This is a genomic window from Paraburkholderia tagetis (genome assembly GCF_022213065.1).
Taxonomy (GTDB): domain Bacteria; phylum Pseudomonadota; class Gammaproteobacteria; order Burkholderiales; family Burkholderiaceae; genus Paraburkholderia; species Paraburkholderia tagetis.
Map to the genome: position 1 here is coordinate 403,701 of NZ_JAKLJA010000001.1, position 57,671 is coordinate 461,371.

The window sequence follows — 57,671 nt, forward strand, 5'->3', positions numbered from 1 at the left end:
GGTGGATGCGCTGGCGCGCGAACATGGTTTTCCCCATGCCATGTGCGGCCACGCACGGCTCGATCAGGAAGAGGTGGACCTCGTTCTGGATGCCTATGGCCGCCATGCACTGGTCAGAGGCGTCAGGCACAAGCCCACCGCGGTTGCGCGCGAGGCGTGGACGGAGTGCTTCGTCGCGCCGGGATCGATGCGGGATCCCAAGTGGCGGGACGGCTACGCGAAGCTTCAGCGCCACGACCTGCATTTCGAGCTACAGGTTTTCTGGTGGCATTTCAACGAGGCCGCGGAACTCGCGCGCGATTTCCCGGCAACGCGGATCGTCATCAATCACACCGGTCTGCCGGCGGACCGCTCGAAAGAGGGATTGAGCGCCTGGCGAGCAGCACTTGAACGCGTGGCGCGCGAGCCCAATGTCCACCTGAAAATCTCGGGAATTTGCGTTCCGGGGCAGTCGTGGAGCGTCGAATCGAATGGTCCCGTCGTGCGGACGGCCATCGACGTGTTCGGCACGCAGCGCTGCTCGTTTGCCAGCAACTACCCCGTGGATGGCGTGGTGGACACCCTGACCGACATCTTTGACGGGTTCAAGCAGATTGCGCGTGCCTGGTCCATTGAAGACCGCTTGCGGCTTTTCCATGACAACGCGGTCAGGGTGTATGGGCTTTGACTGTACGGGTTGCTTCGTGTAAGTCATTCACCAGGCGGCCATGCCGCAGCGAGACGAACCTTCAGCATTTCGATAAAGCGGGCAGCGGGCGGCGAGATCGGACCGCCCTTGCGCGTGACGATACCAAAACTCTGCGACTGCGAACGCAGCCTGATCGGCAGGATCCGGAGCATGCCGTGCCGCGCGCACAGGCTGGCGATGTCGGTGGGCAGCACCGATACGAGACCCGTGTTCTGCATGAGCAGCGTTACCGTCACGAACGTGGATGCGGTCGAGATCGTGTTGCCCGGCATCGTCAGTCCGGCAAGATCCATCTCCCGTTCGAGCAGGGCACGCAGAGGCATCTGGGTCGGATAGACAACCCAGCGGTGATCGATCAGATCCCGTATCTCGACGTTTTCCGGCAGGGGCGGATGTGCGTGGCCGACAACCACCGATAGCGGCTCGTCGCCGATCTTCTGGTAACGGTATTTCGCTGGCTGGTCGCTGACGACCGTGCGCCCGATGACGAGATCCAGATGCCCTTCATCGAGCTGCAAGAGCATCTTTGCGCTGGTGTCCTCGACCACCTCGACGGAAAGGTTCTGCTGGCTTGCGTGCAGTTCGTCAAGCACCGGCACCACGATTTCCGGGATCGCTCCCATGATCGAGCCGATGGCGAGCCGTCCGCCCCGACCGCTGCGGATTTCCGAAATGTCGTCACACAGCGCGCTCAGGTCCATCGTCAGCAGCCGCGCATGGCGGATCACGCAATGGCCGAACTGGTTGGGGATCATGCCGTTTTTCGAGCGCTCAAAAAGCTGCGCAGCGAAGATGGATTCCAGTTCGCCGAGCATCTTGCTCGCGGCCGACTGCGTCATCGACATCACGCCCGCCGCCTTGTGCATGGATTTGTGTTCGTCGAGCGCAATCAGCAACTGTAGCTGGCGAATCCGCAATCTCGACATCAGGGCATCCAGGGTTGTCATCCGATTCCTAAAAGTGATCACGAGATGGAAATTTATCACTGTACAGCCCGGAAAGTTGGCCCGTATAGTCGCCGCTGGAGACAATCCTGGCGTCGCGAATCCCGATGCCTTCATGAGATACACAATGGCGACAATCAGCGAACAGAACGCTAGCTCTATCTCGCCGGTCATCCGGCTTCATCGCAGCGACGATGTGGTGATCGCCCGTTCCCAGCTCGTCGGCGGGACGGTGCTGCAGGAAGAGGGCGTGACGGTGAGTGGCCTCGTTCCTCCCGGCCACAAGATCGCCGTGCGTGCAATCGGCCAGGGCCAGCCCGTGCGGCGCTATGGCCAGATCATCGGCTTTGCGAGCCGGCCAATCGCGCCGGGCGAACATGTGCACACGCATAACCTCGCGATGGGTGAATTCCAGCGCGACTATGCGTTCTGCGCCGATGCGAAGCCAACCCGCGTTGCCGACGGAAACGCCACTTTCGACGGTATCGTGCGTCCCGACGGCCGCGTCGCCACGCGTAACTACATTGGGATCCTCACGTCGGTCAACTGCTCGGCCACGGTCGCCCGGGCGATCGCCGATCGCTTTCGCCGCGACATCCACCCCGAGGCGCTCGGCGCCTATCCGAATATCGATGGCGTGGTCGCGCTCACGCATGGGGTTGGCTGCGCGGTCGACGCGGAAGGCGAAGCGCTTGAAATCCTGCAGCGCACGCTCGGCGGCTACGTGGTTCATCCGAATTTCGCCGCCGTGCTCGTCATCGGACTGGGTTGCGAAACCAACCAGATCGCGCGGCTCGTCGAAAAGCAGCATCTCGAAGCGCTCGTGAGCACAGGTCGGCTCAGCACCTACAACATTCAGGAGACCGGCGGAACCGTCAAGTCGATCGAGCGGGGCGTCGAACTCGTTCAGGGACTGCTCGCCAAGGCAAACGATGCGCGGCGCGAGCCGGTACCGGCTTCCCATCTCGTCGTCGGCCTTCAGTGCGGGGGCTCCGATGGTTATTCGGGAATTTCGGCGAACCCGGCGCTCGGCGCCGCCGTCGACTTGCTGGTGGCGCATGGAGGCACGGCGATTCTTTCCGAAACGCCTGAGATCTACGGCGCCGAGCACCTTCTCACGCGTCGTGCGCTCAACGCTCAGGTGGCGGAAAAACTGGTCGCCCGTATCCGCTGGTGGGAGGATTATTGCGCGCGCAACCATGCCTCGCTGGACAACAATCCTTCGGCCGGCAACAAGGCGGGCGGGCTGACGACCATTCTCGAGAAGTCGCTGGGCGCAGTGGCCAAAGGCGGAACAACGAATCTCGTGGACGTCTACGAATATGCGCAGCCGGTCCATGCGAAGGGGTTCGTCTTCATGGATACGCCCGGCTATGACCCGATCTCGGCGACTGGCCAGGTGGCGGGCGGCGCCAACCTGATCTGTTTCACCACAGGACGTGGTTCCGCCTATGGGTGTGCTCCGACGCCGTCGCTCAAGATCGCGACCAACGAAGCACTATGGCAGCGCCAGCAGGATGACATGGACCTGAATTGCGGGCCCATCCTCGCGGGCACGAAGACGATTGAAGAGGTGGGCGCCGAGCTCTTCCAGCTCATGCTCCAGGTGGCGTCCGGCCAGCGCTCGCGCAGCGAGATTCACGGCTACGGACAGAACGAGTTCGTGCCCTGGCAGATCGGCGCCATCACCTGAAGCTCACGTCACTATCGGAACAAACCGGGAACAAACCGGCGCGATATCCACCCGCGCGCCGCATGGGAGGAGACCACACCATGAACCAGCCACATTACGCGGCCGACGCATTGATGGCCTACGCCAACCAGTTGCTCGACGCGGCGGGTCTGGCCGCAACGCACGCCGATGCCGTTGCGACGACGCTCGTCGAAGGCGATTTGCTGGGTCACGATACCCACGGCCTCGCGCAACTCCCGGGCTATCTGGATGAGCTTCAGGCGGGCCACATGACGAAGGAAGGGGAGCCCATCGTGCTGTCCGACCGGCCGGCCGCGCTGCTGTGGGATGGCAGACGTCTGCCCGGCCCCTCTCTCGTGCTGCGCGGCATCGATGCCCTGATTCCGCGCGCACACCAGTACGGCACGGCTACCCTTGCGATCAGGCACAGCCATCACATCGCGTGTCTTGCGACTTATCTGCTGCGCGCGACCGAAGCGGGTTTTGTCCTGTTGCTGTCGAGTTCGGATCCGAGCGTGCAGAGCGTTGCACCGTTTGGCGGCACGCGCGCGGTCTTTACGCCCAATCCGGTTGCGCTTGGCGTACCCACGACCCACTCGCCTTTCCTGATCGACATCTCCGCGTCGATCACGACGAATGCAATGACGGCGCGGCTGCACAAAGCCGGCAAGCAGTTCGACGAGGCGTGGCTGCTGGACGCCGACGGACACGCGACGCGTGAGCCTGGCGCGCTCTTTACCGACCCGCCTGGCACGATCCTGCCGCTCGGCGGCATGGATGCGGGCCACAAGGGCTTCGGCCTCGCGGTGCTGATCGAGGCGCTCACGAGCGGGCTGGCCGGGCATGGCCGTGCCGATAGCCCCACCGGCTGGGGCGCGACGGTGTTCATGACGCTCTATGATCCCGCCGCGTTCGCCGGTCTCGACGAATTCCATCGCCAGATGGACTGGCTGGCGCAGGCGTGCCGTACCAACCCGCCGCGCCCCGGCGTGGAGCGGGTGCGCATGCCCGGAGACGGTGCAATGGCCCGGCGCGATGCCCAGCTCGCTGCGGGCGTGCAGCTGCATCCCACCATCCGTCCCGCTCTCGATAAGTGGGGTGAGCGTTACGGTGTCGCCTTCCCGAAGCCGCTCGACTGAGATCCGCAAACCGGCGGTTCCGCATCGCTCACCTGTATGTATTTTGGAATGCTTATAAAGCATTCCACCTAAAGGAGAAGTTTCTGATGACGCACGAAGTCTTGCGCGGCGTGTTTCCTGTTGTGCCAACCATCTTTGACGACAGTGGCCGTCTCGACGTGGCAGGCCAACGGCGCGCGGTCGATTTCATGATCGACGCCGGTTCCAATGGCCTCGCGATCCTTGCCAATTTCTCCGAGCAGTTTGCCCTTTCCGATGATGAGCGCAACACGGTTCAGCGGGTTGTGCTCGAACACGTCGCGGGCCGCGTGCCCGTTATCGTGACCACCACGCACTTCAGCAGCGACGTGTGCGCTGCGCGCAGCCGCGCCGCACAAGACGCAGGCGCGGCGATGGTGATGGTGATGCCGCCGTATCACGGCGCGACGATCCGGGTGGCCGAGCGCGGCATTCTTGAGTTCTATCGCCGCGTGTCCGACGCCATCGACATTCCGGTCATGATCCAGGACGCGCCCGTCTCGGGCACGACGCTCACGGCGGCGTTCCTCGCACGGCTGGCGAGAGAAGTGCGCAATGTCTCGTACTTCAAGATCGAATGTCCCCAGGCCGCGGCGAAATTGCGCGAACTGATCGAACTGGGCGGTGACGCCGTGATCGGCCCGTGGGACGGCGAGGAGGCGATCACGCTGATTCCCGACCTCGATGCGGGCGCAACCGGCACGATGACCGGCGGCGGCTATCCCGATGGCATTCGCAAGATCGTTGACGTCTATATGGCGGGCGATACCAGCCGGGCCGCCGATCTCTATCAGGCATGGCTGCCGCTCATCAACTACGAGAACCGCCAGACCGGCATTGCCACTTGCAAGATCCTGATGAAGGAGGGTGGCGTGATCGCCTCCGACGCCGTACGCCATCCACTCGCGCGGGTTCATCCTGCCGCCCGTGCAGGTCTGATCGAGATCGCACGGCGACTCGATCCTCTCGTGCTGCGCTGGGGCAGATAAGCCGTCTTTGCATGACGAACGCACTACAACAAGGAGACACGCTGTGGACGAAAACCTCGCTACAAAAGTAGCCCCCATTGCCGGCACGACCCGCATGAACCTGCGCTGGTATGTGCTGCTCTGGCTGCTCGCAGGCGGCATCATCAATTATCTCGACCGGGCAAGCCTGTCGATCGCAGCACCTGGAATGATTCATGACCTGAACTTCACGCGTACCGAGATCGGCCTGCTTGGCACGGTGTTCGCGTGGACCTATGCGGTCATGCAGTTGCCCGCGGGATGGATCATCGACCGCTTTGGCGCAAAGCGCGCATACGCCTACGGCATGATCTGGTGGAGCGTGGCGACGTGGATGACGGGCATCGTGGGCTCGTTCGCGGGGTTGATCGCGATGCGCGCGCTGCTCGCGGTCGGCGAGGCGCCGTGCTTTCCGACCTCCGCGAAAATTACCGCTGCGTGGTTTCCGGAAAAGGAGCGCGGCGTGGCGACGGGCGTGTGGGATTCATCCACGAAATGGGGGCCGGCGCTGGCGCCTGTCGTACTCGTGCCATTGATGATTGCGTTCGGATGGCGCTCGCTTTTCTATCTGACCGGTATTGCCGGCGTAGTGTTCGCTGTGTTCTTTCTGTTGCGCTACCGCAGCCCTGCCGATCATCCCCGGCTCTCGCGAGAGGAATTCAGCTACATCGAGGCTGGCGGCGGCGCGCATGAGCAAACGCGCAGTGCAAGCCGGCTGAAATGGACGAGTCTCTTCACGTATCGCAGCGTGTGGGGAATGATCTGCGGATACTTCTGTTCGATCTGGCTGTGGAATCTCTTCCTGGTGTTCCTGCCGCTGTATCTGCTGGACCGCTTCCACATCACGCTCGCACAGATGGGCATTTACGCGAGCATTCCCTGGATTGGTGGGGGGCTTTCGGAAATCGCTGCGGGCTTGCTGACCAAGAAGATCATCGAGCGTGGCATCGCGACGCCAATCAACGCGAAACGGCTGATGATCGCATTCTGCTCCGCAGGCGCGGCAATCTGTGCAATCGCACTGCCGTTCGTCACTTCGCTTACCGAAACCATCGCGCTCATGACCATCGGCCTCGGCTTCATCGCCGCGATTCTCGGCCACGCGTGGGCACTGTCCACCGACGTTGCCCCGAAGTCGATGGTTGCCTCGGTCGGCTCAATCCAGAACTTTGGCGGTTACTTCGGTGGCGCTTTCTCGCCGGCCGTCGCGGGTTTTATCGTCGACCGTACCGGTTCGTATTCGCTTGCGCTCATCAGTGGCGGACTGATCGCGGGCTGTGCGGCACTGTTCTACTGGTTCATGGTGAAACAGCCGATTCCAGAGCCGCAGTAACCCGATTGCGTTCGTGAAATTGTCGTGCTAATTTTTCATGAAATTTAGCCGATAAAATTTCACGGATGCCGTCATGTTCGTCGAATCGACCCAGCATGTGGAGAGCTTTTACGCCCGCACCTTGCCCGGCGAGGTGCCTGTGCGCCCGGCATTGGCGGGCGAGTGCGACGCCGATGTCCTGATCGTCGGCGCCGGCTTCAGCGGGCTTCACACGGCGTTGCGCCTCGCGCTCGCGGGCCGTCGCGTGGTGGTCGTGGAGGCGAGCCGCGTGGCGTGGGCCGCGTCCGGGCGCAACGGCGGGCAGGCGCTGCTCGGCTGGTCGTGCGATATGGGGCCGCTCGAGCAGTCGCTGGGGCTCGCAGGCGCACGCGAGCTTTGGGAGAGCATGCGCTGGGCGGCGCGCGAGGTGCGCGAACTGCCCGAGCGCCACGGTTTCGATGCCGACTACCGTCCCGGCAGCCTCTGGACCGCCGTGAAGCGCAACCGCATTGCGTTGCTGGATGCGGCGCGCGACGAAGCTGCCCACAAGTGGGGCTACGACGCGCTGCGGGTCATTGCCGAGCCGGATATGCCCGCATGGGTGGGCAGCCGGCGCTATCTCGCGGCGCTCTACGATCCCGAGGCCGGCCACCTCAATCCGCTCAAACTGGCGCTTGGCATCGCCGCGGCCATCGAGCGCGCGGGCGGACGTATCTTCGAACAGACTCGCGTGCAGCAATGGCGCGAAACGCCGACAGGTTTCATCGCAACGACGCCCGGTGGCCTGATCCGCGCGGACACACTCGTGCTCGCCTGCAACGCCTATATCGACCGCCTCGATCGCGAGCTTGCGCGCCGCGTCCTGCCGGTCGGCACGTATCAGGTGGCAACCGCGCCACTCGACCCGCAACGCGCGCAGGCGCTGTTGCCGCGCAATAGTTGCGTGATCGACAACCAGTTCGTGCCCGACTACTTCCGGCTGAGTCCTGACCATCGGCTGCTGTTCGGTGGCGCGTGCACCTATCTCGGCGGCATCCCCAAGGACATTCGCGCGGCGATTCGTCCGAGCCTCGAACGCGTTTTTCCGCAACTGCGCGGCGTCGCGCTCGAATACGCATGGGGCGGTCATATCGACATCAGCATCCGGCGCACGCCGGACGTGGGGCACGCACGCGGGCGCTACTGGCTCCAGGGCTTCTCGGGGCACGGCGTGCTGCCGACCCTGGCCGCGGCGCGCGCAGTGTCCGATGCAATACTCGGCGACACGCGTTTGCTCTCGCTCTATGAGGCCATTCATAATCCGCGCTTCCCGGGCGGTGACGCGCTGGCCGCGCCGCTCGAAGCGCTCGGCAAGCTCTGGTATCGCATGCGCGACGTGGTGTGATTGAGGGATTCGACATGGACAGGGAAGAAGAGATAGAAGGCCTCGCGATCCTCATTCGCGATCTGCGCAAGCACAAGAAGGTGACGCTGGCCGAACTCGCGCAACGAATCGGCCGCTCGGTGGGTTTTCTCTCGCAGGTCGAGCGCGGCATGTCGCGGCCCACGGTCGCCGACCTCACCGCCATCGGCGAGGCGCTGCAAACGCCCACCACGTACTTCTACAGTGTGAGCAAGCCGCGCGCGCTGCCATGGGTCACGCGCCCCGGCGAGCGGCGCACGCTCTATTACGGCGGCGGCATCACCGACGTGCTGGTCTCGCCGAGCATGTCGTCGGGTTTCTCGATGCTGGAGAGCCTGCTGGAGCCGGGCGCCACAAGCGGCGAACGCCCCGTGGACGACAGCGACGAGCAGGGCGGCTTCGTGCTCGAAGGCGAGCTCACCATCTGGCTCGACGGCGAAGACGAAGAAGTCACGCTCAAAGCCGGCGACAGCTTTCAGTTGCCGGCGCGCTGTCGCTTCAGTTACGCGAATCGCTCGGACAAGGATGCACGGGTGCTTTGGGTCTTCACCTGACGCACACTTCGATGTCCGCTTTGATGCCCGTTTCGTTGCCCGCTTTGATGCCATCCTTAGACAAGGATCCGGAAGGCATGCGCCTTGCCGGCGCGGGTGTTTTCAGCATGATCTGGAGTCCGGATTAAATAGCAGGTCCATCATCTCTCGCCAACGAGGAACTCGACGTGACGGCTATCGCAACTGACCTCCTGAGCGAAGTACGCGCCTTTCGTGCGGCTCATCCCGACGTGCAATATGTCGACCTGATCTGCCTCGACATCCCCGGGCATTTCTACGGCAAGCGTTACCCCATCGCCATGCTCGAGAAGGTGGCGGCCGGCGCGTTGCTCAAGCTGCCGCAAAACTGCATCCTGCTCGGCGCGCAAGGCGGGGTGTATCCAATCGGCGATTATTGCTTTCAAGACGGCGACCCCGATGTGCCGCGCCGCCTCGTGCCCGGCACGCTCAAGCCGGTGCGCTGGGAGCAGCAGACGCTCGCGCAAATGCTCATCACCTCGGACGGCACCGCGACGCCCATCGCGTTCGAGCCGCGCCAGGTACTCGCGCGGGTGCTCGATCGTTTCGCGCGGCGCGGCCTCAAGCCGGTGGTGGCATTCGAGCTGGAGTTCTATCTGTTCGATGCGAAGCTGCGCGAAGGTCTGCCGCAGCACGCACGCGATCCGCTATGCAACGACGAAGACGATCAGTCGAACATGCATATCGAGCGCCTTTCGCGTTTCGCGCCCGTGCTGCACGAGATGGTCGAGACCGCGCGCGAGCAGGGTGTGGACGCAACGGTCATCACCGCGGAGCTCGGGCCTGGGCAATTCGAAATCAACTTCGGCCACTGCGACGACGCGCTGCGCGCGGCGGACTGGTCCGCGCTCTTCTGCCGGAGCACGCGCGGTGTGGCCATGCGGCATGGCTATCGCGCGAGCTTCATGTCGAAGCCGCTGCTCGATGCGCCGGGCAGCGGCATGCACGTGCACGTGAGTCTCTATGACGAGGCGGGACGCAACGTGCTCGCAGCGCGCGAGCGGCGCGCGATGCGTCATGCTGTAGCGGGCTGCCTCGCGCTGCTGCCGTATTGCATGCCCATTTTTGCGCCCAATCACAACGCATTCCGGCGCTACGGGGCGATGGTCAATGCGGCGAGCCGGGCGAGCTGGGGTTTTGAGGATCGCGATGCCTGCATCCGCATTCCGGAATCCGACGAAGCGAATCTGCGCATCGAGCACCGGCTCGCGGGCGCCGATGCCAATCCGTATCTCGTGCTCGCGGCCATCCTCGCCGGCATCGAAGGTGGCCTGGAGGCGGGCCTCGAACCGATTGCGGCGCTCAACGAAGATCGCGCGAGCGGGATCGATTTCCCGGGTGACATGCTCTCGGCGGTGGCCGCCATGAGCGGGCATGCCGGGGTGCGCGAGGGGCTCGGTGAAGATTTCACGGGAGTTTATTGCGAGAATAAGCGGCAGGATCACCTCGATTTTATGAATGTAATCGGAGCGCGAGAATATCGTTGGTTTTTGTAAAATGATGCGAAATAGTCACTAAATCGGCCTGAAAATCGCTTGCACGAATCATTCCAGGTGGCTGAAGGGCCTGTAAGCCCCGTGTGCTTTGCGTTTCCATATGCAACGCGATTTGCCTGTTTGGCTCGCGTGAGGTAGGGTATGCAGGTTTTCTCAACTCAACACAGGTAGCAGATGAACAAACAGGAACTCATTGACGCAGTCGCCGCAAGCACGGGCGAGACCAAGGCAGCCACCGGAGCCGCAATCGACGCGATCCTCGAAGTGGTCACCAAGGCGGTCACGTCGGGCGATTCCGTGCAGCTCGTCGGCTTCGGCTCGTTCTCGACCGGCCAGCGTGCTGCTCGCGTGGGCCGTAACCCGGCTACGGGCGCGGAAATCCAGATCGCTGCGGCGAAGACGGTGAAGTTCACGGCCGGCAAGGCATTCAAGGACGCCGTCAACGCATCGTGATGCAGGCCCGCCGCTCGCGGGGCGCACGAGCGTAGCAAGCTGGCGGAAGCGGCGCGTTGCCGTTTTCGCTATCTCGCCCATCGTGCGTGCGGTTGCAGCGGCAAGGTGCATCATCAACCGGGAGCAGGGCGCATGACGCCTCGCTCCCGGTAGTTCTTTTGGTGGCGCCGAATCATCACCGGATTGCTACCAGATTGCCACCGGATTGCCAGAGTGTCCGGCCGGTTATTTCAGTTCATTACAGATTTCAGGCATTACCGTGAATTCGCACGATCGCGACGGCGCCATGCGCGTTGTCACGATATATCGCTGCGGCACGCAACATCGCGTCCACGTTTTCGCCTTCCTCGCAGCTTCGACGCAGGGCATCTCAGTACTCCAGAACAATTTTCCCGAAGTGCCCGCCCGTTTGCTGGAGCCGGAACGCATCGGCGATTCCTTCCAGCGGGAACGAGCGATCGATCACCGGCTTGACGCCGGTTGCGTCGATGGCGCGCACGAGGTCGATCTGGTGCTGGCGGCTCCCGACGATCAAACCCTGCAAGCGCTGCTGGCGACGCATCATCGTGGCGGTCGGCACCGGGCCCGCGATACCGGTCAGCACGCCGATCAACGCGATATGGCCGCCCACGCGCGTAGCCAGAATCGACTGTTCGAGTGTTCCCGGGCCACCCACCTCAACCACGTGATCGACGCCGCGTCCGTTCGTGAATTCCAGCACTCGCTGCGCCCATTGCGGCTCGCGGCGATAGTTGATCGTGTGGTCGGCGCCTAGCTGCCGCGCGCGCTCGAGCTTCTCATCGGATGACGACGTGGCAATCACGCTCGCGCCCATCGCCTTGGCGAATTGCAGCGCGAAAATCGACACGCCGCCCGTGCCCAGCACTAGCACTGTATCGCCGGCCTTGAGTGCGCCGTTCACCACCAGCGCCCGCCAGGCCGTCAGCCCGGCGGTCGTGAGCGTGGCTGCTTCGGCGTGGCTGTAGCCGCGCGGGCTGTGCGTGAACGCGGTGGCGGGCGCGATCACCGCTTCGCGCGCGTAGCCGTCCACGCCGTCGCCGGGCGTGGTGGAGAAGTCGGGAATCGTGGGCTCGCCGTCGAGCCATGTCGGGAAGAACGTGGACACCACGTGCTCGCCCACGGCGAATTCGCTCACGCCCGGGCCCACGGCTTCGACCACGCCCGCGCCGTCGGACATGGGAATGCGCCCGTCGGCGGCGCCCATATGCCCGCGCACGACGCCCAGATCGTGGTAGTTCAGCGAACTGGCATGCAGCCGCACGCGGATTTCCCCCGCCTGCGGCTCGCCCGGTGCGGCCATATCCACGAGCTTGAGATTGTCGAGCCCGGCAGGCGCGATCAGTTTGATGGCTTTCATGAAGATCTCCTGGAAGCGCCGCAACGCGGCGTCTTGGGTGTTGGCGAACTTGCCGTCACAGACACCTGACGAAGCATAGACGCGCGCAGGCGATCCTGGCGGCGTGGGGCGCCGTCTCGAAGCCGCTGCCCCTGATTCTCGTTGGGAGGTCGTCGTATTGTTTACGTTTGACGAAATGATTTGCTATTGACAAATAAATTCGAGCGCTTCTATGATGCATCCACGGTGGCCGCAAGGGGCTCGTCGTCGCAGTGCTGGCACGCTGCGCCGCAGCAATTCTCTGTGTCCTGGTCTGGGCCGCCGTCGCCGGAAATTTCATCGAATCGTTCCCAAGGCGCGTCAGACGCCGCTAAACGGAGATCCGCGTGGCGCGGAACTCCTCCAAGGTTTGGAGACAGGCACATGCCGCAATCGATCATCACGGACCGTGCGTCCGACTCCACGCTCGCGCCGCTCGCGGCTGCGTCCCCAACCAGCGATGACCTGCTGTACCGCAAAGTCTCGTGGCACGTCATTCCGTTTCTGTTCGTCTGCTACGTCGTGTCGTTTCTCGATCGCATCAACATCGGCTTCGCCCAGTTGCAGATGAAGCACGACCTCGGCTTCAGCGATGCGATGTACGGTCTCGGCGCCGCCGTCTTCTACGTGGGATACGTGATTTGCGAAGTGCCCAGCAATTTGCTGCTCGCACGCTTTGGCGCGCGTAGCACCTTCATGCGCATCATGCTGCTGTGGGGGATCGCTTCGACGTGCATGATGTTCGTGCATACGCCCACGCACTTTTACGCGCTGCGTTTTCTGCTCGGCGTGTTCGAGGCGGGCTTTTTCCCCGGCATCGTGCTGTATCTGACCTACTGGTTTCCGCCGCACCGCCGCGCCGCGGTGTTCTCGATTTTCTTTGCGGGCGTCGCGGTGGCGGGTGTGCTGGGCGGGCTCATCTCGGGGTGGATCATGCGCGATATGGGCGGTGTCATGGGCCTTGAGGGCTGGCGCTGGATGTTCGCGATCGAGGGCTTGCCCGCTGTGCTGCTCGGCCTGATGGCGGTCTTCTGGCTCGTCGATGGTCCGGAGCAGGCACGCTGGCTCAGCGATGCGGAAAAGGCTCACCTGATTGCGCAGCGCGACGGCGAGATCACGAACACGAACACGGGCAAGCACGCAACCGCGCATTCGTCACATTCTTCGCGCTCGTTCGGCGCGGCATTGCGCAACCCGCGCGTCTATCTGTTCGCGTTCATCTATTTTTCGCTGACCTGCGCATCGCTCACGCTCAACTTCTGGATGCCGCTGATGATTCGCGACTTCGGCGTGCATGACGTGCTGGCGATCAGCCTCTATACGGTGATTCCGAACGCGGTAGGCGCCGTGGGCCTGATGCTGATCGCTCGCCGCTCCGACCGGCGCGGCGAGCGCCGCTGGCATTTCGCGGCGTGCACCATCGGCGGCGGCATCGCGCTCTCCTTGCTTACGCTGCATCTGGCGAGCTTTGCCGCGATGATGGCGATTCTCTCGTTGGCCGCCGTCCTGATCTTCGCCGCGTTGCCGATCTTCTGGGCCGTGCCGCCCGCCTGGCTCACGGGCAAGGCAGCCGCTGCCGGCATCGCGCTCATTAGCAGCATCGGCATTACGAGCGGGATCGTGAGCCCGTGGGCGATCGGGCTCATCAAGACGCATACCGGCAGCATGGACAACGCGCTCTACGTGCTCACCGCGCTGCTGGTGGCAAGCGGCGTGGCGTTGCTGATTGGCGTGCCCGCGGCGCAAAAGGCGCGCTGAACTACACCGGGCGCGTTCCATGCGGCCCGCGCCGGTGGGTTCAGGCGTCCAGTTCTTCTATGGAGTCCACCCGGTCGTGATAGAAGGCCAGGTGGTCCTTGATTTGCGCGACGGCGTCATGCGGCGACTCATAGGTCCACACCGCGTTGATCGAGCGCTCGCCGCCCGGCGCGATTGAGTAGTAGCTGCAATTGCCCTTGTAAGGGCAATACGTGGCGTGGTCGGTGCGCGCGAGCAACGACATGTCGGCGTCCTCGCGCGGCACGTAGTAGACCGCCGGGTAATTCGCCTCGCGCAGCATCAGCGCCCGGCGCGTATCGGCGACGGTCTTGCCCGCGACCTTCACAACCACGCGCAATGGGCAGGGCTCGATCGTGATGGGATGGTCCGGGCCGGGAATCTTCACGGTTTTCGTGTGCATGACGGCACTCCTTGCAGGCGTGAATCAGAGGGGCTGATGCCTTGCAGTGTAGGGCGAAAATCGGTTTCGCCGCTTCGGCCACTCGGGTTGCCTCCCGGTGCTGGCGTGACGATCAAGAACGATTGGGACCGCTTCGGCCAGCGCATGACGGGCAGTGGCTCGGTACAGTTCGACGATCTATGTGTATCTGTGACAGCGATATTCCCGGTTTATGCTTATAAGTGATATTAGTAAAATATCGCCTTAAGGCATATAATCGTTTTATGCCTCACAGGAATATCCCATGAAGATCATCGTCCATACGCCGACGGGGCTTGCCGAGATCCTGCAGTCGGCCAGAAAGTCGTGCGGCATGACCCAGGCGCAGGCCGCTGCCTCGCTCGGCATCGGGCAACCGCGCCTGTCCGCGCTCGAAACCACCGGCACGGCGAGCATTTCGCTCAATCAGATGCTCGCGCTGTTCGCGCTCTACGAACTCGAACTGTGCGTGCAATCGCGCGACCAGGGCGAGTTGTACGAGGTGCGCGAAGACCGGCCGGAGTGGTAGGCGATGGGGCGCAAATCGCACTCGCGCACGCTCTCGATCTGGGCCAACGGCGAGCGCGTCGGCACCTGGACGCTGCCGCCAATGGGCGAAACCGAACTGCGCTACGACCCCGCCTGGAAGGCTTCGGCGGCGGGGCGGCCGCTGTCGCTCTCACTGCCGTTCGGCGTGGGCGAGCGGCCGCTGCGCGGCGCGCGCGTCTATAACTACTTCGACAATCTGCTGCCCGACAGCACGCAAATTCGCCGACGCATCGCGGCGCGCTTTCGCACCGAATCCCTGGGCGCGTTCGATCTGCTCAAGGCGGTCGGACGCGATTGCGTGGGCGCGGTGCAACTGCTGGAAGAGGATGAGACGCCCGAGCGCATCGAAAGCATCGAGGGCACGCCGCTCGACGATGCTGCCATCGAGCGGCTCCTGCTCGAAACCTCGGGCGCGTTGCCGGGCGGCACGGGTGACCCCGATGAAGAACTGCGCATCTCGCTCGCGGGCGCGCAGGAAAAGACCGCGCTGCTCTTTCACGAAGGCCGCTGGAATCTGCCGCACGGCGCCACGCCCACCACGCACATCCTCAAGCTGCCGCTTGGCCTGATCGGCCATCGCCAGGTGGACTTTCATACCTCGGTGGAGAACGAGTGGCTGTGCCTTGCCTTGCTCAAGGCCTATGGGCTGCCTGTTTCGACGGCACACATCGTCACGTTTGGCGCGCAGAAAGTGCTGGCCGTGGAGCGCTTCGACCGCGCCGTCTCGCGCAGCGGCGCGCTGCTGCGCCTGCCGCAGGAGGATTTTTGCCAGGCGCTCGGCGTGGCGCCCCATCTCAAGTACGAATCGCAGGGTGGCCCGGGCGTACGCGAGATCGCGGACCTCTTGCGCCAATCGCAAGCGGCGCGCGAAGACATCGAAACCTTTCTCAGCGCGCAGATTGCCTACTGGATGCTGGCCGCGCCCGACGGCCACGCGAAGAATTTCAGCCTGCGTCTCATGCCGGGCGGGCGCTTCCAGCTCGCGCCGCTTTACGACGTCATGTCGATCTGGCCCGTGGAGGGCAACGGCGGCAGTCAATGGTCGTGGCACAAGGCCACGCTGGCGATGGCGATGTGGGGCAAGGGGCGGCACTATCGCATGCGCGACGTGAAGCGCGCGCATTTCGATGCCACCGCGCAGTTGTGCCACTACGGCGCCGATGCCACGTCGATCATCGAGCGTTTCGTCGCGCGCACGCCGGCAGTCATCAACGAGGTGGCCGCCGCGTTGCCGCAGGGGTTTCCGGAGCGTGTGGCCGCAAAGCTGTTCGACGGGCTGCGCTTCTCCGCGCAGCGGCTCGCTTCATAGTCACGTTTCGTGGTCGCTGTCGTCGCCGCGCCCGTAAAGCCGCCCGCGCGCGCGGCGACGAGGGCATTTAGCGGATGGAAGAAGGATGCTTCGCGAGCGGCGTGACATGCATCGTCATGTACGGGAAAAGCGGCAGCCCGGAAAGCAGCGTGTGCAGTTCGTCGTTCGACTCCACGTCGAAGACGCTGTAGTTCGCGTATTCGCCCACCACGCGATAGAGCGCCTGCCATTTTCCCTGGCGTTGCAGGTCCTGCGAGTAGGCCTTTTCGCGTGCCTTGATTTCATCGGCTTGTGCGGCGGGCATGTCGGCGGGAATGTGCACATCCATACGTACCAGAAACAGCATGTTCGATCCTCGATAAATTAAAGTAGTCAGGAAGCCGAAACGCTTGCGCGCGGCTAGTCGCGACGATAATGCGCGAGCTTGTCTTCGTCCAGCGCGACGCCGAGCCCTGGGCCATCGGGCAGATGCAGGCAGAAGTCGCGATAGGCGGGCCGCTCGACCACGATATCGTCCTTCACGAGCAGCGGCCCGAACAGCTCCGTGCCCCACGCAAGCCTTGGCAGCGTCGCAAAGCAATGCGCCGCCGCAAGCGTGCCCACACTGCCTTCGAGCATCGTGCCGCCATAGAGCGCCATGCCGCCCGCGTCGCCCACGGCGGCGGTGCGCAGCGTGCCATAGAGGCCGCCCGACTTCATGATCTTCAGCGCGAACACGTCGGCGCATGCGCCACGCACGAGGTCGAGGGCGTCCTCCGGACCCATCAGCGTTTCGTCGGCCATGATCGGCACGACAAAGCGTGCGGCAAGCCGCGCGAGCGCCGCGCGCTGCTCGCGCGGCACCGGCTGCTCGATCAGGTCGATGCCGGCTGCTTCCAGCATGGCGATGCCGGTCGCGGCCTCGGCTTCGTTCCAGGCCTGGTTGACGTCCACGGTCACGCGCGCCCGGTCGCCCAGCGCGCGCTTGATGGCCGAGACGTGCGCCACGTCCTCGCGCACGCTGCGCCGGCCGATCTTGAGCTTGAAGGTGTCGTGGCGGCGCTCGGCGAGCCAGCGCTCCGCTTCCTCGATATCGCGCTGCGTGTCGCCGCTCGCGAGCGTCCACAGTGTGGGCAGGGCGGTGCGCACCGCGCCGCCGAGCAGCGTGGAGACCGAGACGCCCAGGCGCTTGCCCTGTGCGTCGAGCAGCGCCGTTTCCAGCGCGCACTTCGCGAAGCGATTGCCGCGCGCGACCTTTTCGAGCCGGGCCATGGCCGCATGAATATTGGTTGCGTCCACATCTTTTAGAGCGGGCGCGAGATAGGTGTCGATGGCGAGCTTGATGCCTTCGGGGCTTTCGTCGCCATACGAGAGGCCGCCGATAGTGGTGGCCTCGCCAATGCCTTCGATGCCATCGCTGCAACGCAATCGGACGACCACGAGCGTTTGCTGCTGCATGGTGGCCATCGCGAGCTGGTGGGCGCGAATGGTCGGCAGATCCACGAGGATCGCTTCAATGGAGCTTACGGTTGCGTTCATACCTGGCAGATTGGATCAAGTGAGTTGAGCCGAGTATGCAGGCCGTTCGGGCAGCGTGTCCAACACCGAAAATGTCTGAATCGATACTCGCCGGGTATGGTGCCGGTGTCGTATGCACGCCGTATGCGTGTTGTATGCAAGGCGGCTCAGCGCTCGGGCGGTGGGAGATGCTCCATCTTCTTTTCCTTATAGAGCACGTAGATGAGTTCGAGCATGCGGCGCACGTCCTCGGATTCGTCGAGCATGCGCGTGCTCATGATGATGGGCGAAACGAGTTTCGCATCGTCGAGATCCTTGTACGCCACGTCGTCGCGCTTGAGTCCATAGACGCTGCTCGGCACGATCGAAATACCTTCGCCCGCGGCCACGAGGCCTAGCGCGATCTGCAGTTCGCGCGCCTCGTAAAGGTGTTGTGGCTCGAGCGCGCGGTCGTGAAAGGCCGCGAGCACCTGGTCGGCGTAGCTGGGGCGCGGGTGCTTCGGGAAAATGATGATGGTCTCGTTGACGAGTTCGCGCAGCGACAGCGTCTCCCGGGCGTCGATGAGCGGATGCCCGAGCGGCAGCGCCACGATCAGGCGTTCTTCGCGCAGCACCACACGGCGAATGCTCGGATCCTCCAGACGAATGCGCCCGAAACCCACATCGATGCGGCCTTCCTTGAGGGCCTTGATCTGGTCCATGGTCGACATTTCGACCAGGCTCAATTCGACCTCGCCATTCTCCTGACGATAGCGCCGGATGATTTTCGGCAGCATGCCGTAAAGCGTCGAGCCGACAAAGCCTACCGAAAGGCTGCGCTCGATCTTGCCCACGCGCCGCGTCATGGACTCGAGCTCGGCCGTCTGCGCGAGCAGTTGCACCGCGTGCTGGTAGAAGAAGCGGCCGGTGTCGGTCAGCTTGAGCGGGCGCGAATCGCGCTCGAAGAGTTGCACGCCCAGCATCTCCTCGAGTTGCTGAATCTGCCGCGAGAGCGGTGGCTGCGCGATGTGCAGCCGCTGGGCCGCGCGGGTGAAATTGCGCTCTTCGGCCACGGCCACGAAGTAGCGCAGGTGTCTCAGCTCCATGTTCATACCTGCCGGATATGATCCTGATACTAAATCAGTGTTGGACGCATCAGTTGCGGCACAACTATGCTTCTCTCACAGCATTCGCCGCGACTGATTATACCTTCGGAGCATGAAAACTCCGGCTTGATTGAAGCGGCGAGAAGAACCCGAGACATTTTCCCCGCAGATAAAGAAGTGGAGACAGTAGCCATGAGCGCGAAGGTATTCGACACCAAGGAAGTCCAAGATCTGCTGAAAGCAGCCACCCATCTCGGCGGCGCGAACGGCAACCCCCGCTTCAAGCAGATTCTCCATCGTCTGCTGGGCGATCTGTTCAAGGCCATCGACGATCTCGACATCACGCCCGATGAAGTCTGGGTGGGCATCAATTATCTGAACAAGCTCGGCAAGGACGGTGAAGCCGCGCTGCTCGCTGCCGGCCTCGGTCTGGAGAAGTACCTCGACATTCGCATGGACGCAGCGGACAAGGCAGCCGGCATCGAAGGCGGCACGCCGCGCACCATCGAAGGCCCGCTGTATGTGGCTGGCGCACCGCTGCGCGATGGCGTTTCGAAAATCGACATCAACCCCGATGCGGAAGCAGGCCCGCTCATCATCCACGGCACGGTTACCGGCCCGGATGGCAAGCCGGTTGCGGGAGCGGTAGTGGAATGCTGGCATGCCAATTCGAAGGGCTTTTACTCGCACTTCGACCCGACCGGCGCGCAAAGCGACTTCAATCTGCGCGGTGCGGTGAAGACCGGCGCGGATGGCAAGTATGAATTCCGTACGCTGATGCCGGTGGGCTACGGTTGTCCTCCCCAGGGCGCGACCCAGCAACTGCTGGACGAAATCGCCCGTCACGGAAATCGTCCCGCGCATGTGCACTTCTTCGTCACCAGCGACAGCCACCGCAAGCTCACGACGCAATTCAATATCGAAGGCGATCCGCTGATCTGGGATGACTTCGCCTACGCCACCCGCGAGGAGTTGATTCCTCACGTGACGGAGAAGAACGGCGGCACGGCGTTGAGCCTGAAAGCCGACACGTACAAGGACATCGAGTTCAACTTCTCTCTGACCACGCTGGTGCAGGGCAAGGACAACCAGATCGTCAACCGCCCGCGCGTTTCAGCCACGGCGTAATTCCCCGCAATCTCCGTGTATGGCGAGTGCCTGAAGCGCCGCCATACACGGATCCCGCAAGAATCATTCGATACCGATGCGCGAGTCCTGTGCAGGGGCCAGTTCGCGTCTACGGAGAGGAAACATGTCCGCCATTATCGACAAAGCCAACGAACTGGATCACCTGCTGGCTACTGCTGTGCAGGATGACAAAGAGGCCGGTATATTCCGTTGCCGCCGCGATATCTTCACCAATGCCGATCTGTTCGAAATGGAGATGAAACACATCTTCGAGAACAACTGGGTGTATCTCGCGCACGAAAGCCAGATTCCGAATAACAACGATTACTACACCACGTGGATTGGCCGGCAACCGGTAGTCATCACGCGCGACAAGACCGGCGCGCTGAATGCCGTCATCAATGCCTGCGCGCACAAGGGTGCGATGCTGTGCCGGCGCAAGCACGGCAACAAGGGCAGCTTCACGTGCCCGTTCCATGGCTGGACTTTCTCCAATACCGGCAAGCTGCTGAAGGTCAAGGACGAAAAGACCACCGAATATCCTGTGCAATTCAATACGCACGGCTCGCATGACCTGAAAAAGGTGGCGCGCTTCCAGAACTATCGCGGTTTCCTTTTCGGCAGTCTCAATGCCGATGTCGTGCCGCTCGAAGACTACCTGGGCGAAGCGCGCGTGATCATCGACCAGATCGTCGACCAGGCGCCGGAAGGTCTGGAAGTGCTGCGCGGCAATTCCTCGTATGTCTACGAAGGCAACTGGAAGATGCAGATGGAAAACGGCTGCGATGGCTATCACGTCAGCACCGTTCACTGGAATTACGCCGCTACGATGGGGCGCCGCAAGGAAGACGGCACGCAGGCCGTGGATGCGAATAGCTGGAGCAAGTCGGTGGCCGGCGTTTATGGCTTCGACCACGGCCACATCCTGCTGTGGACCCAGACGATGAATCCCGAAGTGCGGCCCGTCTACCGCCAGCGCGATGAAATCACGGCGCGCGTGGGCGAGACGAAGGCGGACTTCATCGTCAACCAGACGCGCAACCTCTGCCTGTATCCGAATGTGTTCCTGATGGACCAGTTCAGCACGCAGATTCGCGTCGTGCGGCCGATCAGCGTGGACAAGACCGAAGTTTCGATCTTCTGCTTCGCGCCGAAGGGCGAGAGCGCCGCCGACCGCGCGACGCGCATTCGCCAATACGAAGACTTCTTCAACGTCTCCGGCATGGGTACCGCCGACGATCTGGAAGAGTTCCGCTCCTGCCAGAACGGCTACGCCGGCGCCACGGCAATGTGGAACGACCTGTCGCGCGGTGCGCCGTTGTGGGTCGCAGGCCCGGACGAGAACGCGAAGAAGATGGGGCTGAACCCGCTCATTTCGGGCGAGCGCAGCGAAGACGAAGGCTTGTTCGTGTGTCAGCACGAATACTGGGTGCGCGTGATGCGTGACGCGCTGAAAAAAGAACAGGAAGGGGCGCTGGCATGAGCATCGATTACCAAACAATTTGCGCCGCGCTTTACCGTGAAGCGCGCCTGCTCGACGACCGCCAGTGGGACGAATGGCTCGCCTGTTATGCGGAAGACGTCACCTACTGGATGCCGGCATGGGACGACGACGACGCGCTGACCGACGACCACGAAAGCCAGATCTCGCTGATGTATTACCCGGATAAAGGCGGTCTCGAAGACCGGGTGTTTCGCATCAAGACCGAGCGCAGCGGCGCTTCGACACCTGAGCCGCGCACCAGCCACAACGTCACGAACGTGGAAGTGCTGGCGGAGCGCGCAAACGAAGTGGACGTGCGCTACAACTTTCACACGCTCAGCCATCGTTACAGGGTCAACGACCAATACTTCGGCACGATGTTCGTGACCTTGCGTAAGGCCGGCGACGACGTGTTGATTGCCTATAAGAAGATCGTGCTGAAGAACGACTACATCCGGCAGGTTCTCGACGTCTACCACGTTTGATAGTCGAGTCAGAAGGTATCAGAGGCAGTGGAGGAGGTTCCCATGTCCAGTTTCAAAGTTGCATTGAATTTCGAGGACGGCGTTACCCGTTTCATCGACTGTAAAGCGGGTGAGAAGGTGCTCGACGCTGCCTTTCGCGCGAAGATCAATCTGCCGATGGATTGCTCCGATGGCGTGTGCGGCACCTGCAAATGCCGCGCGGAGAGCGGCAGCTACGACCTCGGCGACGATTACATCGAAGACGCGCTGACCGAAGACGAAAAGAACGGCGGCCTCGTGCTGACCTGCCAGATGGTGCCGCAAAGCGATTGCGTGGTCGCGGTTCCCACGTCGTCCACTGCGTGCAAGACCGGGCACAGCAAATTCGCGGCCACCGTATCGAAAGTCGAGCAGCACAACGATGCGGCCGTCGTGCTTGAAATGGATGTGGATACGAACGCTCCGGTGTTCCTGCCTGGCCAGTATGTGAATATCGACGTGCCCGGCAGCGGGCAGCATCGCTCGTATTCGTTTTCATCGGCGCCGGGCGAAACGAAGATCAGTTTCCTCATCAAGAAGATTCCCGGCGGCGTGATGAGCACGTGGCTGGAAGCCGCGCAGCCCGGCGAAAAGCTGGAATTGCACGGGCCGCTCGGCAGTTTTTATCTGCGCGACGTGCAGCGGCCGCTGCTTTTCCTCGCTGGCGGCACGGGCCTCGCGCCGTTCCTTTCGATGCTCGAAGTATTGGCGCGCACGAATTCGCAGCAAAAGGTGCACCTGATTTATGGCGTCACGCGCGACCTCGATCTCGTGCAGGTGGAAGAGATCGAGACGTATGTGGCGAAGCTGCCGAACTTCACCTTTGCCACCGTCGTGGCCGAAGCGGAATCGAATCATCCGCGCAAGGGCTGGGTGACGCAACATATTCCGGCGAATGCACTGAACGACGGCGACGTCGATGTGTATCTGTGCGGGCCGCCGCCGATGGTCGACGCCGTGCGCAAGTATTTCGACGACGAGGGCGTGAAGCCCAACAGCTTCCACTACGAGAAGTTCACTCCTAACGCACCGGCAAAGGCGGCCTGAACATGCAACGATTCACAGGCAAGGTCATTGTCGTCACCGGCGCCGCGCAGGGCATAGGCCGAGGCGTGGCGCTGCGCGCGGCGGCCGAGGGCGGCAAGGTATTGTTCGTCGATCGCGCCGATTTCGTTTCTGAAGTTGCCGCAGAAGCGCAGGGCGCCGACACCGCAGGATTCGTCGCCGATCTGGAAACCTATGAGGGCGCACGGGCGGCAATGGCGTTCGCCGCCGAGAAATTTGGCGGCATCGACATTCTGATCAACGGCGTGGGCGGTGCGATTCGCATGCGTCCGTTCGGCGAATTCGAACCGGCGCAGATCGACGCGGAAATTCGCCGTTCGCTGATGCCCACGCTCTATACGTGTCATGCGGTACTGCCGCATCTGCTCGCGCGTGGCGGCGGCACCATCGTCAACGTTTCGTCGAACGCCACGCGCGGCATTCGTCGCGTGCCGTACTCGGCAGCCAAGGGCGGTGTCAACACGCTGACTCAGGCGTTGGCGATGGAGTACGGAGAGCACAATATCCGCGTGGTCGCCAGCGCGCCGGGCGGCACCAGTGCACCTGCCCGCCGCATTCCGCGCAACGCCACGGGCGACAGCGAGCAGGAAAAGGTCTGGATGAACGAAGCGGTCAAGCAGGTCACCGAATCGACGTTCTTCAAGCGCTACGGCACGCTCGACGAACAGATCGCACCCATTCTTTTTCTTGCGTCGGATGAAGCCAGCTACATCACCGGCGTCGTGTTGCCCGTTGCAGGTGGCGACAACGGTTGACCTATGCTCACGCAGGACTAGTTGAAATTTTCAACTAAATAACTATACTCCCATGCGGCGCCGGTCCTGCCGGCGCATGCCATGGGAGTACGCGCTTGTCCACAGGTCTCTATTCCGGTTTTCTCACCTTCAGGCTCGATCTCGCGAGCGCGCTCTTGAGCGAGCGTGCCAACGCGGTCTACCACGAGCGCTGGGGCCTCGACGTGCGCGCGCTGCGCGTGCTGCGGCTCGTTTGCGCCGAGGCTGGCATCACGCCCAAGGCCGTCTCGCAGCGCGCCTTGATCGAAAAGACCCTGCTTTCGAAAACGCTGGCCGAACTGGAGACGCGCGGCCTGATCGGCCGCGACACGCACGCGCAGGACCGCCGTAGCATCGCGCTGAGCGGCACACCCGAAGGCGTCAAGGTCGCCCGGGCGTCGGCAAAGCTCGGGGCCACGCTTGAAGCCGATCTTTCGGCGGCGCTCACGCTCGGCGAGCGCAAGACCCTCGACCGCCTGCTGAAAAAACTTTCGGATAGTCTGCTGGACAGCGCTGCGGAGGCAACCTGACATGGCGACCTCGCAGGAGCAGACGCCCGCGCGCCGCCCACATTCCCCACTCAATTCTCAACGCCCCCGCTGTAGCGGCACGCGCCGGCAGCAAGGAGTCACCCATGCCTAATCTGGCTGAATCGCTCGCGCGCGACATCGATACGACGCTGCGCACGGGACTTGAAACCATGCTGTGCGCGGCCGGTGCGTGGCTCGGCCGCGAAAATGAAAGCGAAATCGGCCAGCAAAGCGAGGTAGCGTGAGCGCAGCACTGGGCGCGCACGTGAGCGCGCATATGAACGCCCATACGGCGTACACGGTCCTCGATCTGATCGGCACCTTCACGTTCGCAATCTCGGGCGCCGTGGCCGCGCGGCAGCGCCGGCTCGATCTGTTCGGCATCGTCGTGGTGACCTTCATGGTGGCGTGCGGAGGCGGCATCGTGCGCGACGTGTGCATCGGTGCGATTCCGCCCGCAGGGCTCTCGAACTGGGCGTATCTGGCGGTGTCGCTGCTTGCGGCGGCGCTCACTATTGCCGCCTATCCGCAGGTGCGGCGGCTGCGCCATCCGGTGCTGTTCTTCGATGCGATCGGGCTTGGCCTTTTCGCAGTGGCCGGCGCGCAGAAGGCGTGGATCTGGACCGGCAGCGCGGAGACGGCGATCCTGCTCGGCATGGTGAGCGCGGTGGGCGGCGGCGTGCTGCGCGACATCCTGCTCTCGCGCGTCCCCGCAATTCTGGAGCGCGAGATCTATGCGTCGGCTGCGCTGCTGGGCGCGGCGTTGCAGGTCGGGCTCAACGCGGCCGAGTGGTCGTCGTTCTGGACGCCGTGGCTCGCGACCCTGGCCTGCGTGGCGCTGCGACTCGCGTCGTTGTACTTCGGCTGGCGCCTGCCCGTGTTCCATACGCGCGAAGGCGCGAAGCGCGCGCATCCGCGCGCGGGCCCAACGGACGACCGGCAGAACCTGCAGTAGGGCGCTCCGCCAGCGGGTCTGTCGAGATCAATGTAAGCACAATGAAATAAATCGGTGGATCTCGCCGGGCGTCGCGTATCTGCAATATGACGCGCCCGCCGCAATTTCTCTCGCGCTCCGATATTGATCGGGCTCGCTGTGGACCGCCAGCAAGCACGCGTTTCGATCACGCGCTATATTTTCTGAACGCAATGCGCCTGAGCGGCGCGCATCGGACGATGCGCAGTCGCGGGCGCCGTGCGGAGCATGCCCAGCGGTACAGGATGAATCGCCCCGTGACGTGGCCACAGGCAGGGCTACGAGGCACGGTCAGTGCAGCACGGCTCGAGCAGCACGGCTCGAACGGCACGGATAACGAAGAACAATCCACCTGGGATCTGACATGAAAAAACAACTGGGCGCCTTCATTGTGCTCGCAGCCAGCACGGCTGCCTCGGCGCAATCCAGCGTGACGCTGTACGGCCGCGTCGACGGCGGCATCGAATACCTGAACCATATCGCCAACGGCACGGGCGGCAGTTCGAGCCGCTGGAGCGCCGAAGGTGGCGACTGGGGCACCAGCATGTTCGGCCTCAAGGGCACCGAGGACCTGGGCGGTGGCACCAGCGCGTTGTTCGACCTCGAAACCGCGGTGCAGATCATGAATGGCACCACGGGCGGCGGCCGGCTGTTCTCGCGCCGGGCTTATGTCGGTCTGAAGAATGAAACGTGGGGCCAGTTGCAGGCGGGCCGCAATCTCTTCATCGACAGTGACGGCGTGTGGGAATTCGATCCATTCGTGCAGCAGGCGGTGTCGTCGGCTTCGCTCGTGCGCGGCCGCAACTGGCAGCAGACCAGCAACAACGTCGAATATCACAGCCCGGTCTGGAACGGCTTCGACGTGCAGGGGCAATATGCGTTCGGCAATCAGCCAGGCGCCTGGAACAGCGGTGCGCCGGGCGAGTTCGGCCGCTCGGACGGCATCATGCTTTCGTATCACTCGCCGCTCTTCGACGTGCGCGGCATCTACGACGAACTGCGCGATCAGAACGGCCGTCTCTCCAATATCTTCACCGCTTCGCGCGAGTATTTCGTGGGCGGCAATCTGCGTGTGCAGAAGTTCAAGATTCAGGCCGCATACACGCACTATTCGGCGCCCGATTCGCCCGTGGGCGTGGCGCATAGCGCCGACCACTACTGGCTGGGCGCGACTTACCAGGCCACGCCGCGCTGGGCCGTGACGGCGGCGGGCTTCTATATTCATGTGGGCGAGGGCGGCGGCGACGCCGCGCACGATCCGTCGAGTCACGCCATGCTCTACGCGCTCGGGACCACTTACAACCTGAGCGCGCGCACGTTCCTTTACGGCACCGTCGCCTACGTGAACAACAGCAGGAACGGCACCTTTTCGGTGTTCGCCACGCCGCGCGATTCGAGCTCGCCCACGAGCCCGATGGCCGGCGAATCGCAGACCGGGGCGTACATCGGCATGATGCACGTGTTCTGATCGCCAGTGATGCACGCGGCGTCCTCAAACGGAGGTTGAGAACATCATGTCCAGGCAACCGAAATCGTCGACGTCGCCGGGGTTCATCGGCGGCATTACGCTCCTTTTCACCGCGCTTACCGCGCTCTATCTGCTGGCAGGCGGCGCATGGCTGCTCTCGCTCGGCGGCTCGCCGTACTACGTGGTAACCGGGGTCGTGCTGCTCGGCGTGACGTGGCTGCTGTACCGGCGCAGTCCCGCCGCGCTCGTGCTCTATGCGCTCGTGCTGGTGGGCACGGCCATCTGGTCGCTCTGGGAGTCGGGGCCCGACTTCTGGGCGCTCGCGCCGCGCTCCGGCGTGCTGGTCGTGTTCGGCGTGTGGCTGCTGCTGCTCGTGAGCTGGCGTCTCGAAGGCGCGAAAGCGGCTGGCGTGAGCGCGCTCGTGGCTGCGCTCGTGATCTGGGCGGGCGTGCTGGTCTACGCGAGCTTCAACGATCCGCAGACGGTGAACGGTTCGTTCGGCGCGTCGGCGGGCACGACACCCGCAGCGAACCCCGACGGCATCGATCCCTCCGACTGGCCCGCTTACGGCCGCACGCAGGAAGGCACGCGCTATTCGCCGCTGCAACAGATCACGCCGGAAAACGTGAAGAATCTGCGCGTGGCCTGGACCTTCCGCACCGGCGACACGAAAGGCCCGAACGATCCTGTCGAGATCACCAATGAAGTCACGCCGATCAAGATCGGCAATCTGCTCTATCTGTGCTCGCCGCACCAGAAGCTCTTCGCGCTCGACGCGCAGACGGGCGCGCTCAAGTGGACGTTCGATCCGAAGCTGCAGGCCGATCCGTCGTTCCAGCACGTGACTTGCCGCGGCGTGTCGTATATCGAACTCGCGGCGAACGCGGCAACGGCGCCGGCCGCAGCCGCGAGCGATGTGGCCGCCGGTGCTTCGTCGGCGCAAGCCGCTGCATCGGCTAGTCAAGCCGCTTCGTCGACGCAGGCCGCCGCGCCGGCTAGCGACGCAGGCGCCTCGGCTACTCAAGCCGCCACGCCCGCGAGCGGTGCCACCCCGGCCGCGCCAGCCGCGCCAGCCGCCACGGCATCGGCGAATGGCGCCTGCACGCGCCGCATCCTGCTGCCCGTGAACGACGGCCATCTCTATGCGCTCGACGCGATCACGGGCGAGCGCTGTGCGGGCTTCGGCAATAACGGCGACCTCGACCTGCAACACGCGATGCCAGTCAAGACGCCCGGCATGTACGAGCCCACTTCGCCGCCGGTGGTCACGGACAAGGTGATCGTCGTGGCGGGCGCGGTGGAGGACAACTTCTCGAACCGCGAACCGTCGGGCGTGATTCGCGGCTTCGACGTGCGCACGGGCGAACTGCTCTGGGTGTTCGACACGGGCGCGGAGGATCCGAACAAGATCCCGGGCCCGGGCGAGCACTACACGTGGAATTCGCCGAACTCGTGGGCGCCCGCCGCCTACGACGCGAAGCTCGACATCGTCTATCTGCCGATGGGCGTGAGGACGCCGGACATCTGGGGCGGCGACCGCACGCCGCTCATGGAGCGCTACGCGAGCGGCATCCTGGCGCTGCACGTCGCCACGGGCAAGCTCGCCTGGTTTTACCAGACCGCGCACCACGACCTGTGGGACATGGACATGCCTTCGCAGCCCACGCTCGCCAATATCACCGACAAGGACGGCAGGACCGTGCCGGTGGTGTACGGTCCCGCGAAGACGGGCAATCTGTTCGTGCTCGACCGCCGCACCGGCGAGCCCGTCGTGCCGGCCCCCGAAATACCGGTGCCGCAAGGCGCGGCGCCCGGCGACCATGTCGCGCCGACGCAACCGTTCTCCGAGCTCACGTTCCGTCCGAAGAACATGCTCACCGACGCCGACATGTGGGGCGCGACGATGTACGACCAGCTCGTGTGCCGCGTGATGTTCCACAAGCTGCGCTACGAAGGCACGTTCACGCCGCCTTCGCTGCAAGGCACGCTCGTGTTCCCTGGCAACCTCGGCATGTTCGAGTGGGGCGGCATTGCCGTCGATACAGACCGCCAGATCGCCATCGCCAACCCGATCGCGTTGCCGTTCGTCTCGCGGCTGATCCCGCGCGGCCCGGGCAACCCGATGGAGCCACAGCCGGGCGCCAAGGGCAGCGGCACGGAGTCGGGCATCCAGCCGCAATACGGCGTGCCCTATGGCGTGACGCTCAATCCGTTCCTCTCGCCGTTCGGGCTGCCGTGCAAACAGCCGGCATGGGGCTATATGGCCGCGATCGATTTGAAGACCAACGAGATCGTGTGGAAGAAGCGCATCGGCACGGTGCGTGACAGCTCGCCAATCCCGCTGCCGTTCAAGATGGGCATGCCGATGCTGGGCGGCCCGATGGTCACGGCGGGCGGCGTGGCGTTCATCGGCGCAACGGCGGACAACTATATTCGCGGGTTCGACGTGAACACCGGCAAGGAGATCTGGCGCGCCCGTCTGCCGGCAGGCGGCCAGGCCACGCCGATGAGCTACTCGGTCAACGGGCGGCAGTATGTGGTGATCGCGGCGGGCGGGCATGGCTCGTTCGGCACGAAGCTCGGCGACTACGTGATCGCCTACGCGTTGCCGCAGTAACGCGTGCGGCGTTGTGCGCGGCTTTGTGTGCCATTTCGTACCTGCTTTTATGAACGGAGCGCGCCGCAAGCCGCGCTCGCCGCGTTCGTTTCGTTCGCCATGCTGACGATGCACGCGACGCACGCGCATGCCCAAAGCACCGTCACGCTCTACGGCTCGCTTGACACGAGCATCGAAGTCACCAACCCGGGCGCGGGCTACGTGGCGCGCATGGACTCGGGTGCGTATCGCGGTTCGCGCGTGGGCCTGCGCGGTGCCGAGGACATCGGCAACGGCGTGCAGATTCTGTTCAACCTGGAGAACGGCTTCGGCTCGGCCGATGGCACATTCGCCGTGAAGAATACGATCTTCAACCGCCAGGCGTGGATTGGCGTGGGCACGCCTTACGGCACGCTGCGCGTGGGCCGCCAGTACTCGCCCATCTACATTCCGTTCAAGGGCGGGCTCGACGCGTTCGGTGCGGGCACCATCGCCTCGGGGCTCGACAATCTCTCGAAGATCACGCCATACGAGAGCAACGCCATTACTTACCTCTCGCCCGAATTCCATGGTTTCTCGACGACGCTCATGACTTCGCTGCGCAGTGCGAGCGATGGCGGCGGCAACGGCATCGCCGGTAACATCGAAACCTTTGCGTACCGCAACGGCCCGTTTCGCATTTCATATGCGCATCAGCAAACGCATGGCAACGGCGCGCTACGCGCGAATCTCGGCGGCGTTGCGTATGTGTACGGCCCGGTCACGGGTTTTGTTTCGTTCTTCAACGGCGACGGCGGCTCACCGCGCTATCACAACGATGGCGTATCGGTATCGGCGCGCTATGCGGTGAGCGCGCGCTTTCGCGCCTCGCTGGGCTACACGTTCATGCGCGATCGCTCCGGCGGCGAGAACGACGCCGACCAGTTCAGCGCGGCATGCGAGTACGACGTCTCGAAGCACGTGCGGCTTTACGCGAGCGCGGGCTGGCTGCGCAATCGCGGGCAAGGCGAAATGACATTGCGCGGCGTGAACGTCGCCGGTCTCCCGCCATCATGGCCGGGCGCGACGGTGCGCGGCGTGCAGATCGGCGCGATCGACTGGTTCTAGGCGCTGGAGGTGCATAATGAACACCCCGCCGATGCAGTCCATGGCCGTCCTTCCAGGAGTCCGCCATGCAAGTGAGAAACGAGGAATTCGTCACCCATCTGCTCTCCGATGTCGTGGAATTCGCGCGTGCGCGATTACCCGAACCCACCTTCCAGATCATCGAACCCTTTCTGCGGCATTACTACGATTTCGTCGACGCAGAGGACTTGCGCAGCCGCAGCATCGCCGATCTCTACGGCGCGGCCATGGCGCACTGGCAGGCGGCGCAACGCTTCGTTCCCGGCAGCGAGCGCATGCGGGTCTACAACCCGATACTCGAGCAGCACGGCTGGCATTCGGACCATACCGTGATCGAGATCGTCAACGACGACATGCCATTCCTCGTCGATTCGGTCTCCATGGCCGTCAACAAGCTCGGCCTCGCGCTGCATTCGGTCATGCATCCGGTATTCCGCATCTGGCGCGGCAAGGACGGCGCCATTGTGCGTGTGGACGTGGGCGGCGCGGGCGCGGACGATAGTCAGTCGCAGCTCGCCTCGTTCATTCATTTCGAAGTGGACCGCTGCGGCGATGCAGCAAAACTGGAACAATTACGCGGCGCCATCGCCAAGGTGCTGGGCGACGTGCGTGCGGCAGTCGAGGACTGGCCGAAGATCGTCGAGGTCGTGCGCGCCACGATCAAGACCATGAAGGCGCGCGAGAGCAGCGCCGAAGACATCGAATCGCGCGCATTTCTGGAATGGATGGCAGCCGACCATTTCACGTTCCTGGGCCAGCGCGATTACGCGCTCGTCGAGCATGGCGACGGCTTCGCCTTGCGCGGCGTGGAGGGCTCGGGTCTCGGCATCTTGCGCGAGTCGCTGCGCACGCCCGGCGCGCCCGACGTCACGCCGCTGCCGAGCGCGGCCACGGAGATCATCACGGGCGCGTGGCCCATCTTCCTCACCAAGGCGAATTCGCGCGCGACCGTGCATCGCCCCGGCTATCTCGACTACGTGGGCGTGAAGCTCGTGGGGACGGACGGCAAGGTCTGCGGCGAGCGGCGCTTCGTCGGGCTCTACACCTCCACGGCCTATATGGTCTCCAGCTCGGAGATTCCCATCGTGCGCCGCAAGTGCGAGAACATCGTGCGGCGTGCGGGCTTTCTGCCCAAAGGACATCTCGGCAAGTCGCTCGTCACGGTGCTCGAAACCTGGCCGCGCGACGAACTTTTCCAGGCCGACGAAGACGATCTTTTCGATGTCGCGATGGGCGTATTGCGCTTGCAGGAGCATCAGCGCACGCGCCTGTTCGTGCGGCGCGATCGCTTCGACCGCTTCGTGTCCTGCCTCGTCTACGTCTCGCGCGACAAGTACAACACGGACCTGCGCCAGCGCATCGCGAATCTGCTCAAGGAAGCATTCATCGGCGAATCGGTGGAATTCACACCGCTGCTTTCCGAATCGGCGCTCGCTCGAATTCATTTCGTTGTCCATGCTAAAACCGGCGCGATGCCGGTTGTCGATACGCGCGAGCTGGAGGCGCGGCTCGTGCAGGTCACGCGGCGCTGGCAGGACGATCTCGCCGACGCCTTGCTCGATGCATTCGGCGAAGAGCAGGGCACGCGGCTCCTGCATCGCTACGCCGACTCGTTTCCCCCGGGCTATCGCGACGATTATCCGGCGCGCACGGCGGTACGCGACATCGAGCTGATCGAGCGTGTGCAGGGTACACGGCGCATCGCGATGAATCTCTACCGGCCCATCGAATCCGGGCCTCGCGCGTTCCGCTTCAAGGTGTATTGCACGGGCGAGGCCATTGCCTTGTCGCGCAGCCTGCCGATGCTCGAGCATCTTGGCGTGCGCGTGGACGAAGAGCGGCCTTACATCATCGAGGCGCCGGGCTGCGAGTCCGCCTGGGTGCATGACTTCGGCCTCGAACTCGCCGACGACGCGGAGTTCGATATCGAACGCGTGAAGGACCTGTTCGAAGACGCATTCGAGGGCGTGTGGACCAGTCAGGTCGAGAACGACGACTTCAATCGCCTCGTGCTGCGCGCGTATCTGAGCGCGCGCGAAGTCACCATCCTGCGCGCATACGCGAAGTATCTGCGCCAGGTGGGCTCGACGTTCAGCGACGCCTATATCGAGCGCGCGCTCACCGGCAACCCGGCCATCGCGCGTCAGCTCGTCGAGCTGTTCGTCATGCGCTTCGACCCCGCCGTGGGCGAACTGGGAGAGGGGCGCGAAACGCGCACGGAGCGCGCGCTCAAGGCGATAGAAAGCGCGCTCGACCAGGTGCCCAATCTCGACGAGGATCGCATTCTCAGGCAGTTTCTCGGCGTCATCAACGCGACGCAGCGCACCAACTATTACCGGCGCGACGCGCAAGGCGCGACACTGCCGTCGCTGTCGTTCAAGTTCAATCCGGCAAAAGTGCCCGGGCTGCCCGAGCCCAAGCCGATGTTCGAGATCTGGGTCTACGCGCCGCGCGTGGAAGGCGTGCACCTGCGCGGTGGACGCGTCGCGCGCGGCGGCCTGCGCTGGTCGGACCGGCGCGAGGACTTCCGCACCGAAGTGCTCGGCCTCATGAAGGCGCAGATGGTGAAGAACGTGGTGATCGTGCCGGTGGGCTCGAAGGGCGGCTTCGTCGTGAAGAATCCGCCGCCGATCACCGATCGCGAAGCGTGGATGCGCGAAGGCGTGGCGTGCTATCAGACCTTCCTGCGCGGCCTGCTCGACCTCACCGACAACCTCGTGAACAACGTGGTCGTGCCGCCGCCGGAGGTGGTGCGCCACGACCCCGACGACCCGTATCTGGTGGTGGCGGCTGACAAGGGCACGGCCACTTTCTCCGACTACGCCAACGCGATTTCGCACGAGTACGGCTTCTGGCTCGACGACGCGTTTGCCTCGGGCGGCTCGGTGGGCTACGACCACAAGAAGATGGCGATCACGGCGCGCGGCGCCTGGGAGTCGGTCAAGCGGCACTTCCGCGAAATGGGCGTCGACACCCAGGCGACCGACTTCACCGTGGTTGGCGTGGGCGATATGTCGGGCGACGTGTTCGGCAACGGCATGCTGCTCTCGCCGCATATCAAGCTCGTGGCCGCGTTCGATCATCGGCACATCTTTCTCGATCCCAACCCCGATCCCACGACGAGCTTCGCGGAGCGAAGCCGGCTCTTCGCGCTCGAGCGCTCGAGCTGGGCCGACTACGATCCCGCGGCCATATCGGCGGGCGGCGGCATTTTCGCGCGCACGGTGAAGACCATCCCGCTTTCACCGGCCGCGCAGAGCGCGCTCGGCATCGAGGCGGCCGCGCTCACGCCAAGCGAATTGATTCGCGCGATCCTGCTCGCGCCGGTCGACCTGCTCTACAACGGCGGCATCGGCACCTATGTGAAGGCCGCGCACGAGACCAACGCGCAAGTGGGCGACAAGGCGAACGACGCCGTGCGCGTCAACGGCGCCGATCTGCGTTGCAAGGTCGTGGGCGAGGGCGGCAACCTGGGCGTGACGCAATTCGGCCGCATCGAATTCGCGCAGCGCGGCGGACGCATCAATACCGATGCCATCGACAATTCCGCGGGCGTCGACTGCTCGGATCACGAGGTCAACATCAAGATCCTGCTCGGCCTCGTGGTGGTCGACGGCGAGATGACGATGAAGCAGCGCAATACGCTGCTCGCCGACATGACGGACGAAGTCGGGCTGCTCGTGCTCAGCGACAACTACTACCAGACCCAGGCGCTCTCGATCGCGGGCCGCTACAGCGCGGATCTGCTCGACCCGGAAACGCGGCTCATGCGCTGGCTCGAACGCGCGGGCCGCCTGAACCGCGCCATCGAATTCCTGCCCACCGACGAGCAAATCGCGGAACGCCAGAGCGCGAAGCTCGGCCTCACGTCGCCCGAGCGCGCCGTGCTGCTCGCGTACAGCAAGATGTGGCTCTACGATGCGCTGCTCGAATCGGATGTGCCGGAGGACCCGCTCGTCGCGAGCTTGCTGATCGACTATTTTCCGAAGCCGCTACAGCAACGCTTCAGCGAGCCGATGCAACGCCATCCGCTGCGCCGCGAGATTCTCGCGACGCATCTGACGAACGCACTCGTGAACCGCGTGGGCTGCGCGTTTGTGCATCGCCTGATGGAGGAAACCGATGCGCAGCCCGGTGAAATCGTGCGCGCATGCATCATGGCGCGCGACGTGTTCGATCTGAACGAGGTGTGGCGCGACATCGACGCGCTCGACAACCGCGTGCCCGACGATGTGCAGGCAGGCATGTTCGTCGACGTCGCGCGGCTGCTCGAACGCGCGGCGCTCTGGTTCCTGCGGCACTTGCAGACGGGCGCCGTGGACAGCGAGGGCACGCTGCTCGCACGTTGCCGCGACGCGGCGCAACGGCTTGCGCCGCAATTGCCGACGCTGTTGCCCGCCGCCGCTCTCGAAGCGTTGTCGGCGCGTCAGGCCGCGCTCGTGAACGCGGGCGTGGAGAGTGCGTTGGCGGTGCGCGTGGCGAGCGGCGACGTTTCCATCGCGCTGCTGGATATTGCCGATGTGGCGGCGGCGTGCGACCGTCCGCTCGAGCACGTGGCAGCAGCGTATTTCGCGCTGGACATGCGTCTGAACTACGGCTGGATTGGCGAGCGCGCGGCGGCGCTGCCGACGCCCACGCATTGGGACACGATGGCGCGCGCGGCGGCGCTTGCGGAGGTGGCGCGCCTCAAGCGCGCACTCACCACGAACGCGCTCACCCGGGCGCCAGACACGGCCGATGCCCAGGCACTCGTGGATGCATGGTGCGAACAGCACGAAGCCGCGCTCGACCGGTATGGACGCCTGCTTGCGGAGTTGCGTGCGACGAGCGGCGTGAGCCTTTCGGTGCTGCTGGTGATCGTGCGCGCGATGGCGGGGCTGGAGCGGCCATAAGAGTCCATAAGACACAGTGCGTCACGCGGGAACCGCCTGCTTGATACCAGACGGTTCCCCGCGCCTGCATGACGCATGGCGACAAACTTTGCCAATAGAAAAATCAGAGGCAGGCAGGCAGGATGATTGGGCTTAATACGCGGGCCCAGTTTATGTATAAATGCTTTCGAACCACCCCCTCTAGTCATTTTGCTGTTCGTGAGCAAGCGCAATGCTTGCTTGTGCACTTGCGCGCTTCACGCGAAGCGTTACCGATAGCCGAGTCATGACGCAGCTAACGCATTCAGTCGCTATTCGAGCGATTTACGCAGGGAATAGAGCCTCGTCAAACCATTAAATTAAATGGCCGTTAATTTGACAGAAACGTAGGTCGCCCTCGGGGGTGGCATGCGATGCTTTCGCTCCGGAAAAGACAACACGAAACGCGCACCTGACTGGGCGATTCGCGTCGTTCGGCATGACCATGAAAAGGAGCCAACCACTATGTCGTGGCTGACAGACACACTTCGGCAATACCCCGAGATCGCCATCTTTCTTTCACTAGGAATCGGTTATTGGGTGGGAGGCAAGAGCTTCAAGGGATTCAGTCTCGGCGCCGTTACGGCAACCCTGCTTGCGGCAATCGCCATCGGCCAGCTCGGTCTTACGATTTCGGCCAATGTTAAATCCGTATTTTTTCTGATGTTCCTGTTCGCAGTCGGATATGGCGTGGGGCCGCAGTTCGTACGCGGCATCGCGAAAGATGGCTTGCCACAGGCCTTGTTCGCTGTGGTGCAATGTCTACTGTGTCTCGCGGCGCCCATCGTCGCCGCCAAATTAGCCGGCTACAACCTGGGATCCGCCGCGGGCTTGTTCGCCGGCTCGCAAACCATTTCGGCCTCGATGGGCCTCGCAACGGATGCCATCAACCGGCTCCATTTACCACCCGATCAGGCCAAGGCGTTGCTCGACGCCATGCCTACCGCCTATGCCGTCACCTATATCTTCGGCACGATCGGATCCGCCATCATTCTTGCGACGCTCGGCCCGCGGCTGCTCGGAATCGACCTGCCCGCAGCATGCAAGGAGTACGAAACAATGCTCGGTGGCAAGGGCGCGGGCGCACAGGAAGGCCGCGAATGGCATGACTACCAGTTGCGTGCCTATCGCATCGGCGCCGACAGCCCGTTCGTCGGCCAGACCATCAGCCAGGCGGAGGCCGCCGAGCCTGCGGGCGTGAGGCTCTTTATCGAACGCGTGAGGCGCGCGGGCGCCGTCAAGGAGGCGGAGCAGAGCCTCGTTCTGCAGGCCGGCGACGTGGTGGCCGTTGCAGGGCCGCGCGACCAGCTCGTGGCGAGGCTCGGCCCACGCGGAGGCGAGGTGGAGGACGCGGAACTGGTCGCGGTCACCACCGAAGGCGTGGACATCTACGTCACCAACAAGTCGGTTGCCGGCAAGACCTTGCGGGAGCTTGCAGGCCTGCCCGGCGCACGCGGCGTCTACCTGAAGAAGATCAAGCGCGGTCCCACCGAAACGCAGATCCCCGTGTTGCCCAATACGAAGCTCGAGCGCGGCGACACCATCACGATCGTCGGCCGCACGCAGGACACCACCGCTGCGGCCAAGGCGCTAGGCGTTCTCGATCGCCCCAGCACGGTTGCCGACATTGCCTTCGTGAGTCTGGCCATTGCAGTAGGCGCGTTGATTGGCGCGGTCGTAATCAACGTGCACGGCATTCCGCTCACGCTGTCCACGGCGGGCGGCGCGCTCATCGCCGGGATCGTGTTCGGATGGTTGCGCGCGATCCATCCCACCTTCGGGCGCATTCCGGAACCTACCGTCTGGTTCATGAACTCCGTGGGTCTCAATGTGTTCATTGCCGTGGTGGGCATCACGGCAGGCCCGGGATTCGTCGCTGGATTGCAGCAACTCGGCATCAGCCTGTTTCTCTGGGGCATTTTCGCCACGGCAACGCCATTGATCATCGGCATGTTCATCGCGAGGTACGTGTTCAAGTTCCACCCCGCAATCCTGTTCGGCGTGTGCGCGGGTGCCCGAACCACGACGGCGGCATTAGGGATGATCTGCGACACCGCACGCAGCCAGGTGCCAGGACTGGGCTATACCGTGACCTACGCGGTCGGCAATACGCTCCTGACGATCTGGGGAATGGTGCTCGTGATGATCCTGAGCTGATGTCTGGACCTATTGGATGTTTCGCTAACTAATGAAACGGAGCAAGTAGATGAATTCACGAAACGACAACGCAACGCAGGCGCAAAAGCTGGCCGCGCTGAGCCCCTTCGAACTCAAGGACGAACTGATCAAGGTGGCCGGCGGCGCGGAGACGCCACGGTCCGCCGCGAACCTGCCGATGCTCAATGCCGGCCGCGGTAATCCCAACTTCCTCGCCACGATTCCGCGTCACGGCTTCTGGCAGCTCGGTCTCTTCGCCATGCGCGAGTCGGAGCGCTCGTTCGCGTATCTGCCCGAGGGCGTGGGCGGTTTCCCGCAGCGTGAAGGTATTGTCGAGCGTTTCGATCTATTCGTGCGCGAGAACAAGGGTGAGGCCGGCATCGGTTTTCTCGCGGGCGCGGTGTCGTATGTGCGCGACCAGCTGGGTCTTTCGGCTGGGGACTTCCTCTACGAAATGTGCGAAGGCATTCTCGCCTGCAACTATCCGGTGCCGGACCGCATTCTCAAGAACACGGAAACCATCGTCGGCCAGTACCTGCGGCGCGAGATGATCGGCAAGCACCCGTTCGTGGGCGAATTCGACGTGTTCGCGGTGGAGGGCGGCACGGCCGCCATGGCATACATCTTCAACACGTTGCGGGAAAACTTCTTCATCAAGCCGGGCGACACCATCGCGCTCGGCATGCCTATCTTCACGCCATACATCGAGATTCCCGCGCTCAACGACTACCAGCTCAATATCGTCAACGTCGAAGCCGATGTCGCGAACGGCTGGCAGTACTCGAAGAAGGAACTCGACAAACTGCGCGACCCGAAGGTGAAGGCGTTCTTCCTCGTGAACCCGAGCAATCCGCCTTCGGTGAAGATCGACGAGGCGAGCCTCGAATACATCGCCGGGATCGTCAAGGAGCGCCCGGACCTCATCATCCTGACCGACGACGTGTATGGCACCTTCGCCGACAACTTCGTCTCGCTGTTCGCGCTCGCGCCGAAGAACACGATTCTCGTGTACTCGTATTCGAAATACTTTGGCGCGACGGGCTGGCGTCTCGGCGCGATCGCGACGCACCGCGAGAACGTGCTGGACGACGCGCTCGCGAAGCTCTCGAAAGAGCAGAAGCAGGCGCTGCACAAGCGCTATGAATCGATCACGACGGAGCCTGAAAAGCTCAAGTTCATCGACCGCCTGGTGGCGGACAGCCGCACCGTTGCGCTCAATCACACGGCGGGCCTCTCGACGCCGCAGCAAGTGCAGATGGTGCTGTTCTCGCTGTTCTCGCTCATGGACACGCCCGACGCGTACAAGAACGCGCTCAAGCGCCTGATTCGCAGCCGCAAGCGCGCGCTTTTCGAAACCATCGGTATTCCAGTGAAGGAAGGGGATCCGAACGTCGTCGACTACTACACGGTGCTGGACCTCGAATACTTCGGCGAACGTGCCTATGGCCGCGAGTTCGTCGACTGGCTGCTCAAGAATACCGAGGCTTCCGAACTGCTGTTCCGCCTCGCCCAGGATGCTCATGTCGTGCTCCTGCCCGGCAAGGGTTTCGGCACACCGCATCCGTCCGGCCGTGTGTCGCTCGCCAATCTGAATGAGGCGGACTATCGCGCGATTGGCAAGGCAATACGGACGCTGCTCGAAGAATACGTGGAACGCTATTGCGCGCAGACAGGCAAGAACGTCGCGCGCTAATTGAGGTGCTGCCTCAACCGACGTGCTCCGTCGGCCAAGGGCTGAACTCGGGCGCGCGGCCGGCCTTGCGGGGTCGGCCGCGTGCGCCTGGCCGCGATGGCGGTGGCACGTGCTGGTTTTAGCGTGTGGCAGGGTGCAAATACTGCTCGTCGCTAACGTGTTCGAGCCAGTCGACCACCTTGCCATCAAGTGCCTCCTGAACGGCAATATGCGTCATGAACGTTTCGGCCGAGGCGCCATGCCAGTGCTTCACGCCCGCAGGAATCCACACGACGTCGCCTGGCCGGATGACTTCAAGCGGTCCGCCCCAGCGCTGCACGTAACCACTGCCGGCCGTCACGATCAGGGTTTGACCACGCGGGTGCTCATGCCAGGCCGTGCGCGCTCCCGGCTCGAACGTCACGCTGCCGCCCGAGGCGCGAGTCGCGTCATTCGGTTGAAACAGCATGTCCACACGGACGTCGCCCGTGAACCAGTCCGCAGGCCCCTTCGCTGAGGGAACGCTACCGCAACGCCTGACTTCGATTTCCATTTTCCTGCTCCCGTTCAGAGGTTTGCGCGTGGCAGCCATACGCATCACGCCGCCGATGACTGAACTGTACTGTTCGCCTGGTCCCTCCGGTAGCTGCTAGACTTCGCAAAGAGTTATGAGCGGGATTCATAATGCCAACCATCGACCTCAACGTTCTGCGGGCATTTCTTGTGATTGCCCGCGAGCGAAGTTTTACCCGGGCCGCCGCGCAGCTAGGCGTATCGCAATCCGCCTTGAGCCATTCGATGCGCGCTCTGGAAGAGAAGGTGGGGCTTCGCTTGCTGACGCGAACGACCCGTGGCGTTTCGCCCACTGAGGCGGGCGAGCGTCTGCTGGCAAACGTCGCTCCCTACTATGAGGGGATCGACAGCGAGCTGGAATCTTTGAGCGCGTTGCGGGACAAGCCGGCGGGGCTGATCAGGATTTCGGCTCACGATCATGCGGCGGACACGATCCTCTGGCCGAAGCTCAAGGAGGTGCTGCACAGCTATCCCGACATCTCCGTCGAAATCAACATCGACTACGGCATGGTCGATATCGTTGCCGAACGATTCGACGCGGGCGTGCGAAGCGGCGACTTGATCGCGCAGGACATGATTGCCGTGCGTATTGGTCCGGACTTCAAGATGGCCGTGGTCGGATCGCCGGATTATCTGGCCTCGCATGGACGCCCGGGAAGTCCGCGCGATCTGGCTGCTCACCGTTGCATCAATCTTCGTCTTCCGACACGTGGAGGCCTGTACGCCTGGGAGTTCGTCAAGCGACGCGACACATTGCATGTGAACGTGCATGGCCAGGTTATCTGTAACACCACGCCCAGGATGCTCGAAGCCGCGATGGGGGGATATGGGCTTGCGTACGTTCCATACGATCTCGCCGAATCTTGCCTCGCCGATGGCAGGCTGGTGAGCGTGCTCGATGAGTGGTGCCCGACTGTGCCGGGCTACCATCTTTACTACGCGAGTCGTCGACAAACGTCGCCAGCATTCGCATTGATCGTCGACTCACTGCGATATCGCAACGGATAACCGTTGAGTTGTGATTTGACTTTACATAAGATAAATTATCGAAGTTAAAACTTGTAGTGGCTAAGTTGAAATCTATGGTCGCCCACGTAGATAATCTGCGCTGCTCACGCGATACCAGACCTCATGTGCAATCGCTCCTGGCGATGCGAAAGCTGACCGCGACCGTCACGTCTCAAGAAGGTCGAGCCCCGCGCACCGTGGTGCCTCGCTCCGACAACCGCCCTGAAACCCACCTGCGGCGAGCCTCGTAGACAAATTCCGCAATCTCAAGAAACGCGCCACCGGTTGCTTGCTAGACTGAAAGTGCCCCTGCAAACCCATGGAGGGTGACATGACGACCATCTACGTCGTGAAAACCGGCGAGCAGTTCCTCTGCACCGCAGAAGACGGCGATATCGGCATGGCTCCGGCGATTGAAGAAGCCACGCCCTTTCTTTCGTATGAGGAAGCAGAAAAAACAGCAAACCAGCACGCCGACCCCGGATACGAAATCGTGACTGTCTGCATAACCAGACGCTGAAGGTGAATGCACGCGCGCGACGTCACCGCGGCTCGAAATCGGCGTAATGCCCTTTGAGGCCGTAGTAGGCGATGTACGCGTAGCAGAGCACCGGCACGCAGAACGACCACTGAATCCCGATGTGGTCGGCGAGGAAGCCCTGAATGACCGGGACGATCGCGCCACCGACGATCGCCATGCACAAGATGCCCGAACCCGCGCCGGTATGCTTGCCGAGACCATCGATGGCCAGCGTGAAAATGGTCGGGAACATGATCGAGTTGAACAGGCCGATCGCAAGCAACGCCCACATTGCGATCGGGCCCGACGCCAGGATTGCGATCGCGAGCAACACGGCCACCACGAACGCGTTGAAGGCGAGCAAACGGCCGGGGCGTATCTTGCTCAGCAACGCGGAGCCGATAAAGCGGCCGACCATCGCCCCGCCCCAATAGAGCGACAGATATCTGGCGGCGGTGTCGACGCTCAGGCCGGCAATGTGGGGCTGTTCCATGAAGTTCACCAGGAAGCTCCCGATGCCGACTTCGGCGCCCACGTACAGGAAAATCCCCAGCGCGCCCAGCACGAGATGGCGATACGCCCAAACGCTTTCCTCGGTGTGGTAAGCACTGCCGTCGTCGGGCAAGTCGGCTGGCCGCGCAGGCGCCTCGATCTTCGGCAGCTTGAATCGCGCGATGACGATGGCCAGCAGAAAGAACACGATCGCAAGCCCGATGTACGGGATCTGCACCGCGCTAGCTTGCGAGACGCCATACGCCGCCAGCTCGGCCGGGTTCATCTTCTGAAGTTCATCAGAACTCCTGATGGCGATCGAGAGAATCGCCACGGAGCCAAAAAACGGCGCGAGTGTGGTGCCAAGCGAATTGAACGCCTGGGTCAGGTTGAGCCGGCTCGAAGCCAGTTCGGGCTTGCCCAGCACGGCGACATAGGGGTTGGCCGCCACTTGCAGCAGCGTGATGCCCGATGCGAGCACGAACAGCGCGCCGAGAAAGAACGGGTAGGACGCGTTGCCCGCCGCGGGGTAGAACAGCAAACAGCCGGTCCCCGCTGTCGACAGGCCGAGGACGATGCCCCGCTTGTAGCCCAGCTTCTCGACCAGATAGCCAGCCGGAAACGACATGATCAGGTAGGCGCCGAAGAAGCAGAACTGGATCAACATGGCCTGCACGTAGCTGAGCGTGAAGACCGCGCGCAGATGCGGAATCAGGATGTCGTTGAGCGATGTGATGAAACCCCACATGAAAAACAGTGAGGTCAGAACGATCAGCGGTGTGGTGTAGCCAGTTGCGGCGGCGGAGTTGCCGCTGTCGAGTCGTGCATGAGTTGGGGTCGTAGCCACTAACTTGTCTCCAGGGCTCTAAACGTTCGGCGGGCGCGAGGGAGCGTCCTCGCTCCTTTTTCTTCGCCCCCGGTGCTATTCAGTGCGGCCGATTGTAGTTAAACTACACAGCCCCGTCAAAGCAATATTCTTTTAGCTACAAATTCATTTACTGGGATCTGCTCGATGCTTACTGGTGCGTCCATTAACCCCGCCGCGACCCCGCACGCCGACGGTCCGCGCCTGCTCGCTGACATTGGCGGAACGAACGCGCGCTTCGCGCTCGAGACGAACCCCGGCGCGATCGCGCAGATCCGCGTGTACCCAGTAGCCGGTTTCCCGACGCTCGCCGACGCGATCCGCCAGTACCTGAATGACGTCGAGATCAGTCACGTGAAGCACGCGGCAATCTCGATCGCGAACCCGGTCGACGACGATCAGGTCAGCATGACGAACCACGACTGGAGCTTTTCGATCGAGGCGACGCGCCGGGCGCTCGGCTTTTACACGCTCATTGTCGTCAACGATTTCACCGCGCTCGCGATGGCGCTGCCGGCCCTCACCGACGCACAGCGCGTGCAGATTGGCGGCGGCACACCGCGGCAGCACAGCGTCACCGGGTTGATGGGGCCCGGAACGGGCCTGGGCGTGTCCGCGCTGATCCCGGCCGACGGCCGCTGGATCGCGCTCGGCAGCGAAGGCGGTCATGCGTCGTTCGCGCCGAATGGTGAACGCGAGGATGTCGTGCTCCAGTACGCGCGCAAGCAGTTCGAGCACGTGTCGTTCGAGCGCGTTTGCGCGGGACCGGGGCTCGAATTGATCTACCGTGCGCTCGCCGGGCGTGAGAACCTGCCCGTCGCGGATCATGCCGATCCCGCGTACATCGTCGAACGCGCGCATGCGGGCGACGCGCTCGCGCTAGAGACGGTTGAATGCTTCTGTGGGATTCTTGGCGGCTTCGCAGGCAGCCTTGCGCTGACGCTCGGCGCACGCGGCGGTGTGTACGTTGGCGGTGGCGTCGCGCTGAAGCTCGGCGAGCTGTTCACGCGCTCGGGCTTTCGTACGCGTTTCGAGGCAAAGGGGCGCTTCTCGACGTATCTCGAGGGCGTGCCGACCTACTTGATCACGGCCGATTACCCGGCGTTCCTCGGCGTTTGCGCGATCCTCTCGGCGCACCTGTCGAGCGATGAGAGCAAGCCGCACTGACGATTGTCATTTCAGAAGGGGCTTGGCGGTCGATCATTCGACGGTTCATCGGTGGGCGCTGAGGCCGCTGCCGGTGCTGGAAAGCGCGTTTCGGCGGCAGAAGCGGCCAGTTGGCAACTGCGCGTTACGCGGCACCAGGACTTCTTCTGCGCAATTTGTCAGGTATTTCGACCCTGAGCAACTTCGTTAGTCGCGTTGCGTCGTCGCCATGATCAACGCGGGGATCAATGTCGTGAACGTCTCGTTCATCGGATAGTTGTACGGTCCGAGACACAAGGTGAGGCCAAGGGGAGAACGTCGAATCTGGCCAATTGTCCCCTCAACGACTTCAAAGCGTGATCCCTTGTTGTCGAGCTTCTTCAGCTCGGCGATAGTGTCCCGAATGTAGGCTATCGTGCGATCAAACTCCTTCTCCGAGTCCTTGAGGGTTTTACCGATCTCTCACATGATGAGCCTGACGATTTCGGTGCGTTTCGCGATAATTCGCCGCGTGAAATCCCCAACGCAACTGATGGGCTCTGCAACCCGCATCGTCGGCCAGTGGCCGCGACCATTGTCGTAGGCCGCCTGGCGCACAACGCGTTGGGTGTCAGGGTCGATCAAGGCCGATTTTCACCGGAGCGATGTTCCAGATCCGCGCGCAGTATTCGCCAATCGCGCGATCCGAAGAAAACTTGCCGGAGCGCGCCGTATTGAGGATCGACATGCGCGTCCACCGTGCCGCGTCTTTCCAGGCCTCGCTCACGCGCTCCTGGCACGCCACGTAGTCGGCGTAATCGGCGAGTACGAGAAAGGGATCGGTGTGCAGCAGGTTCTCAACGAGCGGACGAAACACGTCCTGGTTACCGCGCGAAAAGCATCCTCCAGCGATGAGATCCAGCGCCTCACGCAGTTGAGCATTGCCTTCGGCATATTGCGCAGGCCGATAGCCTTCGCGTTTGACCTGCTCCACTTGTTCGGTCGTCAGACCAAACAGAAAAAAGTTATCGTCACCGGCTTCCTCGCGGATCTCGACGTTGGCGCCGTCCAGCGTTCCAATCGTGAGCGCGCCGTTCATCATGAATTTCATGTTGCCGGTGCCGGACGCCTCTTTGCCGGCCGTTGAAATCTGCTCGGAGAGATCGGCGGCGGGATAGATGAATTGCGCATTCTTCACGTTGAAGTTGGGGAGGAATACGACCTTCAGCCTGCCCTCCATGCGGGGATCGTTGTTGACGACTTCGGCGATGCCCGTGATCAGCCGGATCATCAGTTTCGCCATCGCGTAGCCCGGCGCCGCCTTTCCGCCGAAGATAAAACAGCGTGGCACGCTGCCCCGATCGAGATTGCAGCGCAGACGCTGGTAAAGCGTAATGATGTATAGCGCGTTCAGATGCTGTCGCTTGTACTCGTGAATACGCTTGACCTGAATGTCGAACAGGACATCGGGATCCACCATGACGTTCGTGACCTTGCGGATGCGCTCCGCCAGCGCCGCTTTATTCATCCGCTTGACTGCGCGCCACTTGTTCTGAAACGCCGCATCGTCGGCATACGCCTCGAGTTTCCGAAAGCGCGCGAGGTCGGTGACCCACCCCTCGCCCACCGTTTCGTCAAGCAGGTGGACGAGACCTGGATTGCTTAGCAAAACGAAGCGGCGCGGCGTGACGCCATTCGTGACGTTGTGGAAGCGTTCGGGCCACAACTGCGCGAAGTCGCGCAGCACGGTCTGCGTGAGGAGCGCTGAATGCAGCGCGGCAACACCGTTCACCGCGTGACAACCAATGGTCGACAAATTCGCCATGCGCACCTTTTTCTCGCCTGCCTCGTCGATGATCGACATGCGCGCCACGCGCGCCTCGTCGCCGGGATATTTTTGGCGCACCTCGTCAAGGAAGCGGCGATTGATCTCATAGATGATCTCCAGCGGACGCGGTAGCAATCGTTTAAAGAGCGGCAGTCCCCACGTCTCCAGTGCTTCGGGCAGGAGCGTATGGTTCGTATAGGCGAGCGTGCGCTGCGTAATGTCCCATGCCTCGTCCCAGGAGAGCAGCCGCTCGTCCACGAGCAGGCGCATCAGTTCCGCCACGGCGATGGCAGGATGCGTATCGTTCAGTTGCGCGGTGAACATGTCGGCGAAACGCGAAATGGGTTCACCCTTCAGATCGAGCAGACGCAGCATGTCCTGCAGCGAGCACGAGACAAAGAAGTATTGCTGCGCAAGGCGCAGCCGCTTGCCGAGTGCGGGCTCGTCATTCGGATACAGCACCTTGGACAACGTTTCGGAGATGACCTTCTCCTCCACGGCCTGGTAATAGTCGCCGGCGTTGAAGTCCTGCAGGTCGAAGGACTCGATAGCCTCGCTCTTCCACAGGCGCAGCGTGTTGCAGGTATTGACGCAATAGCCGAGCATCGGCGTATCGCACGCCACACCCTTGACCATGCGCGCAGGCAGCCAGCGCACGCGAAGGCGGCCTTGCTCGTCGTGCCACATTTGCGTGCGCCCGCCGAACGAGACGTAATAATTCAGATTCGGCCGCACGATCTCCCACGGATTGCCCTTTTGCAGCCAAAGATCGGTGACTTCGACCTGACGGCCGTCGCGAATCTCCTGATCGAAAATGCCGAACTCATAGCGGATGCCGTAGCCCACGGAGGGAATTTCGAGCGTCGCGAGCGAATCCAGATAACAGGCTGCAAGCCTGCCGAGTCCGCCATTGCCGAGCCCCGGCTCTTCTTCTAGCGCGAGCAGCTCGTCGAGATCCTGGCCCAGCGCGCGCATGGCCTCGCGCGCATTGTCTTCGATGCCGAGATTGACGAGATTGTTGCCCAGTTGCGGGCCGATCAGGAACTCGGCGGAGAGGTAGCACGCCACGCGTAAATCGCGTTCGGCATAGGTCTGGATCGTCGCGGCCCAGCGCGCCAGCATGCGGTCACGCACGCTATAGGCGAGCGCCATGTACCAGTCGTGCGGCGTTGCAATGCCCGGCGTGCGGGCTTGCAGGCAGATCATATTGTCGAGCACGCCGCGCCGCAGCGCGTCGATGCTCAGGCCGCTACGCGCGGATTCGGCGCTCGGGTTCGCGCTTGACGTCGGGGCGATGGCCATAATGCCTCCCGATGTTTCATCAGATCAAGGATCTATTCGGGTCAGATTCTGTTGCTCGATCATTGCGCCTTCAATAATCGCCGATTTCCAGCGGCAAGCAAGTGCCACGCCTGTGTCCTGTCCAATTTGATTAGTTATCCGATTTTATTACAAGATCGGACCGGCATAGCAAAGACAGTTCTCCGCCTTCCTTCGTTTAATGGCACCAAGCCCACCAGGGGGCGAGGGAACATACGAAGAATTTTGACCTACACTGGAAGTTCGTCGCTCGCATGCTCACGGGTCGCGCTGACGCAATGCAATTCGCCGACGCCCGATTCCGGCATGCGGACGAAGGGCACGGGCAACACACCGTCATCTGCTGCCCGGTTCATCTGGAACTGATGTTCAAAGAAGGGGGCATCATGTTGCAATCCGGTGAAATGCAAAAGCGCTTCAGTCACTTGCAGCAAACCGTCAGCGAAGCATCACGGACCTGCCACGCCGATGCGACGATTCCAAAAGACTTGATGAAATGCATGGACGAACTCGATAACGAATGCAAATCGGCAAGCAAGGTCATGTCGTCGAAAGATGAGGGTCGAATCCGGCAATGGGTCGATGACCTCGAACAGATGGGTGATCGAGCAGAGCGCGTTTGCCAAAAGGCCGGCAGTCTCGATACCAGGATCGTGGATGCGGTCAGTTCGATGCACTCCGAGCTTTCTGACCTGAAGCGGCAACTGCACTGAGCTGCCTGATGGCCCCGTCCAGGGAATCGGGGCCATTCTGAGAATCTGCTGGTGACCGAGATGGTCAACGCCTCGGGAATCTGCACGGGAATACGCGACGCAGACGGCGCCTGGTCATTGGCAGTCGCCTGCGTCGAAGGGTAGCCTTTCAGCCGGAATGAGTCGACGCCAGATTTCACCCATTATGCCGGCCGGTCCTCGCGCCGGAGACTGAAGTGCCGCAGCAGCTCATCGCGCAGCCCGGCGATATCGAGCACATGCTGCGCACGCGTCACGGCCACGTAGAGCAGCCGGAGTTCATCCTCGTCCGGCATCGGGTTGCCATCGGCACCCCGCAAGCGGAAATCGTTCGCCACCTTGACCCGCTTCCATTCGAGGCCCTTGGCGCGGTGGACGGTCGAGATCACGTAGTCGGCGGTGCCTTCCGCCGCCGAGCGCTGCGCCAGCGCCCGCAGATAGCCGGTGCCCAGTTCGTCGACGATGCGCACAACCGGCAGCAGGTCCTGGCCGAATGCACTGCGCGCAAACGCCTGTGCGTCGCCCCACGTCTCGAACAGCGAAAACGCCGCCGGGCGGAACGCGCGTTGGCCGGCCAGCAGCCGGTCCGCGCCGTCGGCATAGGCGAGAATTTCGGCCGGACTCATCCGTATCGCCGGTCGATGTCCCGCCTCGAGTGCCGCCGCGAACTGCCAGATCGCCGTGACGTTCTTGCGGCACAGGATTGCATCGACCGGCGGCGCCAGCGCGGGGTCTTCCACCATGATCGAGCCGATGGCGCCCTGTCCACGGATGGGCGTGCGCTCACCGAGCAGTGCGAGCAGTCGGCTGGCGAGCGCCGCGAACGTGGCGCCAAAGCGGAACGACTCCGTGAGCGCGCATTCGGGCGCGTCGATCTGCGCCATCGCATTGACTGCACCCCGCCACTCGTAGATCTGCTGGTAAGGGTCGCCCACGTAGATGATCTGCGCATGGCGCTGCCGGCCAAGGACCGACAGCATGACACCGTCGCTGTCCTGCGCTTCGTCGAAGAGGATGTAGTCGGCTTCAATGCGTGGCTCCGAGAACGCCCAGAGCTTGAGGAGCACATCAGGCGAAATGGCGCTCGTGGAGCGCGCTGCTGCGCCCTCCTCCCACAGCCGCCCGACGTAAGGTAGCAGCCAGGTGCGCAGTTGCGCGGCCACCGCTTCGTCGATCTTTTCATCGACGACAATGTGCTGCGCAGCGGGTTGAATATCCGCGGACCGGCAGAACCTGTCCAGCCCATCGGCGATCATCCGCCCGATCTCGAACGGGGCGATCTCGACGGCCTTGCCCGTCACTGTCCGCACTTCCAGCGGGCCAAGCCCATAACGCGCAGCCAGTTCGTGCGGCGGCTCGCCCTGAAGACTCATCCGGTTTCGCAGCGACGGGCTGACGGAGGCCCACGCCAGCGAATGCATCGTCCGTGCGCCGACGTGAGGTGGAAAACGCCGGGCCGCGCTTGCCGCGATTTCCCGGTTGAATGCGAGGTACGTGCCACGTCGCTGGCCGAAATGCTCGGCCACGAGCTGGAGTGTGGAGGTCTTGCCCGCGCCGGCAAACGCCTTGATTTTCAGGTCCCCGGCGTGCAACGCTGCCTCGATCACGGCCTGCTGCTCGCCCGTTGGGACAAATCTCTTTTTCACGAGATACCAGACCTCATGTGCGGTCGCTCCTGGCGATGTGGAATCGCTGATTTTCGCATGGCCTACAGCCGATAGCGCTGCGCGGCACCGGACGCGTCATCAGGACACGTCCGCGTTTGATCACAGGAAACAGCACATCTGGCGTTGCGAGAGCCAAACAGCGTCCATCACGTCTCAAGAAGCTCAAGCCCGTTTTATGCCGCCCAGGATCAATGGCATCCATGCATTGATCCTGGGCCCGCGTAATCGACGCCGATCAATCGTAAAGCACGGCAGCGATCTTCGGATCTTTCATATTGGTCTTGTCATACCAGTAAAAGCCCGTGTCGACTTTCTTGGGCAACTTCTCGCCTTTGAGCGCCTTTACCGCGGAATCGACCACACATTTGCCGATACCGACTGGGTTCTGCGTTATCGCGCCCGCCATCAGGCCGGAGGTGATGTCCTCCTTTTGCTCCTTGCCGGAGTCGTAGCCGATCAGCACCAGTTTTTTGCCCGATTCCTTGACGCCAATCGCCGCGCCTTCCGCCGAACCTTCATTGGCGCCAAAAATGCCCTTGATATTCGGGTTGGCCTGGATCATGGCCTTGGCGATTTCCGCCGACTTCAAATGGTCGCCGCCGCCGTACTGCACGGAAACAATCTTGATGCCCGGATGCTTTGTCTTCATTTCGTTGAGAAAGCCGTCGCGGCGATCGATACCCGTGCGGCTTGTCTGGTCGTGCACGATCACGCCGACTTCGCCTGAATTGCCAATCATCTCCGCCATCTTGTCGGCGGCGAGCGCGGCGGCGGCAAGGTTGTCCGTTGCGCAGGTCGTCAACGGAATGTCGCTGTCGACGCCCGAGTCGAATGCAATCACAGGTATCTTGCTAGCCTGTGCGCGTTTGAGCAGCGGAATGGCCGCCTTGCTGTCGAGCGCGGCAATGCCGAGCGCCTGCGGCTTCTTGGCGAGCGCGGCCGAGAGCATGTCGATCTGCTTGTCGACCATAGCCTCCGTTTCCGGGCCTTCGAAAGTGATCCTGACGTTGTTCTCCTTCGCCGACTGTTCCGCGCCGGATTTCACGGCTTGCCAGAACTGATGCTGAAAGCCCTTCGAGATGAGCGGAATGTAGGGTTCCTCAGCATACGTCAATCCGGTCACCCCCACGAGCGCGCCGACTCCGATTACGGCACTGATGAGTTTTCTTTTCAACATGACGTTTCTCCTCCTAAGGTGGTCCATTGACCTCCAGCCATTCAGGGAGCCTTGGGGTACTCCCTTTTCTTTACCGCTTCGACCTCCTCTTTCAGCCCCTCTTGCGCCGCAAGATATCCGCGTAGACCGCGAGGATGATAATGAGGCCCGTGACCACGATCTGCCATTCCTGCGCAACCGACATGATGCGCAAGCCGTTGGTCAGCACGCTCATGAGGAAAGCGCCAATGATGGTCCCGAGTATCGTGCCCGAGCCACCGCTCAACGACGTGCCGCCTATCACGACGGCCGCGATGGCTTCCAGTTCGTACCCCTGACCAAGCGCAGGTTGCGCCGAATTCAGACGCGACGCGATAAGCAGTCCTGCAATGCCGCAAATCGATCCGCCGAGACCGTAAATCGCGACCTTCCAGCGGTCGACATTCACACCCGAAAGGCGCACGGCCTCCTCATTGCTGCCGAGCGCAAACGTATAGCGGCCGAGCGCCGTGCGATTGAGCGTGATCGAGCTGACAATAGCGAGCAGGAACAGGATCAGCACCGCGTTCGGCACAGGCACGCTCGGCAGCAGGTAGCCGATCAGCGAATCCTGCGAAATCCTGTAGAAGTTTTCGGTGTCGGTGAAATAGATGGGCTTGTCCGCCGAAACGACGAGCGAAAGCCCCTTGAGCAGCAGCATCATGCCCAGCGTGGCGATGAAGGGCGGGATTTTCATTTTCGCCACCAGCGTTCCCGAAATGGATCCGCACAACGCGCCCGTTCCAATCGCGGCGAGCACGCCCATCCACATCGGCAAATGCCAATAGCTGAGAAACACGCCGCAAATCACCGCCGTGAAGGTCATCAAGGTGCCGACGGACAAATCGATGCCCCCCGTGATGATGACGAATGTGCTGGCGATGGCCAGCACACCGTTGACGGCCGTCGCCTGCAGGATGCCGAGAATATTGTCGATCTGCATGAACGCAGGCGACGCGAAGCTGAAAAAGATCAGCATCAGGATCAGGCTCGCAAAGGCGAGCAGCTTTTGCAGCGCAGTCGGCGAGAAAATGCGCGCCCGGAAGCCGGACAATCGCTTCTGGTTGGACAGCGCCGCAGTATCCGATTGCATTGTCATGGATTCAACCTATCGAGTTTCATGCCGCCTGCAAGGCTTCGCGCTGCGTGGCGAGATGCATGATGCGCTCCTGCGTCGCCTCACTGGCGCCGAGTTCGCCTGTGATACGGCCTTCGCACATCACTACGATCCGGTCACTCATGCGCAGGATTTCCGGAAGTTCCGACGAGATCATCACGATCGCCTTGCCTTGTTCGGCAAGGGCACGCAGGAGCTTGTAGATCTCGCTCTTGGCGCCGACATCGATGCCACGCGTCGGCTCATCGAAGAAGAGCACGTCGCAGTCGCGCTCCAGCCACTTCGCAATGACGATCTTCTGCTGGTTGCCACCCGAGAGCAGCCGCACCGGCTGCGTCGCGGAAGGCGTGCGGATGGCGAGCAGATTGATGAAATGTGACGCCGTCTTGCGTATCTGCAGGCGACGCAAAAACAGGTTCAGCGACAGGTATTTGCCGAGGTTGGACATCACGATGTTCGATTCGACGTCCATGCCTGTCGCGAGGCCGAAGCGCTTGCGGTCTTCGGAGAGATAGCCAATCCGGTGCGCGACGGCGTCGCTCGGCTTTCTGATCGGCGCCTTCACGCCTTTCACAAAGACTTCGCCGGATTCGACGGGGTCCGCGCCGAACACGGCGCGCGCGACCTCGGTGCGACCCGCGCCCATGAGTCCGGCAAAGCCCAGTATCTCGCCTTTGCGCAACGTGAAGCTCACGTCCCTGACGAGCGGCCCGGCATTCAGATGCTTCACTTCGAGCGCGATTTCGCCCTGGTGCGCCGGACCAGGATAAGGCGAGACGTCGGCGAGCGTTCGGCCCACCATCATGCCGATGATGGCCTGCACGCTCGTATCGGCGGTGGCGACGGTGGCCACGTATTCGCCGTCGCGCAACACGGTCACACGGTCGGAAATCTGCTTGAGCTCGTCCATCTTGTGCGAGATGTAGATGATCCCGACACCGCGCGCCTTCAACTGACGAATAATCCGGAAGAGTTCGGCGATCTCGGCGTCGTTGAGCGCGGAAGTCGGCTCGTCCATGATGAGCACGCGCGAATCGAACGAGAGGGCCTTCGCGATCTCAACCATCTGCTGGCTGGCGACCGTGAGCGTGCCGACCACGGTACGCGGGTCGAGATGCACGTGCATGCGCTCGAGGATCGCGCGCGCCTGCGCATTGAGTTTGTCTTCGTCGAGGAACAGGCCAAAACGGCCGCGCGGCTCGCGGCCGATGAACATATTCTGCGCGACGGTCAAATGATTCATCAGCTGAAGTTCCTGATGAATGATGCCCACGCCCGCGGCCTGGGCCTCACGCGGGCTCGCGAACGCAACGGGCCGGCCGTCGTAGAAAATATCGCCCGAATCGCGGGTGTACACGCCGGCGAGAATCTTCATCAGCGTCGACTTGCCCGCGCCGTTTTCCCCCATCAGCGCGTGCACCTCGCCCGCCGTGAGTTCGAACTGGACCTCGTGAAGCGCCCTCACGCCGGGAAAGCTCTTGCTAAGCCGGTTGACGGAAATGAGCGGAGTCATGGCGCAAAAGTGCACGAAAGGGGTTGAAGTGCGGGCATCGCTTAACGTAAGCCAGGCAAGCCTAAGGTGCGAAAAGATCCGGCCGTTCATTTGCGGACCGGTGCAACTCCTCGACCATCTGATCGAGATGGTCATGCATCGCCTTTGCCGCCGCGTCGGCGTTGCTGGCGCGAATGGCTTCGAAAATGCGTTCGTGCTCGGCGAGCGTGTGCACGAGACGCTCAGGACTCGCCAGCAATTGTCTTGCGCGATCCAATGCATTGCGCGATACCGCGACGATTTCTTTGACTCGCGGCAGCTTCACCGCGTCGAGCATGATTTCGTGAAAGGCCAGGTCGAGCCTGTGAAACGCAAGACGCTGACCGTTCCCGGTGACCTTGCGCTGCTGGTCGAGGTTCTCGGCCAGTGCATCGATCGTGGCCGGGTCCTGCATGAGCGCGACACCGCGCACCGTTTCGACTTCGAGCGCACTGCGGATGAACAGGTGCTGGCGGATGTCGTCGAGCGCAATCGGTTTGACGCGCGTGCCGCGCTGCGGCAACACTTCGACGAGACCCGCATGGGCGAGCCTCGCCAGCGCGGCGGAAACCGGAAAGCGCGATACGCCCATCCGTTCGCAGACCGCAATCTTGTCGATCATCATTCCGGGTTCCAGCACAAGCGTCAGGATCGCATCTCTCAGCGCCTGTTCAACCGCGTCGGTCAAGCTGACGTGTTCGCCGCCCCTGATCTTTTGCAGTGCGACATAAGGATTGCCGGCGGCACTCGCTACATCGGGTGAAAAGTTCACGGTACGCTTGATTTCCAGGAGACATGCTAGCATGCTAGAAAGTGGATTTAGCGTTGTCAACGCGTGCAAACGCCTGGTTTTGGGCCTGGTTTTCGGGCCCCGACTCTCAGGCCTGGTTTTCGGCCGTCCCTCTGTGGGGAGTTCAGATGACCACGATCTCAAGGCTGTCCGTCCGGGATATCCGCTTCCCCACTTCGCGCTCGCTCGACGGCTCCGACGCAATGAATGCGGCGCCTGACTACTCCGCCACTTACGTCACGCTCGAAACGGATTCGCCGCACCAGCTCACGGGACACGGTCTCACGTTCACGATCGGGCGCGGCAATGAAATCTGCGTGACGGCTGTCAATGCGCTTACGCCGCTCATCGTTGGCAAACGTCTCGAAGACATTGCCGCGAATATGGGCGCATTCTGGCGCGCATTCACTTCCGACAGCCAATTGCGTTGGATCGGCCCGGACAAAGGCGCGATTCATCTCGCTACGGCAGCTGTCGTGAATGCCGTTTGGGACTTGTGGGCGAAGTCGGTTGGCAAGCCAGTGTGGAAGCTTCTCGTCGATATGAGCCCCGAGGAACTCGTGCGCTGCCTCGATTTTCGCTACGTAACAGATGCGATCACCCCTTACGAAGCGCTAGCCATGCTGCACCGCCACGAGAAAACCAAGGACGTGCGCGAAGCGGAAATGCTCGCGCAAGGCTACCCCGCCTATACGACCTCGGCTGGCTGGCTCGGCTACGACGACGACAAGATCCGGCGCCTCGCGCGCGAAGGGGTCGCGCGGGGCTGGACGCATTTCAAGCAGAAAGTAGGCGGCAATCTCGACGAAGACGCGCGGCGGGCTCGCATTCTGCGAGAGGAAATCGGTGAAAACCTGAAGCTGATGATGGACGCAAACCAGGTGTGGGACGTCGACGAAGCGGTGATGAACATGCGACGTCTGGCGGAATTCGACCCGTGGTGGATCGAAGAACCGACGAGCCCCGACGATGTTCTCGGCCACGCGACGATCCGTCAGCGTCTGGGCTCGATTGGAGTGGCGACGGGCGAGCACTGTCACAACCGCGTGATGTTCAAGCAGTTGTTGCAGGCACAGGCGATCGACTTTTGTCAGGTGGACGCTTGTCGGTTAGGCGGACTAAATGAAGTGATCGTTGTGCTGTTGATGGCCGCGAAGTTTGGCGTGCCCGTCTGTCCGCATGCGGGCGGCGTGGGGTTATGCGAGTATGTTCAACACATTTCGCTATTCGACTATATCTGCGTGTCGGCGTCGCTGGAGAACCGCGTGCTCGAGTATGTCGATCATCTGCACGAGCATTTCGTCGAACCCGTCGTGATCCGCAATGGCCGGTACATGCCGCCTCAGAAGCCCGGTTACAGCATCGAAATGAAGCCGGACTCGCTCGACAGATACGCTTTCCCCAAGGGCGAGGCGTGGCGGCCTTAGTTCCACTCCATCTGTGAACCAAAGTTAAGATGCCATGGCTTGATCAGCGATGGGAACGCTTGACGGTTCCGGAAGGCAATTCGCCGAAGAGTTTCCGATAGTAGCCGGCAAACCGGCCAACATCGTCGAAACCGAAACTCATGGCAAGTCGCGTTATCGAAGATGAACCGGCCGTGCCCTGCCGGAGGATTTCGCGAATCGCATGCAATCGCTGGTGGCGCAAATAAGTAACGGGCCCAATGCCAAGCGTCTCCGAAAACGCGCGATGCAGCGTTCTGCGAGAAAGGTCGAGGGTTTGGCAAATCTCGGAGATGTGAACGGGCCGGGCTCGATATGCGTCGAGGAGATCTTCGACCCGACGCACGATCATGGCGGATTTGACCGGCGCGGTGTCCTCATTCATGGCAATGCCATTCGCAACGGAATAGACAAAGGCTTCCACCAGCGCACGAGCCCAGAAATCGGAACTGTCCGGCGAGAGATGGGGGCCGGCTTGAGCGAGCGTGCCGACGAGTGTCTTGAATCGGGCCGCAATCGACTGCGCGACGAGCGGATCGGGACGGACTCGCGTTGTCCGCTGCCAGAAGTCGAAATCCGAAATACCGCCCTCGCCCTTCATGAATTCGGCAAGCTCGGCTGGGCTGAGTGCGATCGTTGCGAAGCTTGCCGCGCCCTTGTAACTGCCTTCGTGATCGCTTCCCGCGGCAGCGAACACGACATCGCCGGGTTCAACGTCAAAGCACCAATGCGAAACAGGCTGCTCGCGGTCCAGCAGCATGCCCACGATCTGCTTGTCTTTTGACATCACGCCCCGCGCTCGCACGGCTCGGGAAAAATGTCCGACGCTGACCGAAAAGCCGCCCAGCATGCCATACGTGACGGACCCCGTGAGCGTGCCTGCTTCAATCTGGCAAATCTCGATGTCGCTGCCTCTCACTGGCTCCCGCAGATCTTCAATATCGCAAATCTGCTTGCGATAAAAAGCCAGCCGGTCGTGGGACACAGACCCTTCAGGAAGCGTTGGTCGCGACATCGATCTCTCCCGGTTGAACTGCATCGGGAGTATAGCAAGGCCAAATATTCGAACCGCGCCATTGCGCAGCGCATGCCAGCGCGACGGCTCGTGCGGGTCGAGCGTCGCGCTGGCATGATGGTCTTGACTTACATCGAGGAGCCCTGCGCCGACGTCGAGCCCTTCACCCCAACCGACGCCCCGCCCTGCGCCGCGGCCGCGCCGTTGAGCGTTTCATCGGCCTTCGCTTTCGCGCCGCCAACGGCTTCCTCCGCGCTCGACATCGCGCCTTGCGCGTGATGCTTCGTCGTTGCGGCGACATGCTTGGCATGCTGCTTCGTCGAATGGGCGGCCGACTTCGCGGCACCCTGTGCCGATTCGGCCGCCGCGCCCACCGCGTTCGTCGCACCGCCGGCGATGTTGCCCGCGGCTTCGCCGGCGTTGCCCACGGCCTTGCCTGCGCCGTTCACCACGCCGCCGACGAGGCCGCCCGCGCCGGCACCCGTACCCGCGGCGTTCGCGCCTGCACCTGCTTGCGCACCGGCACCGAGAACCGGCGTCTGGACATTCGCGCCAACACCGGCCGAACCCTGCGCGCCTGCCTGGTTGGTTTGCGCAAATGCGGCCGTGGTAGCGAAGGCGGTCAATGCAGCGCCGAGCAACATCGTACGGATCGTGTTCATGGTTTTCTCCCTAAAGGCATCGATAAGGCATTGATAAAGCATTGATGGTCGCAGCCGAATCGACTCGGCCCGTCATCTTTTGCTCGCCGCACCATGCGGCAGGCAGGGCCACTTTATCGAGCCTTGCGCACGAAGTCCTCGATTTTTGAGGACTGTTACTCTCGTTGCAATTGCTGACGAATGCCTGACCTTCTTTAACAGTTAGCGCGGCTCGCATGGCAAGAAGCCCAAACGCGCCGCGCCAATCCGGGGAGAACAACCCTCGTTTATTCGCTACGCTTTCGCTTGATACGCTCAATCCACTCGATCCATTCGAGCCGCCTGATCTTCTTGAGCCAGCCGCCGCGTCCGAACTCGGTTTGCTGCAGGAACACGGCGATCACGATAATCAGGCCTTTGAGCACGAGTTGAGTATTGCTGTCGATGTCGTTGAGCAGCAGAATGTTGCCGAGAAAGCCGAAGATGAGCACGCCCACCACCGTGCCCGAGATGCGCCCCACGCCGCCCATGAGGCTCGTTCCGCCAATCACGACGGCCGCGATTGCATCGAGTTCCCAGCCTATTCCCGCATCGGCCTTTCCCTGCCGGTATTGCGCCGCATAGAGCACGCCCACGAGCGCCGAGAGCAAACCGGAAATGGCATACGC

Annotated in this window: 47 protein-coding genes and 3 pseudogenes (2 of these 50 cut by a window edge); 32 read left to right on the forward strand and 18 right to left on the reverse strand. The window is 62.6% G+C overall.

Annotation, left to right across the window (positions count from 1 at the left end; genetic code table 11):
- Positions 1 to 667, forward strand: the 3' portion of a protein-coding gene (locus tag L5014_RS01710) for an amidohydrolase family protein (protein ID WP_238461849.1). Its footprint begins 314 nt before the window's first position; the window shows 667 of its 981 coding nt (coding positions 315-981); its start codon lies beyond the left edge, outside the window; the stop codon is at positions 665 to 667.
- A 23-nt stretch (positions 668 to 690) separates the two neighbouring features.
- On the opposite strand, the gene L5014_RS01715 is transcribed toward L5014_RS01710, so the two are convergent.
- Complete coding sequence (locus L5014_RS01715; RefSeq protein ID WP_238462124.1) at positions 691 to 1,635, reverse strand: LysR family transcriptional regulator; 945 nt, start codon at positions 1,633 to 1,635, stop codon at positions 691 to 693.
- Between the two features lie 124 nt (positions 1,636 to 1,759).
- Between L5014_RS01715 and L5014_RS01720 the strand changes: the two genes are divergently transcribed.
- From L5014_RS01720 to L5014_RS01755, 8 genes are all read left to right on the forward strand, one after another.
- Entirely contained in the window at positions 1,760 to 3,325 is a 1,566-nt protein-coding gene (locus L5014_RS01720; protein ID WP_238461850.1) for a UxaA family hydrolase, read from the forward strand.
- 80 nt (positions 3,326 to 3,405) lie between these two features.
- Positions 3,406 to 4,464: an Ldh family oxidoreductase gene (locus L5014_RS01725; protein WP_238461851.1), complete on the forward strand. Its 1,059-nt coding sequence runs from the start codon at positions 3,406 to 3,408 to the stop codon at positions 4,462 to 4,464.
- Positions 4,465 to 4,550: 86 nt separating this feature from the next.
- Positions 4,551 to 5,471 carry a dihydrodipicolinate synthase family protein gene (locus L5014_RS01730; RefSeq protein ID WP_238461852.1) on the forward strand — a complete coding sequence of 307 codons (921 nt, stop codon included), beginning with the start codon at positions 4,551 to 4,553 and terminating at the stop codon, positions 5,469 to 5,471.
- A gap of 43 nt (positions 5,472 to 5,514) precedes the next feature.
- Complete coding sequence (locus L5014_RS01735; RefSeq protein ID WP_238461853.1) at positions 5,515 to 6,822, forward strand: MFS transporter; 1,308 nt, start codon at positions 5,515 to 5,517, stop codon at positions 6,820 to 6,822.
- 73 nt (positions 6,823 to 6,895) lie between these two features.
- Positions 6,896 to 8,185, forward strand: coding sequence for an NAD(P)/FAD-dependent oxidoreductase (locus tag L5014_RS01740; protein WP_238461854.1), 1,290 nt, complete (start codon positions 6,896 to 6,898; stop codon positions 8,183 to 8,185).
- Between the two features lie 14 nt (positions 8,186 to 8,199).
- Positions 8,200 to 8,757 carry a helix-turn-helix domain-containing protein gene (locus L5014_RS01745; RefSeq protein ID WP_238461855.1) on the forward strand — a complete coding sequence of 186 codons (558 nt, stop codon included), beginning with the start codon at positions 8,200 to 8,202 and terminating at the stop codon, positions 8,755 to 8,757.
- A 167-nt stretch (positions 8,758 to 8,924) separates the two neighbouring features.
- Positions 8,925 to 10,271, forward strand: coding sequence for a glutamine synthetase family protein (locus L5014_RS01750; RefSeq protein ID WP_238461856.1), 1,347 nt, complete (start codon positions 8,925 to 8,927; stop codon positions 10,269 to 10,271).
- A gap of 174 nt (positions 10,272 to 10,445) precedes the next feature.
- Positions 10,446 to 10,724 carry an HU family DNA-binding protein gene (locus L5014_RS01755; RefSeq protein ID WP_027818693.1) on the forward strand — a complete coding sequence of 93 codons (279 nt, stop codon included), beginning with the start codon at positions 10,446 to 10,448 and terminating at the stop codon, positions 10,722 to 10,724.
- Positions 10,725 to 11,094: 370 nt separating this feature from the next.
- On the opposite strand, the gene L5014_RS01760 is transcribed toward L5014_RS01755, so the two are convergent.
- The gene (locus tag L5014_RS01760) at positions 11,095 to 12,102 is read right to left on the reverse strand and encodes a zinc-dependent alcohol dehydrogenase family protein (protein WP_238461857.1); all 1,008 of its coding nucleotides are present in this window, start codon (positions 12,100 to 12,102) and stop codon (positions 11,095 to 11,097) included.
- Positions 12,103 to 12,504: 402 nt separating this feature from the next.
- Here L5014_RS01760 and L5014_RS01765 point away from each other — a divergent pair, with 402 nt between their 5' ends.
- On the forward strand, positions 12,505 to 13,878 hold the full coding sequence (locus L5014_RS01765; protein ID WP_238461858.1) for an MFS transporter: 1,374 nt from the start codon (positions 12,505 to 12,507) through the stop codon (positions 13,876 to 13,878).
- A 40-nt stretch (positions 13,879 to 13,918) separates the two neighbouring features.
- On the opposite strand, the gene L5014_RS01770 is transcribed toward L5014_RS01765, so the two are convergent.
- Positions 13,919 to 14,299 carry a DUF427 domain-containing protein gene (locus tag L5014_RS01770; protein ID WP_238461859.1) on the reverse strand — a complete coding sequence of 127 codons (381 nt, stop codon included), beginning with the start codon at positions 14,297 to 14,299 and terminating at the stop codon, positions 13,919 to 13,921.
- A gap of 283 nt (positions 14,300 to 14,582) precedes the next feature.
- On the opposite strand from L5014_RS01770, the gene L5014_RS01775 reads away from it, so the two are divergent.
- Together L5014_RS01775 and L5014_RS01780 are read left to right on the forward strand one after the other, a co-directional pair.
- A complete protein-coding gene (locus L5014_RS01775) occupies positions 14,583 to 14,846 on the forward strand; it encodes a helix-turn-helix domain-containing protein (RefSeq protein ID WP_238461860.1) in 264 nt (87 codons plus the stop codon).
- A gap of 3 nt (positions 14,847 to 14,849) precedes the next feature.
- The gene (locus tag L5014_RS01780) at positions 14,850 to 16,175 is read left to right on the forward strand and encodes a type II toxin-antitoxin system HipA family toxin (protein ID WP_238461861.1); all 1,326 of its coding nucleotides are present in this window, start codon (positions 14,850 to 14,852) and stop codon (positions 16,173 to 16,175) included.
- Positions 16,176 to 16,242: 67 nt separating this feature from the next.
- On the opposite strand, the gene catC is transcribed toward L5014_RS01780, so the two are convergent.
- The 3 genes from catC to L5014_RS01795 all read right to left on the reverse strand — a co-directional run bounded on the left by catC (position 16,243) and on the right by L5014_RS01795 (position 18,757).
- Complete coding sequence (gene catC / locus L5014_RS01785) at positions 16,243 to 16,521, reverse strand: muconolactone Delta-isomerase (protein WP_238461862.1); 279 nt, start codon at positions 16,519 to 16,521, stop codon at positions 16,243 to 16,245.
- A gap of 53 nt (positions 16,522 to 16,574) precedes the next feature.
- Complete coding sequence (locus L5014_RS01790; protein WP_238461863.1) at positions 16,575 to 17,693, reverse strand: muconate/chloromuconate family cycloisomerase; 1,119 nt, start codon at positions 17,691 to 17,693, stop codon at positions 16,575 to 16,577.
- A gap of 146 nt (positions 17,694 to 17,839) precedes the next feature.
- Positions 17,840 to 18,757, reverse strand: a complete 918-nt coding sequence (locus tag L5014_RS01795) for a LysR family transcriptional regulator (protein WP_238461864.1) — start codon at positions 18,755 to 18,757, stop codon at positions 17,840 to 17,842.
- 192 nt (positions 18,758 to 18,949) lie between these two features.
- Between L5014_RS01795 and catA the strand changes: the two genes are divergently transcribed.
- The 14 genes from catA (at position 18,950) to L5014_RS01865 (ending at position 39,161) form a co-directional block, all read left to right on the forward strand.
- Positions 18,950 to 19,885 (forward strand): catechol 1,2-dioxygenase, encoded by a 936-nt coding sequence (gene catA, locus L5014_RS01800; protein ID WP_238461865.1) that lies wholly within the window; start codon positions 18,950 to 18,952, stop codon positions 19,883 to 19,885.
- 124 nt (positions 19,886 to 20,009) lie between these two features.
- Positions 20,010 to 21,368, forward strand: coding sequence for an SRPBCC family protein (locus tag L5014_RS01805; RefSeq protein WP_238461866.1), 1,359 nt, complete (start codon positions 20,010 to 20,012; stop codon positions 21,366 to 21,368).
- Entirely contained in the window at positions 21,365 to 21,853 is a 489-nt protein-coding gene (gene benB, locus L5014_RS01810) for a benzoate 1,2-dioxygenase small subunit (protein WP_238461867.1), read from the forward strand. Before L5014_RS01805 ends, benB begins: the two co-directional genes overlap by 4 nt.
- A gap of 42 nt (positions 21,854 to 21,895) precedes the next feature.
- The gene (benC, locus tag L5014_RS01815; protein ID WP_238461868.1) at positions 21,896 to 22,918 is read left to right on the forward strand and encodes a benzoate 1,2-dioxygenase electron transfer component BenC; all 1,023 of its coding nucleotides are present in this window, start codon (positions 21,896 to 21,898) and stop codon (positions 22,916 to 22,918) included.
- A 2-nt stretch (positions 22,919 to 22,920) separates the two neighbouring features.
- Positions 22,921 to 23,691: a benzoate diol dehydrogenase BenD gene (gene benD, locus L5014_RS01820; protein WP_274389181.1), complete on the forward strand. Its 771-nt coding sequence runs from the start codon at positions 22,921 to 22,923 to the stop codon at positions 23,689 to 23,691.
- 95 nt (positions 23,692 to 23,786) lie between these two features.
- Positions 23,787 to 24,239, forward strand: a complete 453-nt coding sequence (locus L5014_RS01825; protein WP_238461869.1) for a MarR family winged helix-turn-helix transcriptional regulator — start codon at positions 23,787 to 23,789, stop codon at positions 24,237 to 24,239.
- 104 nt (positions 24,240 to 24,343) lie between these two features.
- Positions 24,344 to 24,484 (forward strand): hypothetical protein, encoded by a 141-nt coding sequence (locus L5014_RS01830; protein WP_238461870.1) that lies wholly within the window; start codon positions 24,344 to 24,346, stop codon positions 24,482 to 24,484.
- Between the two features lie 32 nt (positions 24,485 to 24,516).
- Entirely contained in the window at positions 24,517 to 25,194 is a 678-nt protein-coding gene (locus L5014_RS01835; protein ID WP_238462126.1) for a trimeric intracellular cation channel family protein, read from the forward strand.
- A gap of 382 nt (positions 25,195 to 25,576) precedes the next feature.
- On the forward strand, positions 25,577 to 26,680 hold the full coding sequence (locus L5014_RS01840; RefSeq protein WP_238461871.1) for a porin: 1,104 nt from the start codon (positions 25,577 to 25,579) through the stop codon (positions 26,678 to 26,680).
- Positions 26,681 to 26,726: 46 nt separating this feature from the next.
- Positions 26,727 to 29,297, forward strand: a complete 2,571-nt coding sequence (locus L5014_RS01845; protein ID WP_238461872.1) for a glucose/quinate/shikimate family membrane-bound PQQ-dependent dehydrogenase — start codon at positions 26,727 to 26,729, stop codon at positions 29,295 to 29,297.
- A gap of 99 nt (positions 29,298 to 29,396) precedes the next feature.
- Positions 29,397 to 30,383, forward strand: coding sequence for a porin (locus L5014_RS01850; protein WP_238462127.1), 987 nt, complete (start codon positions 29,397 to 29,399; stop codon positions 30,381 to 30,383).
- Between the two features lie 65 nt (positions 30,384 to 30,448).
- Complete coding sequence (locus tag L5014_RS01855) at positions 30,449 to 35,293, forward strand: NAD-glutamate dehydrogenase (protein ID WP_238461873.1); 4,845 nt, start codon at positions 30,449 to 30,451, stop codon at positions 35,291 to 35,293.
- A gap of 483 nt (positions 35,294 to 35,776) precedes the next feature.
- Complete coding sequence (gene aspT, locus L5014_RS01860) at positions 35,777 to 37,468, forward strand: aspartate-alanine antiporter (protein ID WP_238461874.1); 1,692 nt, start codon at positions 35,777 to 35,779, stop codon at positions 37,466 to 37,468.
- Between the two features lie 49 nt (positions 37,469 to 37,517).
- Positions 37,518 to 39,161, forward strand: a complete 1,644-nt coding sequence (locus L5014_RS01865; protein ID WP_238461875.1) for a bifunctional aspartate transaminase/aspartate 4-decarboxylase — start codon at positions 37,518 to 37,520, stop codon at positions 39,159 to 39,161.
- Between the two features lie 118 nt (positions 39,162 to 39,279).
- Here L5014_RS01865 and L5014_RS01870 read toward each other — a convergent pair whose 3' ends face one another.
- Complete coding sequence (locus tag L5014_RS01870) at positions 39,280 to 39,687, reverse strand: (R)-mandelonitrile lyase (RefSeq protein WP_238462128.1); 408 nt, start codon at positions 39,685 to 39,687, stop codon at positions 39,280 to 39,282.
- A gap of 137 nt (positions 39,688 to 39,824) precedes the next feature.
- Here L5014_RS01870 and L5014_RS01875 point away from each other — a divergent pair, with 137 nt between their 5' ends.
- Positions 39,825 to 40,721, forward strand: a complete 897-nt coding sequence (locus L5014_RS01875) for a LysR family transcriptional regulator (protein ID WP_238461876.1) — start codon at positions 39,825 to 39,827, stop codon at positions 40,719 to 40,721.
- Between the two features lie 331 nt (positions 40,722 to 41,052).
- Complete coding sequence (locus L5014_RS01880) at positions 41,053 to 41,241, forward strand: hypothetical protein (RefSeq protein WP_238461877.1); 189 nt, start codon at positions 41,053 to 41,055, stop codon at positions 41,239 to 41,241.
- 22 nt (positions 41,242 to 41,263) lie between these two features.
- Here the strand turns inward: L5014_RS01880 and fucP are convergent, their stop codons facing one another.
- Positions 41,264 to 42,580 carry an L-fucose:H+ symporter permease gene (gene fucP, locus L5014_RS01885; protein ID WP_338019252.1) on the reverse strand — a complete coding sequence of 439 codons (1,317 nt, stop codon included), beginning with the start codon at positions 42,578 to 42,580 and terminating at the stop codon, positions 41,264 to 41,266.
- 165 nt (positions 42,581 to 42,745) lie between these two features.
- Between fucP and L5014_RS01890 the strand changes: the two are divergent.
- Positions 42,746 to 43,744: pseudogene (locus tag L5014_RS01890) on the forward strand (glucokinase); the annotation flags it as partial.
- Positions 43,745 to 43,781: 37 nt separating this feature from the next.
- Positions 43,782 to 43,880, forward strand: a pseudogene (locus L5014_RS01895) (IS6 family transposase); the annotation flags it as partial.
- Between the two features lie 83 nt (positions 43,881 to 43,963).
- Here L5014_RS01895 and L5014_RS01900 read toward each other — a convergent pair.
- Both L5014_RS01900 and L5014_RS01905 read right to left on the reverse strand, forming a co-directional pair.
- Positions 43,964 to 44,329: pseudogene (locus tag L5014_RS01900) on the reverse strand (aldehyde dehydrogenase family protein); the annotation flags it as partial.
- 25 nt (positions 44,330 to 44,354) lie between these two features.
- A complete protein-coding gene (locus tag L5014_RS01905) occupies positions 44,355 to 46,853 on the reverse strand; it encodes a glycogen/starch/alpha-glucan phosphorylase (RefSeq protein ID WP_238461878.1) in 2,499 nt (832 codons plus the stop codon).
- Positions 46,854 to 47,257: 404 nt separating this feature from the next.
- Between L5014_RS01905 and L5014_RS01910 the strand changes: the two genes are divergently transcribed.
- Positions 47,258 to 47,584: a hypothetical protein gene (locus tag L5014_RS01910; protein WP_238462130.1), complete on the forward strand. Its 327-nt coding sequence runs from the start codon at positions 47,258 to 47,260 to the stop codon at positions 47,582 to 47,584.
- Positions 47,585 to 47,766: 182 nt separating this feature from the next.
- On the opposite strand, the gene L5014_RS01915 is transcribed toward L5014_RS01910, so the two are convergent.
- The 5 genes from L5014_RS01915 to L5014_RS01935 all read right to left on the reverse strand — a co-directional run bounded on the left by L5014_RS01915 (position 47,767) and on the right by L5014_RS01935 (position 53,917).
- A complete protein-coding gene (locus tag L5014_RS01915; RefSeq protein WP_238461879.1) occupies positions 47,767 to 49,248 on the reverse strand; it encodes a UvrD-helicase domain-containing protein in 1,482 nt (493 codons plus the stop codon).
- Between the two features lie 256 nt (positions 49,249 to 49,504).
- Complete coding sequence (locus tag L5014_RS01920) at positions 49,505 to 50,446, reverse strand: ABC transporter substrate-binding protein (protein WP_238461880.1); 942 nt, start codon at positions 50,444 to 50,446, stop codon at positions 49,505 to 49,507.
- Between the two features lie 91 nt (positions 50,447 to 50,537).
- Complete coding sequence (locus L5014_RS01925) at positions 50,538 to 51,563, reverse strand: ABC transporter permease (protein ID WP_035533349.1); 1,026 nt, start codon at positions 51,561 to 51,563, stop codon at positions 50,538 to 50,540.
- Between the two features lie 19 nt (positions 51,564 to 51,582).
- On the reverse strand, positions 51,583 to 53,094 hold the full coding sequence (locus L5014_RS01930; RefSeq protein ID WP_238461881.1) for a sugar ABC transporter ATP-binding protein: 1,512 nt from the start codon (positions 53,092 to 53,094) through the stop codon (positions 51,583 to 51,585).
- Between the two features lie 61 nt (positions 53,095 to 53,155).
- The gene (locus tag L5014_RS01935; RefSeq protein ID WP_238461882.1) at positions 53,156 to 53,917 is read right to left on the reverse strand and encodes a GntR family transcriptional regulator; all 762 of its coding nucleotides are present in this window, start codon (positions 53,915 to 53,917) and stop codon (positions 53,156 to 53,158) included.
- Between the two features lie 113 nt (positions 53,918 to 54,030).
- On the opposite strand from L5014_RS01935, the gene L5014_RS01940 reads away from it, so the two are divergent.
- Positions 54,031 to 55,329 (forward strand): L-fuconate dehydratase, encoded by a 1,299-nt coding sequence (locus L5014_RS01940; RefSeq protein WP_238461883.1) that lies wholly within the window; start codon positions 54,031 to 54,033, stop codon positions 55,327 to 55,329.
- Positions 55,330 to 55,372: 43 nt separating this feature from the next.
- On the opposite strand, the gene L5014_RS01945 is transcribed toward L5014_RS01940, so the two are convergent.
- The 3 genes from L5014_RS01945 to L5014_RS01955 form a co-directional block, all read right to left on the reverse strand.
- A complete protein-coding gene (locus tag L5014_RS01945; protein ID WP_238461884.1) occupies positions 55,373 to 56,362 on the reverse strand; it encodes an AraC family transcriptional regulator in 990 nt (329 codons plus the stop codon).
- 128 nt (positions 56,363 to 56,490) lie between these two features.
- Positions 56,491 to 57,024: a hypothetical protein gene (locus tag L5014_RS01950; RefSeq protein WP_238461885.1), complete on the reverse strand. Its 534-nt coding sequence runs from the start codon at positions 57,022 to 57,024 to the stop codon at positions 56,491 to 56,493.
- A 266-nt stretch (positions 57,025 to 57,290) separates the two neighbouring features.
- Positions 57,291 to 57,671: the 3' end of an ABC transporter permease gene (locus L5014_RS01955; RefSeq protein ID WP_238461886.1), read on the reverse strand. Its footprint extends 933 nt past the window's final position; the window shows 381 of its 1,314 coding nt (coding positions 934-1,314); its start codon lies off the right edge, out of view — the gene reads right to left on this strand; its stop codon occupies positions 57,291 to 57,293.

Coding starts and splice junctions, on each gene's coding strand:
- L5014_RS01715 (WP_238462124.1), bottom strand. CDS start 1,635: ATGACAACCCTGGATGCCCTGATGTCGAGATTGCGGATTCGCCAGCTA.
- L5014_RS01720 (WP_238461850.1), top strand. CDS start 1,760: ATGGCGACAATCAGCGAACAGAACGCTAGCTCTATCTCGCCGGTCATC.
- L5014_RS01725 (WP_238461851.1), top strand. CDS start 3,406: ATGAACCAGCCACATTACGCGGCCGACGCATTGATGGCCTACGCCAAC.
- L5014_RS01730 (WP_238461852.1), top strand. CDS start 4,551: ATGACGCACGAAGTCTTGCGCGGCGTGTTTCCTGTTGTGCCAACCATC.
- L5014_RS01740 (WP_238461854.1), top strand. CDS start 6,896: ATGTTCGTCGAATCGACCCAGCATGTGGAGAGCTTTTACGCCCGCACC.
- L5014_RS01745 (WP_238461855.1), top strand. CDS start 8,200: ATGGACAGGGAAGAAGAGATAGAAGGCCTCGCGATCCTCATTCGCGAT.
- L5014_RS01755 (WP_027818693.1), top strand. CDS start 10,446: ATGAACAAACAGGAACTCATTGACGCAGTCGCCGCAAGCACGGGCGAG.
- L5014_RS01760 (WP_238461857.1), bottom strand. CDS start 12,102: ATGAAAGCCATCAAACTGATCGCGCCTGCCGGGCTCGACAATCTCAAG.
- L5014_RS01765 (WP_238461858.1), top strand. CDS start 12,505: ATGCCGCAATCGATCATCACGGACCGTGCGTCCGACTCCACGCTCGCG.
- L5014_RS01770 (WP_238461859.1), bottom strand. CDS start 14,299: ATGCACACGAAAACCGTGAAGATTCCCGGCCCGGACCATCCCATCACG.
- L5014_RS01775 (WP_238461860.1), top strand. CDS start 14,583: ATGAAGATCATCGTCCATACGCCGACGGGGCTTGCCGAGATCCTGCAG.
- L5014_RS01780 (WP_238461861.1), top strand. CDS start 14,850: ATGGGGCGCAAATCGCACTCGCGCACGCTCTCGATCTGGGCCAACGGC.
- catC (WP_238461862.1), bottom strand. CDS start 16,521: ATGCTGTTTCTGGTACGTATGGATGTGCACATTCCCGCCGACATGCCC.
- L5014_RS01790 (WP_238461863.1), bottom strand. CDS start 17,693: ATGAACGCAACCGTAAGCTCCATTGAAGCGATCCTCGTGGATCTGCCG.
- L5014_RS01795 (WP_238461864.1), bottom strand. CDS start 18,757: ATGGAGCTGAGACACCTGCGCTACTTCGTGGCCGTGGCCGAAGAGCGC.
- catA (WP_238461865.1), top strand. CDS start 18,950: ATGAGCGCGAAGGTATTCGACACCAAGGAAGTCCAAGATCTGCTGAAA.
- L5014_RS01805 (WP_238461866.1), top strand. CDS start 20,010: ATGTCCGCCATTATCGACAAAGCCAACGAACTGGATCACCTGCTGGCT.
- benB (WP_238461867.1), top strand. CDS start 21,365: ATGAGCATCGATTACCAAACAATTTGCGCCGCGCTTTACCGTGAAGCG.
- benC (WP_238461868.1), top strand. CDS start 21,896: ATGTCCAGTTTCAAAGTTGCATTGAATTTCGAGGACGGCGTTACCCGT.
- benD (WP_274389181.1), top strand. CDS start 22,921: ATGCAACGATTCACAGGCAAGGTCATTGTCGTCACCGGCGCCGCGCAG.
- L5014_RS01830 (WP_238461870.1), top strand. CDS start 24,344: ATGCCTAATCTGGCTGAATCGCTCGCGCGCGACATCGATACGACGCTG.
- L5014_RS01835 (WP_238462126.1), top strand. CDS start 24,517: ATGAACGCCCATACGGCGTACACGGTCCTCGATCTGATCGGCACCTTC.
- L5014_RS01840 (WP_238461871.1), top strand. CDS start 25,577: ATGAAAAAACAACTGGGCGCCTTCATTGTGCTCGCAGCCAGCACGGCT.
- L5014_RS01845 (WP_238461872.1), top strand. CDS start 26,727: ATGTCCAGGCAACCGAAATCGTCGACGTCGCCGGGGTTCATCGGCGGC.
- L5014_RS01850 (WP_238462127.1), top strand. CDS start 29,397: ATGCTGACGATGCACGCGACGCACGCGCATGCCCAAAGCACCGTCACG.
- L5014_RS01855 (WP_238461873.1), top strand. CDS start 30,449: ATGCAAGTGAGAAACGAGGAATTCGTCACCCATCTGCTCTCCGATGTC.
- aspT (WP_238461874.1), top strand. CDS start 35,777: ATGTCGTGGCTGACAGACACACTTCGGCAATACCCCGAGATCGCCATC.
- L5014_RS01865 (WP_238461875.1), top strand. CDS start 37,518: ATGAATTCACGAAACGACAACGCAACGCAGGCGCAAAAGCTGGCCGCG.
- L5014_RS01875 (WP_238461876.1), top strand. CDS start 39,825: ATGCCAACCATCGACCTCAACGTTCTGCGGGCATTTCTTGTGATTGCC.
- L5014_RS01880 (WP_238461877.1), top strand. CDS start 41,053: ATGACGACCATCTACGTCGTGAAAACCGGCGAGCAGTTCCTCTGCACC.
- L5014_RS01905 (WP_238461878.1), bottom strand. CDS start 46,853: ATGGCCATCGCCCCGACGTCAAGCGCGAACCCGAGCGCCGAATCCGCG.
- L5014_RS01910 (WP_238462130.1), top strand. CDS start 47,258: ATGTTGCAATCCGGTGAAATGCAAAAGCGCTTCAGTCACTTGCAGCAA.
- L5014_RS01920 (WP_238461880.1), bottom strand. CDS start 50,446: ATGTTGAAAAGAAAACTCATCAGTGCCGTAATCGGAGTCGGCGCGCTC.
- L5014_RS01925 (WP_035533349.1), bottom strand. CDS start 51,563: ATGACAATGCAATCGGATACTGCGGCGCTGTCCAACCAGAAGCGATTG.
- L5014_RS01930 (WP_238461881.1), bottom strand. CDS start 53,094: ATGACTCCGCTCATTTCCGTCAACCGGCTTAGCAAGAGCTTTCCCGGC.
- L5014_RS01935 (WP_238461882.1), bottom strand. CDS start 53,917: ATGCTAGCATGTCTCCTGGAAATCAAGCGTACCGTGAACTTTTCACCC.
- L5014_RS01940 (WP_238461883.1), top strand. CDS start 54,031: ATGACCACGATCTCAAGGCTGTCCGTCCGGGATATCCGCTTCCCCACT.
- L5014_RS01945 (WP_238461884.1), bottom strand. CDS start 56,362: ATGTCGCGACCAACGCTTCCTGAAGGGTCTGTGTCCCACGACCGGCTG.
- L5014_RS01950 (WP_238461885.1), bottom strand. CDS start 57,024: ATGAACACGATCCGTACGATGTTGCTCGGCGCTGCATTGACCGCCTTC.